The organism is Streptomyces sp. M41, from assembly GCF_043673425.1.
In the GTDB taxonomy this organism is placed as follows: Bacteria; Actinomycetota; Actinomycetes; order Streptomycetales; family Streptomycetaceae; genus Streptomyces.
In genome coordinates, this window is sequence record NZ_JBIMKE010000010.1 from 115,176 (window position 1) to 172,846 (window position 57,671).

Genomic DNA, 57,671 nt, shown 5'->3' on the forward strand with positions numbered 1-57,671 from the left:
CGTGCGGTGAGCCGGCTGCGGGCCGCGCTGGGGGTGGAGTGCGCCGTGCGTGACCTGTTCGAGGCGCGTACGGCGGCGGCGCTCGCGGCCCGGCTGGCCGAGCGGTCGGCTTCGGGGCGGCCCGCGCTCACCCGGGCCGCCGAACGGCCCACGCTGCTGCCGCTGTCGTACGCCCAGCGCAGGCTGTGGCTCATCGACAGCGTGCAGGGGCCCGGTACGACGTACAACGTGCCCCTCGCGGTGCGGCTGCGCGGTGCGGTGGACGTACGCGCGGTGGAGGCGGCGCTGTCGGATGTCGTCGCCCGGCACGAGGTGCTGCGCACGGTGTTCACGGAGGTGGACGGGGAGGCGTACCAGCGTGTCCTCGAGCCCGGCGAGGTGAAGGTGCCGTTCGCCGTGCGGCACGTGACCGCCGGGCAGCTGGTGGCGGAGGCCGGGGCCGAGGGCGGGCACGTCTTCGACCTGGCGCGGGAGATTCCGCTGCGGGCCTCGCTGTTCAGCGCGGCGGAGGACGACCACGTCCTGCTCGTGCTGCTCCACCACATCGCCACCGACGAGTGGTCGACGGGTCCGCTGCTGGCCGACCTGGACACCGCCTACCGGGCCCGGGCCGCCGGCTCGGCACCCGACTTCCCTGAACTCCCCGTCCAGTACGCCGACTTCGCGCTCTGGCAACGCGACCTGCTCGGCGATCCGGGCACCGGCGCCGGCTCGCTCGCGGCCCGGCAGACGGAGCACTGGCGCGAGGCCCTCGCGGGTCTGCCCGAGGAACTCCCGCTGCCCACCGACCGGCCACGCCCCGCGATCCCCTCCCACGGAGGTGACGTGGTTCTCTTCGAGGTCGCCCCCGGTACCGGGGACGGGCTGGCCCGGCTGGCCCGCGAGAGCGGGGCGACGATGTTCATGGTGGTGCACGCGGCGGTCGCCGCCCTGCTGCACCGCCTCGGCGCCGGCGTCGACATACCGGTCGGCACCCCCGTCTCCGGGCGGGAGGACGAGCAGGTGGACCGGCTGGTCGGCTTCTTCCTCAACACGCTGGTGCTGCGGGCCGACCTGTCCGGCGACCCGACCTTCGCGGAGCTGGTCGGGCGGGTCCGGGACACCGGGCTGGCCGCCTTCTCGAACGCCGATCTGCCGCTGGAGGCCGTCGCCGAGGCGGTCGGGCAGGCGCGTGGCCACTCCCGCGCCCCGCTGTTCCGGACGATGGTGACCTACCACTCGGTGACCACCGACGTCACGGAGCTGTTCGGGGTGCCCGCCGAGGAGCTGGACGTCGAGATCGGCGGCTCCAAGTTCGACCTGGAGTTCGCCTTCGGCGGCGCGGCGGCGGACGGCCGGATCAGCGGTGGTCTGCGTTACGCGACGGACCTGTTCGAGCGGGCCGGCGCCGAGCGCCTGACCGAGCGTCTGGTGCTGCTGCTGGACGCGGTCGCCGCCGACCCGGAGCTGTCCGTGTCCCGCGTGCCCGTCATGGACGCCGGTGAGCGCGAGCGGGTGCTGCGGGACTGGAACGACACCGCGCGCGTCCTCGACGGTCCGGCGACCCTCGCCGACCTCGTCGCGGCCGGTGCCCGCGATGCGGAGGCCACCGCCCTCCTCTTCGACGGCCGGTTCCTGACCCGGGGTGCCTTCGAGGAGCGGGTGAACCGTCTCGCGCGGCTGCTCATCGGGCGGGGCGTCGGACCCGAGTCCGTCGTCGCCGTGGCGCTGCCCCGCTCCTTCGAGCTGCTCGTGGCGCTGCACGCCGTCGTCCGCGCCGGCGGTGCCTATCTGCCGCTCGACCCGGCCCTACCGGCCGAACGCCTCCTCGACATGACCGACACGACGGCACCGCGGTGCGTGATCGCGGACCGGGCCTCGCTGGACGCGCTGCCCGATCACCTCCACCCGCGGGCCGTGGTGCTCGACGAGCCGTCCGTGGTCGCGGAGTCGGCGGACCTGCCGCCTCACCCGGTGACGGATGCCGAGCGGACCGCTCCCCTGCTGCCGTCCCACCCCGCGTACGTGCTGTTCACGTCCGGCTCCACCGGACGCCCCAAGGGGGTGACGGTCGAACACGCCGCCATCGTCAACCGCCTGGAGTGGATGCAGGACGCCTACCGGCTCACCCCCAGGGACCGCGTCCTGCTCAAGACGCCCACCACCTTCGACGTGTCGGTGTGGGAACTGTTCTGGCCCCTCGCCACCGGCACCCCTCTCGTCATCGCACGCCCCGACGGGCACAAGGACCCCCACTACCTCGCCGCACTCATCCGTGAACAAGCCGTCACCGTCTGCCACTTCGTGCCGTCGATGCTCGCCGCGTTCCTCACCGACACCGAGCTGACGGACTGCCCCAGCCTGCGGCTCGTCGTGTGCAGCGGCGAGGCACTCCCCTCCGACCTGGCCGCGCGCTTCCACGCCTCGGCCGGGCACCGCGAGATCGCCCTGGAGAACCTCTACGGCCCCACCGAGGCCGCCGTGGACGTCACCCGGGCACCGGGTGTGGCCGGTGACGCCGTCTCCGTGCCCATCGGCGCCCCCATCTGGAACACCGAGGTCTACGTCCTCGACCACCGCCTCACCCCCTGCCCCGTCGGCGTCCCCGGCGAGCTCTACCTCGCAGGCGCCCAACTGGCCCGCGGCTACCTCGCCCAACCCGCCCTCACCACCGAGCGCTTCACCGCCAACCCGCACGGCGCCCCCGGCAGCCGCATGTACCGCACCGGCGACCTCGCCCGCTGGAACCCCGACGGCACCCTCACCTACCTCGGCCGCACCGACCACCAGGTCAAGCTCCGCGGACAGCGCATCGAACTCGGCGAGATCGAGAGCGTGCTCGCCGAAGTCCCGGGCGTCACGCAGACCGTCGCCCATGTCCGTGAGGACCGGCCCGGAGTGCAGCAGCTCGTCGCCTACGTCGTCCCGGGCCCGGCCTTCGACGCCACCGCCCCGCGCGCCCATGCCATGGCCCGGCTCCCCGAGTACATGGTCCCGGCGCTGTTCGTGGAGCTGGACGCCCTGCCCCTGACCGCGAACGGCAAGCTCGACCGCCGTGCCCTGCCCGCGCCGCCGGCCCGGGACAGCGGGCAGGGCGCGGCCCCTCCCGGCGAGACAGCGGCGGCGGTGCTCGCCCGGCTGATGGCGGAGGTGCTCGGGCTGCCGCGGGTCGGCGCCGACGACAACTTCTTCGAGCTGGGCGGCGACAGCATCGTCTCCATCCGGCTGGTGAGCCTGGCCCGGAAGGCGGGTGTCACGTTGACGGCCCGTCAGGTGTTCGGGCACCCGACTCCCGCCGGGCTCGCGGCGGTCGTGGCGCCCCGGGAGGCGGCCGGCGAGACGCGTCCGGCGGACGTGGGGACCGGTCCGCTGGTGCTGCCCCCGGTCGCCCACTGGCTGGCCTCGCGCGGCGGCCCGTACGAGCGGTTCTGCCAGGCGCGGCTGGTACGGCTGCCCGCCGGGGTGCGCGGCACCGACCTCGCCACGGCGCTCCAGGCCGTCCTGGACCGGCACGACGGGTTGCGCCAGGTCCTGACGGTCACCCGTCCGGGGCTGTGGAGCGCAAAGGTGCAGCCCGCCGGTGCGCTCGACACCGCGTCGGTGCTGCGCACGGTGGACGTAGCCGACGCGGACGGGGAGGCGCTGCGGGAACTGGTCGCGGGCGAGTCGGACCGGGCGGCCGGCGAACTCGACCCGGCCGCCGGAGCGACCGTACGGGCGGTGTTCTTCGACGCCGGACCGGACGCGCCGGGCCGTCTGCTGCTGGTGGCCCACCACCTGGTCGTCGACGAGGTGTCGTGGCAGATCCTGCTGCCCGACCTCAGGGCGGCCTGGGAGGCCGCGGCGGCGGGGCGTGCTCCGGCCCTGGACCCGGTGCCGACGTCGTTGCGCACCTGGACGGCGGGGCTGCTGGCCGAGGCGTACAGCGCGCGGCGGCTGGCGGAGCTCGACCACTGGCTGACTCAGGCGCCGCGCGGCCGGCTGTTGACGGACCGGGCGCTGGAACCGCCGCGGGACACCGTCGCCACCGCACGCCGGCTGGTCGTCCGCCTGTCGGCGGAGCGCACGGAGCCGTTGCTGACGCGGGTTCCGCAGGCCGTGCACGGCACAGTGCAGGACGTCCTGCTGACGGCGTTCGCGTTGGCGGTCGGCGACTGGGCGGAGCGCACGGGCCGCGCCCGCGACGCCGCCGCACTCACCGTGGACCTGGAGGGCCACGGCCGCGAGCAGGACCTCGTGCCGGGCGCCGACCTGACCCGGACGGTCGGCTGGTTGACGGCCGTCCACCCGCTGCGGCTGGCGGTCCCCGCGGACGTCCGGGACGTGGGCGGCGCGCTCAAGGAGATCAAGGAGCTGCTGCGGGGCGTGCCGGAGGGCGGCGTGGGCGCGGGCCTGCTGCGTCATCTGAACGCGGGCACCGCCGGTCTGTTCGGCGTCGGCCCGCGTCCGGAAGTGCTGTGGAACTACCTGGGCCGGCAGACCGCACGGACCGCCTCCGACTGGGGGCCCGCGGCGGAGGCCGACGCCCTCGCGGTCGGCCCGGACCCGGCCATGCCGCTCTCCCACCCGCTGGAGGTCGTCGCGGAGGTGGAGAACGGCCCCGTGGGTCCGGAGCTGACGGCGTCGTTCGTCTGGGCGGGCGAGGCCCTGTCCCAGAACACCGTCAGCGCGCTGGCCGATGACTGGCTGATCGCGCTGCGGAAACTGACCGACTGGGCGGACGGCGGCTCGACCGCCGGGCACACGCCCTCCGACCTCGACCTGCTCGACCTCGACCAGGACCAGATCACCATGCTCGAAGAAATGTGGAGGGCCCAGCAGTGAAGCAGGCTCGTATCGAGGACATGCTGCCGCTGTCCCCCCTTCAGCAGGGCATGCTGTTCCATTCCGTCTACGACGCCGACCGGGGATCCGCCGACGTCTACACCGTGCAGGTGACGGTGACGCTGGCGGGCCGCGTCGACGCGGCCCGGCTGGAGCGGGCGGCCACGGCGCTGCTGCGCCGGCACCCGAACCTGCGGGCGGGCTTCTGGCACGAAGGGGTGCCGCAGCCGGTGCAGTTCGTGCCGGCCGAGGTGACGGTCGCGGTGGAGCGGACCGAGCTGCCGGCGTTCGTGGACACCGGCAAGGCGCTCGCGGAGCTGGAACGGGCCGAGCTGGCCCGGCGGTTCGAGCTGCACCGGCCGCCGCTGCTGCGGCTCGTGCTGGCGCGAGTCGCCGACGACGACCACCGGCTGCTGGTCACCGTGCACCACATCCTGGTCGACGGCTGGTCGATGCCGCTGCTGGTGGGCGACCTGCTGGGGCTGTACGCCGCCGACGGTGACGCCTCGGCGCTGCCGGCGGTGCGTCCGTACCGGGACTACCTGAAGTGGCTCAAGCGGCAGGACGTACCGGCCGCCGAGGCGGCCTGGCGGGGCGCGCTCGCGTCGTTGGAGGAGCCGTGCCTGGTGGCACCGGCCGACCCGGCCCGTGCGGTGGTGCGCCCGGGCGTGCACGAGCTGGAACTCCCGGCGGAGGCGACGGCCCGGCTCACCGCGGCGGCCCGGCGCCTGGGCACCACGCCGAGCACGCTGATCCAGGCCGCCTGGGGTCTGGTCGTGCGGCAGCTGACGGGCCGTTCGGACGTGGTGTTCGGGCTGACCGTGTCGGGCCGCCCGGACGAGATACCGGGGGTCGAGTCCATGCTCGGCCTATTCATCACCACGGTGCCGGTGCGGATGACGATCCGGCCGCAGGAGAGTGTGGAGGGGCTGCTGAGGCGGTTCCGCGACGAGCAGAACGCGCTGCTGGCCCACCACCACCTGGGGCTCGGAGCGATCCAGAAGCAGGCGGGCGGGCGGGAGCTGTTCGACACGCTGGTGGTGATCGAGAACTACCCGGTGGACCCGGACGCGGCACGACAGGCCGGTGAGGGGCTGCGGGTGACCGGCGTCGAGGCCCGGGACGCCACGCACTACCCCCTCACCCTGGCCGTGGCGCTGGAGGAGCGGACGCTGCTGCGTGTGGAGTACCGGCCCGACGTGTTCGACACGCGTCACGCGGAGCTGATCGCCGGGCGGCTGGCCCTCGCGCTGGAGCGGCTGGCCGGCGCTCCCGGCACCGCCGTCGGCGCACTGGAGCTGCTGCCCGGGCCGGAGTCGGAGCGGATCCGGGCGAGTTGGCGGGGGCCGGTGCGAAGGGTGCCGGGCGGCACGGTCGCGGACCGGTTCGCCGAGCAGGCGGCGCGGACGCCGGAGGCGGTGGCCGTGGTCTCCGGCGAGGTGTCCCTGACCTTCGCTCAGGTGCGGGACCGGGCCGCGCGGCTGGCCGGGCTGCTCGCCGCGCGCGGGGTCGGTCCGGAGTCGGTGGTGGCGCTTGCGGTGCCCCGGTCGGCCGACTCGGTGGTGGCGATCCTCGCCGTGCTGGGCGCGGGCGGCGCGTATCTGCCGCTGGATCTGGACTATCCGGCGGACCGGCTCGGCTACATGCTTCAGGACGCCTCTCCGGTGTGCGTGCTCACCACGTCGCAGGCGGCGGGTCTGCTCCCGGAGTCGGGCGGGCCGCGGCGGCTGGTCCTCGACGCGCCGGAGACGGTCGCCGCGCTGGCTGAGGCGGAGCCGTTGCGGCAGGCGCCGGCGGTGGTGGCCGGGCACCCGGCGTACGTCATCTACACGTCGGGCTCCACCGGGCGGCCGAAGGGCGTGGTGCTCACCCATGGCGGTCTGTCGAACCTGTACGCCAACCACCTCGCCGAGATCTTCGACCCGGTGGTCGCCGCCGGCGGCGGCCGTGCGCTGCGCGCGCTGCACACCGCCTCGTTCAGCTTCGACACCTCCTGGGAGCAGCTGTTCTGGCTGATCGCCGGGCATGAGCTGCATGTCCTGGACGAAGTGGGCCGCCGCGACGCGGAGTTCGTCGTCGGGTATGTGCGCCGGCGGCGGGTGGACGCGATGGACGTGACGCCCACCTACGCCCAGCAGCTGCTGGACTGGGGTCTGTTGGACCCGGCGCACCACCGGCCCGCGCTGCTGCTGCTCGGCGGCGAGGCGGTGCCGCAGGCGCTGTGGTCCGAGGTGCGGGCGGGCAGCGGGGTGATGTCGGTGAACCTGTACGGGCCGACGGAGTACACCGTGGACGCGCTCGCCGCCGACCTGTCCGCGAGCCCTTCGCCGGTGGTCGGCCGGCCGATCGGGAACACCGCCGCCTATGTGCTGGACGCGGCGCTGCGGCCGGTGCCCGCCGGGACGACGGGCGAGCTGTATCTGGCGGGCCACGGCACGGCGCGCGGTTATCTGGGCCGGTACGGGCTGACCGCCGAGCGGTTCGTCGCCGATCCGTACGGCACTCCCGGCGGCCGTATGTACCGCACCGGCGACCTGGTGCGGCTGCGCGCGGACGGGGAGCTGGAGTACTTGGGCCGGGCGGACGACCAGGTGAAGATCCGCGGTTTCCGGATCGAGCTGGGCGAGGTGGAGTCGGCGCTCGCGGCGGTGCAGGGGATCGCGGCCGCGGCGGTCGTGGTGCGGGAGGACACGCCGGGTGTGAAGCGCCTGGTGGGGTATGTGACGGGCACGGCCGACCCGCTGGCCGTGCGGGAGCATCTCGCGGCCGTGCTGCCCGACTACATGGTGCCCGCCGCCGTGGCCGTCCTGGACGAGCTGCCGACGACGGTCAACGGCAAGCTGGACCGGGCCGCGCTGCCCGCCCCCGACCTGTCGGGTCCGGTGTCGTCCCGGGCGCCGCGCGACGCCCGGGAGGAGGCCGTCTGCCGGGTCTTCGCCGAGGTTTTGGGCCTGGGTTCGGCGGGGGTGGACGACGACTTCTTCGCGCTGGGCGGGGACAGCATCGTCTCCATCCGGCTGGTGACCCGCGCCCGCGAGGAGGGGCTGGTCCTCACGCCGCGCGACGTGTTCGAGAAGCGCACTCCGGCTGGTCTGGCCGCGGTCGCCCGTGTGCTCGGTGACGCCGGGACGCCGGCGGGTGCTGCGACGGACGAGCCGTTGGTGGCGCTGGACGAGGCCGGGCGCGCGAGGGTCGAGGGCGCGTTCCGGGGCGCCGCCGAGGTGCTGCCGCTGGCACCGTTGCAGGAGGGCCTGTACTTCCACGCGGTGTACGACGACCGGGCGCTGGACGTCTACCTGATGCAGAATTTCGTCGAACTGCGGCGCGCCGTCGACACACAGGCGCTGCGGTCGGCGTTCGAGGCGATGCTGCGCCGCCACCCGAACCTGCGCTCCGGGTTCTGGCACGAGGGTCTGCCGCAGCCGGTGCAGGTCGTGCCGCGGGAGTGGGAGCTGCCGTTCACCGTGCGGGACCTCACGCGGCTGAGCGAGGCGGAACAGCGGGACGCGCAGCGCGAGTTCTCGCTCGCGGACGCGGCGACCCGGTTCGATCTGGCGGCGCCGCCCCTGATGCGGGTGACCCTGCTCAAGTTCGCCGAGGACCGCTGGATGCTGTGTGTGACGCAGCATCACATCCTCACCGACGGCTGGTCGGAGTCGCTGTTCTTCGAGGAGCTGTTCGCGCTGTACGGGCGCGGCGGCGATCTGGACTCGATGCCTCCGGTGACCCCGTACCGCGACTATCTGCGCCGGCTGGCGGGCACGGACTCCCGGGCCGCGCTCGACGCCTGGCGGACGCATCTGTCCGGACTGGACCAGGCGACGCTGGTGGCCCCGGCCGATCCAGCGCGGCAGCCGGTCACCGCCGAGGTGGTGGACCTGCCGCTGGGTGAGGAACTCAGCGACGCGCTGCGGCAGTTCGCGCGTGGCTGCGGGGTGACGCTGAACACGGTGCTGTCGGCGGCGTGGGCCCTGTCGCTGTCCGCGCTGACCGGCCGGGACGACGTGGTGTTCGGCGCGACCGTCTCCGGCCGTCCGGCGGACGTGCCCGGCGTGGACCATATGATCGGCATGTTCATGAACACGCTGCCGTTCCGGGTGGCTCTGCGCGCGGACGAGTCGCTGCGGGACCTGCTGGTGCGGATGCAGAGCGAGCACGCCGACCTGCTCCCCCACCACTACCTGGGCCTGGGCCGCATCCAGCAGGCGACCGGCCTCGGCACGCTCTTCGACACGCTGTACGTGTTCCGCAACACGCCGCTGGACGACGCGGCCCGGGAGGAGGCCGTCGCCCGGTACGGCATCGGCTGGACGCACAGCGTGGACGGCACCCACTATCCACTGACGCTGGCGGTGACGCCCGGGGCGTCGCTGGAGCTGAGCCTGGCCTACCGGCCGGACCTGTACACGGCGGACACCGCCGGGGCGCTGGCCGAGCGGCTGCGCAGGCTGGTCGAGCAGTTCGCGGACGGCGGTGCCACCCCGGTGGGCCGGCTGCACCCGCTGGCCGCCCGTGAGCGGGCCGAGCTGCTGGAGCTCGGCGACGACATGGGCCACGCGGTGCCCGGCACGGCGCTGATCGACCTGTTCGCCGGACAGGCGGCGGCCACCCCGGATGCGACGGCGTTGGTCTTCGAGGACGAGCGGCTGAGCTACCAGGAGTTGGACGAGCGGGCCTCGCGCCTCGCGCGGACGCTGATCGCCCGGGGCGCCGGCCCGGAGCGTGTGGTCGCCCTCGGGCTGCCGCGCTCGGCGGACTTCGTGGTCGCGCTGTTCGCCGTGCTGAAGACGGGCGCGGCGTATCTGCCGCTGGACCTGGAGAACCCGGTGGACCGGCTGGCGATGATGGTCGAGGACGCCGCGCCGCTGTGCCTGGTGACCTCGACGGCGGTCGCCGGGCGGGTGCCGGCCGTCGCGGGCGTGCCGCCGCTGGTCCTGGACGACCCGGCCACCGTGGCGGAGCTGGCGGGCCGTGCGGGCGCGCCGGTCGCGGAGGAGGAGCTGACTGAGCCGCGCGACGGCCGCCATCCCGCCTATCTCATCTACACCTCCGGCTCGACGGGCCGCCCCAAGGGCGTGGTGGTGCCCTACGCGGGTCTGGTGAACATGCTGTTCAACCACCGCGAGCGGATCTTCGAACCGGCGGTGAAGTTGGCCGGCGGGCGCCGCATGCGGGTGGCGCACACGGTGTCGTTCGCCTTCGACATGTCGTGGGAGGAGTTCTTCTGGCTGGTGGACGGGCACGAGGTGCACGTCATCGGCGAGGAGCTGCGGCTGGACCCGGCGGCGCTGACCGCGCACTACGACCGGGTCGGCATCGACGTCGTCAACGTCACCCCGTCGTACGGCCAGCAGCTCGTCGACGCGGGCCTGCTGGACGCGGACCGGCACCGTCCGGCCCTGGTGCTGCTCGGCGGCGAGGCCGTGCCCGACTCGCTGTGGACGCTGCTGAGGAACACCGACGGCACGATGGGCTACAACCTGTACGGGCCGACCGAGTACACGATCAACGCCCTCGGCGCGGACGCCGAGGACAGTGCCACCTCCTGCGTCGGCCGCCCGATCTTCAACACCCGCGCCTACGTGCTGGACAGCGCGCTGCGCCCGGTGCCGCGCGGAGTGCCGGGCGAGCTGTATCTCGCCGGGGCGGGGCTGGCGCGCGGCTACTTCGGGCGCGCGGCGCTGACGGCCGAGCGGTTCGTGGCCGATCCGTTCGACGCGTCCGGCACGCGGATGTACCGCACCGGCGACCTGGTGCGCCTGCGGGCGGACGGCCAGATCGACTACCTGGGCCGGACCGACCATCAGGTGAAGATCCGCGGGTTCAGGATCGAGCTCGGCGAGATCGAGTCGGCGCTGACCGACGACCCGGGCGTGGCGGCCGCGGCGGTCGCCGTGCACACGGGTACGCACGGCGTGAAGCGGCTGGTGGCGTACGTCGTCGCGGCCGGATCTGAGCGGGCCGGGCCCGGCGCCGGGGAGAGGCTGCGGGAGCGGCTGTCGGCCGTGCTGCCGGAGTTCATGGTGCCGTCCGTGTTCGTCGCGCTGGACGCGCTGCCACTGACGGTGAACGGCAAGGTGGACCGGGCCGCGCTGCCTGCGCCCGCGTTCGACGGGGCGTCCTCGGGCCGCCCGCCGAAGGACGCCCGCGAGGAGCTGCTGTGCGGGCTGTTCGCGGAGGTCCTCGGCCTGGACCGGGTCGGCGTGGAGGACAACTTCTTCGACCTGGGCGGCCATTCGCTGCTCGCGATGCGGCTGGTCGGCCGGATCCGGGCGGAGCTGGGCGTGCCGGTGCAGGTCGGCACGGTGATGACCGCGCCGACGCCGGCCGGTGTGGCCGCCCGGATCGGCACCGACGCCCGCCGTGACGCGCTGCGGGTGCTGCTGTCGCTGCGGGAGAAGGGCAGCCGGGCGCCGCTGTTCTGCTTCCACCCGGCCTCGGGGTTCAGCTGGCAGTACACCGGTCTGCTGCGGCACCTCGACCCGGACCGGCCGGTGTACGGCGTGCAGTCGCCGGGGCTGTCCGGGGCGCTGCCCGAGGTGGCGGACGTGGCCGAGCTGTGCGAGCTGTACCTGGCCGAGATCCGCGCCGTCCAGCCCGGTGGGCCATACCACTTCGCCGGTTACTCGTTCGGTGGCACGGTGGCGCAGACGCTGGCCGCGCTGCTCCAGGAGCGGGGCGAGGAGGTGGCGTTCCTGGCGCTGCTGGACGCCTATCCACCGGAGCGCGACGACTGGTCGTACATCGGGTCCCCCGACTGGCGGGAGCGGCTGGAGCGCGAGGAGACCGGCTTCCTGCTGTCGGTGGCGGGACTGGGCGGCGCCACCGGCCGGACCGTGGGCAGGGCGGAGGCGGTGGCCGCGATCCGTGACAGCCAGGGGCTGCTCGCCGGGTTCGACGAGTCGCTGCTGCACGCCATCGTCGACACCAACGTGCACTGTGTCCGTCTGCTCTCGCGCAGCCGCACCCGGCGCCACCGGGGCGACGTGCTGTTCTTCACGGCCGCGCGCACCACCGGGGCCGAGGACAGACCGGGCGAGGTGTGGCCGCAGTACGTCGACGGCGACCTCACCGAGCACGTACTGGACTGCTCCCACGACGAGTTGATGTCACCACGCGCCCTGGACGAGATCGGCCCCCTGCTGGACGCGGCGCTACGGGCCGTCCCGGACAGCGGCTGACCGCGGCGGCGCGATCCCGGGATCACGCACCCCGCGGCCCCGTCCCGGGATCACGTGCCCGGCGCCCCGTCCCGGGATCACGTACCCCGCGGCCCCTCCCGGCTCACCCTCACCGACCCACCCTCACCCCAAGCCCTCACCCAAGGAGTCACCCGTGCCGACGGCCCGTCAGGCAGACGCCCCCACGACCACGCCCGAAGCATCCCCCGACCCGCGCGTCCGGGCGCCGTTCCCGGTCGGCGCCGCGACGGTCCTCCTGGACGCCTTCCGTCCGGGTGACCGTTTCCTCGCCACGCCCACCCGTACGCTGCTCGCCCACGGTGTCCTGGCGGATGTGCCGCACGGCCCCGAGCCGGTCGCCGAGCGTGTCATGACCACCCTGCGCCGGGCCCGCTCGGAGAACCGCGCCGCGCCGCTGGTGGTCGGGGCGATCCCGTTCGACCAGTCCGCGCCGGCCGCGCTGGTGGTCCCCGAGACCACCCGCGGCGGCCCCGCGCTCGCCGCGGACCCGCTGGTCGCCCTGCCGGTCGAACGGCCGGCCGCGCCGAGCGCCTGGACCGTCCGGCCCGAGCCCGAGCCGGAGGTGTACGGCAAGAGCGTCGCCTCGGCGGTGGACCGGATGTGGAAGGGCGAGTTCAGCAAGGTCGTGCTGGCCCGCACCCTGGAGGTGACCGGCACCGGGGAGCTGGACATAGCCGGCATGCTCCAGCGCCTGGCGCGCACCGACCCGACGGGCTACACCTTCGCGCTTCCCACCGCGCCCGGCAGGACCCTGCTCGGCGCCAGTCCCGAGCTGCTGGTCTCGCGGCACGGCGACCGGCTGGTGTCCAACCCGCTGGCCGGTTCCATCCCGCGCAGCGACGACCTCGCCGAGGACGTGCGGCGCGCCGCGGCTCTGCTGGAGTCGGCGAAGGACCTGCACGAGCACGCGGTCGTCGTCGACGCCGTGCACCAGGCGCTGGCGCCCTACTGCACGTCGATCGACGTACCGGCACGGCCGTCGCTGATCCGCACGGCGGCCATGTGGCATCTGTCCACGACCATCACGGGAACGCTCGCCTCCCCGAACGTCTCCGCCCTCGAGGTGGCCTGCGCCCTGCATCCCACCCCCGCCGTGTGCGGCACCCCGACCGACGCGGCCCGCCGGGTGATCCGCGAGTCGGAGCCCTTCGACCGGGGTTTCTACACCGGCATGGTCGGCTGGGGCGACACGGAGGGCAACGGCGAGTGGGTCGTGACGCTGCGCTGCGCCGAGGCGGAGCGCCGGGCCCTGCGGCTGTACGCGGGCGCGGGGGTGGTCGCCGCGTCCGAGCCCGAGGCCGAGACGGCGGAGACGGCGGCCAAGTTCCGTACGTTCCTGAACGCCGTGGGGGCCGGCGAGTGAACCGGACCCGCCTTGCGGCTTTGCGCCGCAGCCTGAGCTGCCCCGGCTGGCCGGTTTCCGCCTGGGCTGGTGTGGACGGGACTCCCCGCGTGACCGAGTTCGGGGCCCCGCAACAACGCGACTGCGCCCAGCGGGCCCGTCCCCCCGTCGGCGGGCGGCGGCCCGAGCCACTGGTGCCGGTGATTCCAGCCACGGTAAGCTCTGCCGGCCCGAGCGCCACGCACGCCCTGCCATGCCGTGAGCTCATGCCGTGGAGGATCGGACACCTCAGCCGTTCCGGCCGGTGCCGGGATCCGTTCATGGCTGAGATTGAACGGTGACGGACCCGCGCACGTAGTGGGGGGCGCAAGAGGTGTGAACCCGTCCGACGAGCGCGAGGAGAACCGATGGCCGACCGCGGCCTGCTCCGCGCTGCGCGGGTGGCGGTGTTCAGCCTGGTGTGCGTCGTACTGGCGGCCATCGGGCACGCCATGGCCGGCGGGCATCGGCCGCCCCTTGCCCTGCTCGCCCTGGGCGGCACGGCCGTCGCCGTCACGGCAGGGCGCCTCGCCGGCCGCGAGCGCACCCTCGGACAGATCGCGGGCGCGGTCACGCTCGCCCAAGGCGCGCTGCACCTGCTGTTCGCGTTCGCCGGCCCTTCTCACGTTCGCGTCTCACCCTCCGCGCATCATGTCCGCCACACCGAACCGCCGTCACATATAGGGCATATACCGCAGGCGGGGCATGCGGGATCCGAGAGCATGACGGGGGCCGCGCAGGCAGGGGCCGAACCGGTCGGCATGGCCATGTCCGCCGCCCATCTCAGCCCGCTGATGCTGCTCGCGCACCTGGTCGCCGGGCTCGGTGCCGCTTGGTGGCTGCGCCAGGGAGAGGCGCTGGTGTGGCGGCTGTGCCGACTGCTGGGCGCACCCGTGTCAGCGGTTGTGCACGCACTGGTTCTGCTGTGGCGGTGGTCGCGGCACCGGACGGCTCTCTCGCTCCGTCGTTTCCGGCTGAGCTTCCGGGCGGAGCGCGAGGTGTCCTGCCTCACGCGCCTGCTGAGGCACGCGCTCGCCCGGCGGGGGCCGCCCGCTCTGTTCGCCCGCTGATCCGGCCGTGACGGGAGTGCGCAACAAGCACTCGTCCGGCCGGTGTCACCACCGCCCGTGCCCCGGGACCACCCGGCCCCACGCGGCGGCTGTCACGCGTACGCCGGACTCCGCGCCGCTCCCCTCGACGCGGCGCCTACTCCGCCGCTGCGCGTGCCCTTCGGCAGTGAACAGCACCCGGCCCCGCCCTGTACGCGGGCCGGCAGGACATCAGGAGCTGAGCTCGCTCATGAGCACCACATCCGACGCCTCCCCCGACGGAAACCCACCCGTCGACTCCCCGGACGAGACGCCGACCTCCGCCGCCTCCGACAAGAGCGCGGCCACCGGCAAGACCGCGGCCACCGCACCGGACGCCGACGCCGGCGACACCGGCGACACCGCCACGAAGAACGGCGGCGCCGCAAACCGTCGTTCCCGTTCCGGCTGGTGGCTGCTGCTGACCCGGCTGCACTTCTACGCCGGCATCCTGGTCGCCCCGTTTCTGCTGGTCGCGGCGCTGACCGGGCTGGCGTACACCGCCGTGCCTCAGCTGGACCAGTTCGTCTACGGCGAGCAGTTGCGGGTGGAGAAGGTGGGTGACACGGCGAAGCCGCTCACGGAACAGATAGCGGCCGCACGTGCGGCCCACCCCGAGGGCAGCATCATGTCGGTCGTGCCGCCCGAGGCCGCGGACCACACCACCAAGGTCGTGCTCTCCGTCCCCGAACTGGCCGAGCAGGACAAACAGCGCACCGTCTACGTCGACCCCTACACCGGTGAGGTGCGCGGCGCCCTGACCACCTGGTTCGGCTCGACACCGTTGGCGACCTGGCTGGACGACCTGCACCGCAACCTGCACCTCGGCGAGACGGGCCGCCTGTACTCCGAACTCGCCGCGAGCTGGCTGTGGGTGCTGGTGCTGGGCGGTCTCCTGCTGTGGTTCGGACGCCGTCGAACGTATGCGGGCGCATCGAAGCGCAACACCGTGCTGCCCGAACGCGGGGCGCGGGGTGTGCGCCGCAGCCGAAGCCTCCACGCGATCACCGGCGTGTGGATCTCGGTCGGCCTGCTCGTCCTCAGCGCCACCGGCCTGACCTGGTCGGCGCACGCGGGTGCACGCTTCACCGAACTGCGCACCTCCCTGAGCGCGTACGCTCCCGAGCTGGACACCTCTGTCTCCGCCTCCGGTGCCGAAGGCTCCTCCGGGCACGACCACTCCGCAGGGGACGCCGCACCGGCCGCAGGTGGTCTGCCGGAGGGCATCAGCGTGGACCGGGTCCTGGAGCAGGCCCGTGCCGCGGGACTCGACGGCCCGGTGGAGATCAACACGCCTGCCGACGACAAGAGCACCTGGTCGGTCGCCCAGACCGACGGACTGTGGCCCGTCCACCTGGACCAGGCGGCCGTCGACCCGCACAGCGGCGAGATCACCTCCCGTGTCGACTGGGCGGACCACCCGATACTCGCCAAGCTCAGCACCCTCGGGGTGCGCGCCCACATGGGCACCCTGTTCGGCCTGGCCAACCAGATCGTCCTCGCGGTCATCGCGCTCGGACTGTCCGTGGGCATCGTGTTCGGCTACCGCATGTGGTGGCAGCGCAGGCCGACCCGTGGGGACCGTCGCGCCCTGGTGGGCCGCGCGCCCGCCCGTGGCACGTGGCGGCATCTGCCCTGGCCCGCCCTTGCCGTGGCCGTGCCGCTGACCATCGCCGTCGGCTGGGCGTTCCCGTTGCTGGGCTGGTCCCTGCTGGCCTTCCTGGTCCTCGACGGTCTGCTCGCACTGCGCCACCGGTGGCGCACCGGCGATCCGGCCGCGCGGGCCTGACCTCGCACCAGACCCTCGGTCGTCCGGTTCGATGCGGCCCGCGTCTGCGCGCAGACGCGGGCCGCACGGCCGGGGCGCCGCTGTGGCGCCGTTGGTCAGCGGTGGCGGAAGGCGGGTGACCGCTTCTCGGTGAAGGCGGCCATGCCCTCCTTCTGGTCGGCAGTGGCGAACACCGCGTGGAACAGGCGGCGTTCGAAGCGGACGCCTTCGGCGAGCGTCGTCTCGAAGGCCCGGCCGACGGCCTCCTTGGCCATCATCGCCACCGGCAGCGACATGCCCGCGACGGTCTCGGCGACGGCGAGCGCCTCACCGAGGAGCTCGTCCGCGGGCACGATGCGGGAGACGAGGCCGGCCCGCTCCGCCTCCACGGCGTCCATGGTGCGCCCGGTCAGGCAGAGTTCCATGGCCTTGGCCTTGCCGACGGCCCGGGTCAGGCGCTGGGAGCCGCCGATCCCCGGGATCTCCCCGAGCTTGATCTCGGGCTGCCCGAAGACGGCGGTGTCGGCGGCGAGCAGGATGTCGCAGAGCATGGCGAGCTCGCAGCCGCCGCCGAGGGCGTATCCGGCGACGGCGGCGACGGTCGGGGTGCGCAGCTGCCCCAGCCGGTCCCAGGCTCCGAACCAGTCGGCGAGATACATGTCCATGTACGCGTGGGGGCGCATCTCCTTGATGTCGGCGCCGGCCGCGAAGGCCCGCTCCGAACCGGTGATCACGATGCAGCCGCACTCCGGGTCCCGGTCGAGGGCCTCGGTCGCCGCCACGACCTCCTCCATGACCTTCAGGTTGAGCGCGTTGAGGGCCTTGGGCCGGTTGAGGGTGAGCAGGGCGGTGCGGCCCTTGCGTTCGACCAGGATGGTTTCGTAGTCGGTGGTCACGTGGCTTCTCCGCTCCGGTCCCTGATGGTTCGTACGATGCCGGAGAAGTCCTCCGAGTCACCGACGCGCTCGGCATAGGCGGTGTACAACTCGGCCGCGCGCAGGCCGAGTTCCGCGTCCACGCCGCCCGCGCGCACCGCGTTGGCGGCGAGGCCCAGGTCCTTCGCCATCAGGGATGCGGCGAACCCGGGCCGGTAGTCGCGGTTGGCGGGGCTCGCCGGAACGGGGCCGGGGACCGGGCAGTTGACGCTCAGGGCCCAGCACTGCCCGGAGGCCGTCGCTGCCACGTCGTACAGGGCCTGGTGGGACAGTCCCAGGCTCTCGGCGAGGACGAACGCCTCGCTGACGGCGATCATGGAGACGCCGAGGATCATGTTGTTGCAGATCTTGGCGGCCTGTCCGGCACCCGGTCCGCCGCAGTGCACGGCCTTCTTGCCCATGACTTCCAGCAGCGGGCGTACCTCGGCGAACTCCGCCTCTCCCCCGCCAGCCATGAAGGTCAGGGTGGCGGCCTCGGCGCCGACCACTCCGCCGGAGACGGGTGCGTCCAGGGCGCGCATCCCGGCGGCGACCGCGCGTTCGTGGGCGGTGCGGGCGTCGGCGACGTCGATCGTGGAGCAGTCGACGAGGAGAGCGCCGGGGCGGGCTGCGGTCAGGATGTCGTCGTACAGACCCAGGACGTGGCGGCCGGCGGGCAGCATGCTGATGACCACGTCGGCGCCGGCGACGGCCTCGGTCGCGGAGGGGACGGGTTCCACTCCGGCCCCGGCGGCGTTCTCCATGGCCTCGGGGACGAGGTCGTGGCCGAGCACACGGTGGCCGGCCTTGGCCAGGTTGGCGGCCATCGGGCCGCCCATGTGTCCGAGTCCGATGAACGCGATGCTCCGGCTCACCAGGCCACCTCCTGAGTGGTGTCGGATCCGGCGGCGAGGCCGAGCTCGCGCTCGCCGAGGGGGGTGAAGAAGCGCTCGACGTCCACGTCGGTGACTTCGACGAGCGTCGCCGGCGACCAGTGCGGGTCTCGGTCCTTGTCGATGACCTGGGCGCGGATGCCCTCCACCAGGTCCGGGGCGGTCAGGGCTGCGCAGGAGACGCGGTACTCCTGGTCGAGCACCCGCTCCAGGGGGCCCAGCCGGCGGGCGCGGCGCAGGGCGGAAAGGGTGACCTTGAGGGCGGTCGGGGACTTGGCGAGCAAAGTTTCGGCTGTCTCCTTGGCGGCCGGGTCACCGTGGGCGAGGAGCCGCTGGACGATCTCCTCGACGGTGTCGGCCGAGAAGCAGGCGTCGATCCACTCCCGCCGACCGGCCAGATCTCCCGCGGGCGCCTGCCGTACATGGCGGACGAGAGCCTCGCGTACGGGATGCTCGGCGAGGTCGTCAACGAAGCCCTGGAGCGCGGCTGAGGGCACGAAGTGGTCGGCGAGTCCGCACAACAGGGCGTCCGCGGCGCCGATCTGGGCGCCTGTCAACGCGAGATGAGTCCCCAGTTCACCGGGCGCCAGGGCGAGCAGATAGGTACCGCCTACGTCCGGGACGAAGCCGATGCCGGTCTCCGGCATGGCGATCCGGGACCGTTCGGTGACGACCCGGAAGGTGCCGTGCGCGGAGACTCCGACGCCGCCGCCCATCACGATGCCGTCCATGACGGCGACGTACGACTTGGGGTAGCGGGCGATCCGGGCGTTGAGGTGGTACTCGTCCCGCCAGAAGGCCGCTGTGGCCGAGCCGTCTGCGTCGCGGGCGTCGTCGTGAATGGCACGGATGTCGCCGCCCGCGCACAGGCCGCGCTCCCCCGCGCCGGTGATGACGACGGTCTCCACCGCCGGGTCGTGCTCCCACTCGGTCAGTGTTCCGGCGATGCGCAGGACCATGTCGTGGGTGAGGGAGTTCAGGGCCTCGGGGCGGTTGAGGGTGATGTGGCCGGCCCGGCCTTCCGTACGGAACAGGACGTCGGTCATCGATACGCCTCCGTCAGGCCGCGGGCCACGATGACACGCATGATCTCGTTGGTTCCTTCCAGGATCTGGTGGACCCGCAGGTCGCGGACGATCTTCTCGATGCCGTACTCGCTCAGGTAGCCGTAGCCGCCGTGCAGTTGGAGCGCCCGGTCGGCGACGGAGTACCCGGTGTCGGTGGCGAAGCGCTTCGCCATGGCGCACAGATACGGCGCCTGCGGGTCCCCGCGGTCCAGGGCCTGGGCGGCCTGCTGGACGAGGGCCCGGGCGGCGGCGAGTTCGGTCGCCATGTCGGCAAGGCGGAAGCGCAGGGCTTGGGCGTCGAGGAGCCGCGCGCCGAACGCCTCCCGGTCGGCGAGGTGGGCCAGGCTGCGGTCGAGGGCGCTGCGGGCGCCGCCCAGGGAGCAGGCGGCGATGCCGAGCCGGCCGCCGTTGAGGCCGCTCATGGCAATGCGGAAGCCGTCGCCCGCACGGCCGAGCAGCCGGTCGGCCGGCAGGCGTACCTCGTCGAGGATCACTTGTCGGGTGGGCTGTGCGTTCCAGCCCATCTTGCGTTCGTCGGGGCCGAAGGAGAGACCCCGGTCGTCCTTGTCGACGACGAACGCGGAGACACCTTGCGGGCCTTCGCCTCCCGTGCGGGCCATCACGATGTAGAGCTGGGAGGCGCCGGCGCCGGAGATGAACTGCTTCACCCCCGTGAGCACCCAGTGGTCGCCGTCGCGGACCGCACGCGTGGTGAGGGCGGCGGCGTCCGACCCGGCACCGGGCTCGGTCAGGCAGTAGCTGCCCAGGTCCTCCATCGCGCACAGGCGGGGCAGCCACCGCTCGCGCTGGACGGTGTCGCCGTAGCGTTCGATCATCCAGGCGACCATGTTGTGGATGGACAGATACCCGGCGATGGACGGGCAGCCGGAGGCGAGCGTCTCGAAGACGAGGACGCCGTCGGCGCGGGTCAGGCCGGAGCCGCCGGACTCCTCTCGCACGTAGACGCCGCCGAGTCCGAGGCCGGCCGCCTTGCGCAGTACGTCGACCGGGAAGTGCTTGTCCCGGTCCCAGTCCAGGGCGTGCGGGGCGAGGTGGTCCTGGGCGAAGTCGAGAGTGGTCTCGACGAGGGCCTGCTGGTCCTCGGTGAGCAGGGTGCTGGTCATGGTCGCTCAGCCCATCGTGGGGATGGTGAAGCTCGCGCCCTCGCGCAGACCGGCGGGCCAGCGGGAAGTCACGGTCTTCGTACGGGTGTAGAAGCGGATGGCGTCCGGTCCGTGCTGGTTCAGGTCGCCGAACCCGGAGCGCTTCCAGCCGCCGAAGGTGTGGTAGGCGACCGGAACCGGGATGGGCACGTTGACGCCGACCATGCCGGTGTTCACCCGCCGGGTGAAGTCACGGGCGGTGTCGCCGTCCCGGGTGAAGATCGCGACGCCATTGCCGTAGAGATGCTCGCTGGGCAGGCGCAGCGCCTCCTCGTAGTCGGCGGCGCGGACGACGGACAGCACCGGGCCGAAGATCTCCTCCTGGTAGATGCGCATGGCAGGAGTCACCCGGTCGAAGAGGGAGGCGCCCGCGAAGAACCCGTTCTCGTGGCCGGCGAGGGTGAAGTCCCGTCCGTCCACGACGAGTTCGGCGCCCTCCTCGACGCCGAGGTCGACGTACGAGCGGACGCGGTCCACCGCGTCACGGCCGACCAGTGGCCCGAAGTCCGCCTCGAGGTCGTCGCTGCGGCCGATCCGCAGCGTGGCGATGCGCTCCTTGAGCCGGGCCACGAGCGCGTCGGCGGTGTCCTCTCCGACCGGGACGGCGACGGAGATCGCCATGCAGCGCTCGCCGGCCGAGCCGTACCCGGCGCCGATCAGCGCGTCCACGGCCAGGTCGAGGTCGGCGTCCGGCATCACGATCATGTGGTTCTTGGCGCCGCCGAAGCACTGGGCGCGCTTGCCGTGGACGGCGGCGGTGGCGTAGACGTGCGCGGCGATCGGCGTGGAGCCGACGAAGCCGAGGGCCGCCACGCGGGGGTCTTCGAGCAGGGTGTCGACGGCGTCCCGGGCACCGTTGACGACGTTCAGGACGCCGGGCGGCAGACCGGCCTCCAGGAAGAGTTCGGCGAGGCGCAGCGGAACGGACGGGTCCCGCTCCGACGGCTTGAGGACGAAGGCGTTGCCGCAGGCCAGTGCCGGGGCGGCCTTCCACAGGGGGATCATCGCGGGGAAGTTGAACGGGGTGATCCCGGCGACGACTCCGAGCGGCGCGCGCAGCGAGTGCACGTCGATGCCGGTGCCCGCGTTGTCGGTGAACTCGCCCTTGAGCAGATGCGGGATGCCCGCGGCGAACTCGACGACCTCCAGGCCCCGCTGGATGTCGCCGTGCGCGTCGGCGATCGTCTTGCCGTGCTCGGCGGAGAGCAGGCGTGCCAGCGCGTCCTTCTCCTGCTCCACCAGGTGCAGGAACCTCAGCAGCACGCGGGCGCGGCGCTGCGGGTTCCACTCCCCCCACGCACGCTGTGCCTGGGCGGCGTCGGCGACCGTCGCCTCGGTCTCGGCGCGGCTCGCGAGGGGTACCAGGGCCTGGACCTCGCCGGTGTTGGGGTCGTACACCTCGCCGAAGGCCCCCGATGTTCCCGGGGTGGGCTTGCCGCCGACGAAGTGCGTCAACTCGCGCACGGAGGCGCGTTCGTGCTCGCGGACCATGACTGCCTGCTCTCGTCAGGAGGGATCCGGGGATGGCGCGCCGGTCCCGCACACGGACGCGGGTGGCGTACGGGTGCCGGGGGCGCGAGATCGCGTATGGCCGAAGCCCCGTCAGACGACAGGCTCACCAGGGTCGTGGGTACACACCGGTGCCATGCGTGTCAGCTCCATCCTCGTGGAAAACACGGACATCCCGCGGCCGGTATCCTGACTCCCGGATCAGCGCGCGCCGTCCGCCTTCCCGACATCCAGCTCGTCAGTGGCGTAATACTCGACGGCGTACTCCCCGGTCACAGTGGCGGGACCGTGCCGGATTCACACCGGCTTCCCTGCACCGCGGGCCTTGTACTCGGACTATATAGTTGGACGTCCTAGTAAATCCAGGGCTGATGGCCATTCCCTCAGAACGGCAAGCAGATCCCTGCCCTGGTCCGACTCGCCAGCCCTTGGGAGCCGAGTCGGGCCGCAACCCCACCCCCGCCGGCCCGCGCCAGGTACGCGGGAGGCGGGGGCATTTCGCTCCCCGGGGTGGAGCGGGTTTCAGAGCCCGAGGTCGGAGAGGCCCGGGTGATGGTCGGGGCGGCGACCCAGCGGCCAGTGGAACTTGCGCTCTTCCTCCGCGATGGGCAGGTCGTTGATGCTCGCGTGGCGCGCGCGCATGAGGCCGTTGGCGTCGAACTCCCAGTTCTCGTTGCCGTAGGCGCGGAACCACTGGCCGGAGTCGTCGCGGTATTCATAGGCGAACCGCACCGCGATGCGGCTCCCGTCGAAGGCCCACAGCTCCTTGATGAGGCGGTACTCCAGTTCCCGGTTCCACTTGCGGGTCAGGAACTGCACGATCTCGTCGCGCCCGGTGACGAACTCCGCTCGGTTACGCCACTGCGAGTCGGGCGTGTAGGCGAGGGCCACCGTTTGGGCGTCCCGCGTGTTCCAGCCGTCCTCGGCCCGGCGGACCTTGGCCATCGCCGTTTCACGCGTGAAGGGCGGGAGCGGGGGGCGCTGCTCGGACATGACGCACTCCTGTGAGTAAGCCTTACGACATGGAGAACGATCGTTCTCGCATACCCACACCGTATGAGAACGATCGTTCTCGCGCAACCGGCACTCCGCATGGCCGTCTCCGTCGAACGGGCAGAGCATCAGCGGCGCCTGGCGCAAAGCGGCGCCGGGGTGTTGACCGGTTCGCTCGGGCCTGTGACACTCGCGAGGCGAAAAGTGGTTTAGACCTCTTATCCGGTGCCCTGCCCGGCGTGTGCATGGGAGACGCGATGAGTTCCAGCAGAAGTCCCTTGAGCGCACTGATCACCGTCACAGTCACCTCGGTGGCTCTCATGCTGAGCCCTGCGGCCCCGTCATCGGCAGCGGACGCGCCCCCCGCTCCACATGCGTCTTCACGCTCCCGCGCCGCCACAACCCTGCCCATCGTCCATCCCGTTCCTCGGTCGCTGGTCCATGCCGGTGACGATGTGTCAGTCACCCGCAGAGTCGTCCTGGTCAGCGACGAAGACACGGACGCTCCGGCGGCTGCGCGACTCCGCGAGGTCCTCGAAGAGCACGGTGCCGCAAGCATCGATGTAGTGGAGCCGGACCGGGACGCGACGTTCCCTGAAGGGGCCCTGACCGTGTTGTTGGGCCCCGCGTCCCGGCCGGACATAGCCCGCGTGCTGCACCGGACGAACGCACCCGCACGACCGGAGAGCTATGCCCTACGGGTCACCGGCAGCAAGCACGGACCCGGCGTGGTGACACTGGCGGGCCATGACACGGCAGGGCAGTTCTACGCGGTCCAGACCCTGCGTCAGCTACTGCGCCCCTCCCGCGAGGGAGCCTGGCAGATCGCCGGAGTCCGCGTCGATGACCACCCCGCCATGGCCCTGCGTGGGACCATCGAAGGCTTCTACGGACAGCCGTGGACCCACAAGGAGCGCCTGGACCAGATGGCCTTCTACGGCGATGTGAAGGCCAACACCTACATCTACGCCCCCAAGGACGATCCGTATCACCGGAGCAAGTGGCGGGACCCCTATCCTGCGGACAAGCTCGCCGAACTCGGCACGCTGGTCCGTAAAGCCGCGGACAATCACGTCCACTTCACCTTCGCTGTCTCCCCCGGTGAATCCATCTGCTATTCCGACCCCGCCGATCGGAACGCGCTCAAGAACAAGCTGCAAGCGCTGTACGACCTGGGGACGCGGGCGTTCTCGATCCCGTTGGACGACATCAGCTACACCCGGTGGAACTGTGCCGGCGACAGGTCCGTCTACGGGGAGCCCGGCAGCAGGACGGCGGCTGCGGCTCAGGTGGATCTCCTCAATGACGTGCAGCAGAACTTCATCTCGACCCACGAGGGTGCCCGCCCGCTGCAGACGGTACCCACCGAGTACGGCGACTTGAAGGACACGGCGTACAAACAAGAGATTCGAGCGTCGCTCGATCCCACGGTCGTGGTGATGTGGACCGGGACCGACGTCGTGCCGCCCAGCATCACCAACGCCCAGGCGGACGCGGCGTCCGCACTCTTCGGCCGCAAGGTCTTCGTGTGGGACAACTACCCGGTCAACGACTTCGGCAACACCAGCGGGCGGCTTCTGCTCGCTCCCTACGCCAAGCGGGAGGCCGGGCTGTCCGATCACCTCAGCGGGATCGTCGCCAATCCCATGAACCAGCCGTACGCAAGCAAGATCGCCGTCTTCGGTGCCGCCTCGTTCGCATGGAACGACCGCGCCTACCGGGCCGACCAGAACTGGGCCGGAGCGATGTCCTACCTGGCGGGCGGCAAGCGCCGGGCAGCCGATGCCCTGACGGTCTTCGCCGACCTGGAGCACCTCGCGCCCACGTTCGGCTCCACCCCCTGGCAAAGCCAGGCACCACGACTTGCCTCCCGGATCTCCGCATTCTGGGCGGCATGGGATCACGGTGACCGCAAGCAGGCCCTCAAGTCGATGCGCGCCTACGCCCGGGCCATCACGCACGCCCCGGTGACGATCCGCAGCGGCACGGTGCAACCCGGCTTCGTCGTCGATGCAGACGACTGGCTGGATGCCACCAGGCTCTGGGGCGGGGCCACCGTGAAGATGCTCGCTGCGCTCGCTGCGCGCGAGTGTGGGGACAAGGACCGTGCCGAGACTCTCGCAGCGGCGGCACGCGCCCTCCGGGACGAGGCCAAGGCACTGCGCACCTCACCGGGCCGCAATACCTGGGGCGAGGTGCAGCCCAAGGTGGGTGATGGCGTCCTCGACACCTTCCTCGCCCAGGCCGATGCCCGCCTCACCGGTGGGACGTGGGGCGAAGGCCTGATTCCGTGAGGATGCCTCGGGGCTGGTGGACCTGACGGATCTGCACACACTGAAGCGCGGCAGTCAGCCATCGACGCCGGACGCGGCGGATGTGCGTGCGGCGATCCACGCGGCGACCTGCGCCCGTCTGGTGAACCCGAGATTGATCAGCATGTTCTGCACGTGGGCTTCGGCGGTGCGGGGCGATATGCAGAGCCTCGCGGCGATCTCCTTGTTCGACAGACCGTCCGCGACCAGCTTGGCGATCTCACGTTGCCGAGGCGTCAGCGGCGTGCAGGCGTCGGCCTCCTCGCGGCCCGGCCTCGCAGGGGTCCCGGCTCCGTTGGCGTAATCGATCGCCTTCCCTGTGGAGAAGGCGCTTCCCTTTGCGAAAGCAGCGTCGAATCGCTGGTCGCCGAGAGCCGATCGGGTCAGGCCCCCATACCAATGGTTCAGATTGGTCAGTGCGACGGAGAAGTCGACAGAGGAACCGATATCCCGCCACAGGGAGGAAGCAGCTCCGAATATGACAGCTGCCCGGACATGGCGTCCTTGCTTTTCCGCCACCAAGGCCAGAACCTCGACGACAAGGCACATTCCAAACTTGTTTCCTACTTTACGGAACAGTGAGAGCGCTTCCCGACCAGTTGCCTCGGCGCGAGGGAGATCACCGTCGAGTGCGGTGACAAGGCAAATGCCCCACAGGGCGAAGGCCCGCCAGAACACATCACCGATGCGAGCGCACAGGGCGTGACACTCATCGAGTATCGCCAGGCCTCGAACGCTTTCTCCGCCGGCACCCACGGCAAGGCCGAGCTGGTAGAGCGAGAAGATCTCACCGCGGATGTCTTCCTCGTTCCGGAACCGTGAGAGACAGTCGTCGCCGATCAGCGCCGCGGTTTCCAGATCCCCGCAGAAGAGGGCCATCATTGCTTGGTTGAGCTTGAAGTACGCGTTCTCGATCGCCAGGCCGAGCTTCTCGGCGAGATCTGCCGCATCGAACATGGGGCCGATTCCGGCCTCGTAGTCGCCCTGAAGCAGGGCATACCAGGAATTCAGCCTCAGTACCGTGACCCGCTCGGGCGTGATGTCGGACGTTGCGGCGAGCGCCTGTTCGAACCAGTGGCGTGCCTCGGAGTGGAAGGCGAAGCTCCAGTAGTTGTCCAGGTGGGACGCCATTCGCATCCCGGTGACGGCTTCACCGGGCTGCGTGTTGCAGAAATTCAGCGCGACCCGGACATTGGAGTGTTCCCGCCGCATCCGGTGGAACCACGACACTTGTTCCGGCCCGAGCATTCCCACCTCGAACCGCTCTGTCAGCCCGGCGTACCAGTCGCGATGCCGTATGCCGACGGCGCGGTGCTCCCCGGCGGCATCAAGCCGTTCACGGCCGTACTGTCGCACTGTTTCCAGCATGCGGTAGCGAATGTCGCTCTCGTGCTGTTCCCGGATCACGATGGATTTGTCGATGAGCGAGCGGATGACATAGGGCATGTCTTCGGGCGGCACGGCGTCGTCGGCCACGTAGGTGATCGCGGCCAGGTCGAAGCCGCCGGAGAAGACCGACGCTCGCGCCCAGACGATCTGGTCGGACGGCGAGCACAGGCCGTAACTCCAGTCCATCAGCGCGCGTAGCGTCTGTTGCCGTTCGGGGGCGCTCGTGGGACCGCCCGTGAGCAGGTGGAAGCGTTCCGTCAGCCGTTCCTCGATCTGTTCGAGGGAGAGGACACGCAGCCAGGCTGCCGCCAGCTCGATGGCCAGCGGAATGCCGTCGAGGCCGTGGCAGAGGCGTGCGATCACGCGGCTGTTGCTGCTGTCCAGGCGGAAGCCCGGCAGGGCCGCTGTCGCACGGTCGACGAACAGCCGGACGGCGTCGTAACGAGCGAGGTCCTCAGGAGCGTATCCATGGTCCGGATCGGGCATGGGCAGCGGGGGGACATGCAAGATCGTCTCGCCGTACACACCAAGGGATTGCCGGCTCGTCGCAAGCGTTCGCAGGCCCGGACACGAACGGACCAACGTGCCCACGAAGACCGCACAGTCGTCGACCAGATGCTCACAGTTGTCCAGGACCAGCAGAAGCTCCCGCGCCTGGAGGTGTTCGATGATCGCGTCGATCGCCGCGCGTGACGCCTGGTCCGACAGCCCCAGCCTGTTCGCCGCCGTGTACGCGAGCAGGGACGGATCCTCCAACTCGGCCAGTTCGATGTACCGCACTCCATCGCGGAACGTGCGCCGCATTCCGTCCGCCAGATGAACGGCGAGGCGGGTTTTTCCGACGCCGCCCGCGCCGGTGAGGGTGAGCACGCGGCTTTGCGAGAGAAGTCGGCGTGCATCGGTCAGCTGCGGTTTCCGTCCGACGAAAGTCGTGACGTCAGCGGGCAGCACGCTGACGCTTCCACGAGCGCTGAGGGCGGTAGGCATATCGGCTGTACCGGAAACAGATGGGCGAAATGCTTCTCTCCGTTGCATTCTAGCCCCGAGGGTCGTGGACGCGGCCCGCCGTCCCACAACGCTCCGGAGGCGGAAAGCAATGGCGTTCTTCCCCGACGGTTCCCCTTGCTGGGTCGATGTGGGTCTCCCCGACGCGGAGGCCGGAAAGCACTTCTACGGCGAACTGCTGGACTGGACGTTCGAAGACACCGGTCCGGAAACCGGGCACTACACGCTCGCGCTCAGCGACGGGCAGCCGGTTGCGGCCATCGTGCCCGAGACGAGCGGCAGGCCGTCGGCCGTGTGGACGGTGTATCTGGCGGTTCCTGATGTCGGCGCCGCGGCGGAGCGGGTACGCGCGGCCGGCGGCCGGGTGACCGTCCAGCCGACCGCGCTGGGTGAGCTCGGGAAGCTGGCGGTGGTGCGCGACCCCTGCGGAGTGGCCTTCGGCCTCTGGGAGGGCGGGGAGCTGCCGGGATTCGGCAAGCGGGACGCGCCCAGCTCCTTCACATGGTCCGAGCTGCACACACGGGACAGCTCCGTCGTCGACTCCTTCTACAAGGGGGTCTTCGGTTACGACGCTCAGCCGACGATCGGGCCCACCGGCAGCTTCGACTACGAGGCCTGGTACGCGCGAGGCTCCGAGGACGGGGCGTCGATCGGCCGCCTTCAGATGCCCGCCGACGCTCCTGCCGGGCTGCCGACCCAGTTCCTCGTCTACTTCTCGGTCGAGAGCTGCGATGCGGCGGAGAGAACGATCCGGGACAGGCTCGGGGGCCGCATCCACTTCGTGGCACACGACGGCCCCCTCGGACGCACGCTCAAGGTCGCCGACGGCCAAGGCGCCGCGTTCGCACTCATCAGCACCACCTCGCTCAGCGTCGGCCGCCAGATGAGCAGCGCACGCTGACCGCAGGTCATGAGATACGGGTCGCCGAGACCACCGGCCGCCGCGCGTCACTAAGATGAAGATCGGGCACCTTCGACGGGCATCGCCATGACTGTTGCTACGCCTGACATCCCCAGCGGCGCCGGCCACCTGCCTGCTGACGTGACGAGCTTCGTCGGCCGCCGGCGTCAGCTCGCCGACGCGAAACGTCTTCTGTCCGGGACCCGTGTCCTGACCTTCACCGGTGCCGGCGGCGTCGGCAAGACGCGGCTCGCGGTACACCTGGCGGGCACGGTACGGCACATGTTCCGTGACGGCGTGCGGTTCATCGGGCTCGAAGAGCTACAGGATCCCTCGCTGTTGGCCTATACGGCGGCGAGCAGTCTCGGGCTGTCCGACCAGCCCTCTCGCAAGGCGATCGACACCCTCGTCGAATACCTCGGTCCGCGAGAGGTCCTGCTGGCCGTCGACAACTGTGAGCACCTGATCGACGACAGTGCGAAGTTCGTGACCGTCCTCGCCAAGGAGTGCCCGGGCGTCCGAATCCTCGCGACGAGCCGGCAGTCGCTGAACGTGAGCGGCGAGACGATCATGCACGTCCCGCCTCTGGCGGCCCCCGATAAGAACTGGAAGCCCTCCCCCGCCACGCTCGCAGCCTACGACTCCGTGCAACTGTTCGTCGATCGCGCGAACGCGGTCGTTCCCGGCTTCCGTATCGACGAGCGGAACTGCCGGCCGCTCGCGAACCTGTGCCACGGCCTCGAAGGCATCCCCCTGGCGATCGAACTGGCTGCCGCCTGGTTGCGCGTCCTGTCGCTGGAGCAGATCGAGGAACGCTTGTCGGAGCGATTCAAGCTGCTCACGGGCGGCCCACGAGGCGCACCCAGCCGCCAACGCACACTGCGCGCGATGATGGACTGGAGCTACGACCTGTGCTCGGAGGCCGACCGAAAGGCATGGGCGCGTGCGTCGGTGTTCTCGGGCAGCTTCGACCTGGAGGCGATCGACTACGTCGGCGGCGGGGAGACGCTCCTGCCGAGCCTCGAAGCGGTCCGCTCGCTCATCGACAAATCCCTGCTGATCCGGGAAGAGCACGAGGGAGACATCCGCTATCGAATGCTGGAAACAGTGCGTGCCTACGGGCGGGAACGGCTCGTAGAGGCGGGCGACGAGAGTGCGGTGCTGCGCCGCCATCGCGACTGGTTCATGGGAGTGGCGGAACGCTTCGAGCAGGGAATGATGGGACCCGGACAAGTGGAGTGGTTCCACAAGCTCCGCCGCGAGCACGCCAATGTGCGGACCGCGCTCACCTACTCGCTCACCCGGCCCGGAGAGGCGATTCACGGCCTGCGCATCGCCAACCACCTCGACGACTACTGGGACCTGGCCTTCCAGACGGAGGCGCGGCACTGGCTCGACCAGGCACTCGCCGCCGCGTCCGAGGCGACGCCCGAGCGGGTGACGGGCCTGCGGCTCAACGCCTGGTACGCGCTGCTGCAAGGCGACTTCGAGGCGGCGTTCGGCCAAACGGCCGAGGCGACGGAGCTGGCCGACCGACTGGGTTGCACGGTCGAAAGCTCCTACCTCACCCTCACACGCGGCATCGTGACCATGATGTGCGGAGACCTGGAGACTGCCACACTGCTCTTCGGCGGCGCTCTGACCGGATTCCGGGACGGACACCATCTCCGTGGCGAGATCTTTGCGCTGTACCTGCTCGGCCTCGCCATCGGCTCCAGCGGGGACAGCGAACGCGGCATGGCCCTGGTCGACGAAAGCATCGCCCTCAGTACCGCCTGCGGTGAGGTGCGCTGGCGCGCGTACGCCCTGTGGGGCGCGTCCGTCCTCCACACGCTCGACGACCAACTCGAGAGCGCCGAAGACGCAGCGCGAGAGGCGCTACGCCTCTTCCAGAGGATGGACCTCAAGCTCGGCATGGCTTTCGTAGTCGAGACGACGGCTTGGCTGAGCGAAAGGAAGGGAGACCATCTCCGGGCCGCGACGCTTTTCGGAGCCGCGGCATCGATCTGGGAGGACATCGGCTCCTCGCTGGACTTCCAGGTTCCCAGCGCGAACCTGCATCGCTGGTATGCGGACCTGGCCCGTGCGGCCCTCGGGAAAGACGCCTTCGATGCCGCATTCCGACGCGGGTACGAGCTCCCCCTGCTCCAAGCGATCGAGTACGTGCTGAGTCCGGGGACGAAGCCGAGCACGAGCCCCCGCCCATCGGACAACGCCAGCACGCCGTTGACTCCGCGAGAACGCGAGATCGCCGGCTTGGTCGCCGAAGGCCTGTCCAACAAGGAGATCGCCGAGAGGCTCGTCATCTCACCGCGCACGGCCGAGACCCATGTGCAGAACAGCCTGATCAAGCTCGGGTTCGTGTCCCGCTCCCAGCTCGCCGCATGGTTCGTCACGCAACGACTCGCACCCTGATGAGCGCTTCCGCGAAGCGAGTAGTGATGGCGGATGTAGGGGCGCCTGAGCACTCGTCTACGTAGCCGGATACGTAGACCTACGGATGTGTCGTGGTCCGCTCGTCCCGGACATTCGGATGTACCGCTTCACCACGTCCGAACAGTCGCAGGTGTTGATCATGAACGTCGCTACTCGCAGTCGCCGCAAGGAGTGCACGCGGCTGCAGATCACCGCTCCGAATGCCGACCCCGCCTCGGTCCATGCCCTGCGGCACCGCCTCGAGGCGACCCTGCACTGCTGGGGCCTGGAGACAGTTGCGCAGACAGCGGCGCTCCTCGCCTCCGAGGTACTGACCAACGCGGTCGCACACGCCCGGGGCGGCCTGCACAGCGGCACACCCGCGGTACGAATGACGGTGTCCCACAGGGGCGGCACCCTCGTTGTCGAGGTGGGCGACACGAGCGTACGTCTCCCACGCATGCGGCAGGCAGCGGACGAAGACGAGAACGGCCGGGGCATGCTCCTGCTCCAGGCGCTGGCGGACAAATGGGGCGCCGAATCGGTGCGGGGCGGGAAAAAGGTCTGGTTCACGCTGCGCGTACCCAGGAGCTGAGCAAATGACTGTGCGTACGTCACGGCCGGAGCGCTTCAAAGGCAAAGGGCGCGGCCCCCCGGCTTTCGACGATCTCCGTCCGGCCCCATGGAATTCACTCATAGAAAGGAGCACTCTCATGCCTCGCACTACACGACACCACAGCAGCACGACCGAAGCCCGAAGCGCCGCCGGTTTCGCCTGACGCGAGCGGCAGATGGTGAGTGGTTCAAACACAGCGAGGGCCTTCCAGCTCGGTGCGGACGACAACATCCGCACCGAAGAGGAAGGCCCTCGCTGACATGCGAGTAGGGACTCGAAGGGTCCCGCCGGTCAGGGGACCGGTGCCCACCCACTGCGGCTGCCCCTGCCGTCTACGGCTGCACCCCCGGCGCCTCTCGCCGTACGCGCCCGACCGGCACTAACCGCGTTCCCCGGGGCGGTCCAGTTCGGCGAGGAGGTGTTCCAGTGCGGCGGTCGCCGTCGTGCCGGTGGCGGCCACCTCGGGCACGATGTCGCAGGCGGTGCGGCGCAGTTCCACCCAGCCCAAGTAGGCCGCGTACGCGACGACCGCCTGCTGTCGTGCGGTGGCCGGCTCCAGGCCCAGGTCCGTGTAGAGCTCCGTGAGGTAGGCGATCCGCTGATCGGTGACGCGGCGCAGGACGGGCGCGACGGAGGGGTGATGGGCGTGGGCGACGATCGCGGGTTCCAGACCTGCGATCTCCTCCTGCCCCAGCGCGGTGGCGAAGAGCGCACGCAGCCGCTGCCGGCTGTCCGCGATGCCGCTCAGCTCGGAGATGAGGGCTGCGGTGTGCTGTTGCTCCCACAGTTCGAGTGCGGCGGTCAGCAGCGCGTCGCGGTCCTTGAAATGCCAGTAGAAGCTGCCGCGGGTCGCCTTCAATTCGCCGGCCAGCGCATTGACCGAGACCGCCGCCACCCCACCGCGCGCCATTGCGCGCAGCGCCGCCATCGACCAGTCCTGGGGAGCGAGTTGCTTTCTTGCCATCTCCGTACAGTACTGTATGGTCACTCCATACAGGGGTGTACGGACGAGGGCGCAGGGGGAGATCTTGACACTGACGAAAATCGCAGGAGGAACGGCCGCCCTCGGGCTGGGTGCGGTCGCGGCGCTGCACGGGATCTGGACGTTCTCCCCGTGGCCACTGGAGGACCGGACCGAGTTCGCCCTGACCGTGGTCGGGGTGGCGGAAGCCGATCTGCCCTCACCACAGCTGACGGCCACTGTGGCTGCCGCGCTCGGCGCCGCGGCGTGTCTGACCGCAGCCGAGGCGCGCCTGATCCCGAAGGCCGGGCCCCGTCGAGCGAGGCGCATCGCACTGTGGACCCTCTCCGGCGTGCTGGGGCTGCGGGGCGTGGCCGGCCTCGTCGACTCCGGGCTGGCCGGGGGGTCCACCAGCTACGCCCGATGGGACCTCGCCCTCTACTCGCCGCTCTGCCTGGCGCTGGGCGGTCTGACGGCGTACGTGGCCGCCTCCACCGCGGGGTGTGAGCGGTGATCAGGTGGATACCCCGGCTGGTGATAGGCCTTACAGCGCTGCACTTCGCGGTCTTCGTGCTCCTCTCGAGCACGTTCGACGACATGGCCCGCGAGGGGTTCTGGAACACCGCGCCGGGCGACCCGTCGCGCGAGTACGAGTTGTGGTTCTTCCTCGCCGGATTCGGCCTTCTCGCCCTCGGTACCCTGAGCCGACGCATCGTCCGCGACACCGGACGGCTCCCGGCACAACTGGGCTGGTACCTGCTCGCCATCGGCATACCGCTGCAGATTCTCCATCCCGTGTCCGGCGCGCCCGGGCTGATCCTGCTCGGTGTGCTGGCCCTGCACGCGTCCCACAGGAGCCGGAGGCCCTCGGAGGCGACTGACACGCCGAGCGCCTGCGCACGGTAAGGGGGACGCTGCACTGCACACCGGCCAGGGCAGGAGCGGGCCGCAAAGCCGACCAGGCGCGTCCACTTCAACCGGCGTCAGGCAGTCCGGGCGGCTTCCAACAGAGCAGCGGCGGCAGCCCTTGCCTGTGTTGCAGGCGCAGGAGTGCCTTGAACGGCCGCCTTGGTCATGGCTCCTTCAGCAAGCAGGACAACATAGTCGGCCGTGCGGGACGGAGCGCCCGTCTGCTGGACAAGACCGGTCACGTAGCGCTGGAACTGCTCCTTGTGGTGCCGTGCCGCCTCGGCGACTTCTGGTGACGTGGCGCCCAGCTCGCCGAATGAGTTGATGAAGGCGCAACCGCGGAAGTCGGGCTCCTCGAACCAGGAGTGGAGCCAGTCGAAGACGGCCAGGACGCGCTCTCGCGGGGTTGCCGCGGTGGCATCGACGTACTCGGCCAGCAGACTGCGCCAACGGATGTCCCGCCGCCGCAGGTACTCCTCGACGAGCGCGCCTTTGGAGGGGAACACCTGGTAGAGCCGCCGGAGCGTGACCTTGGCTTCCGTGCGCACCGCGTCCATGCCCACGGCCTGGATGCCCTGGCCGTAGAAGAGCTCCTCTGCAGCGTCGAGGATCCGGGTCCGGATCGGGTCGTCGTCCAGCATGAGCCAGCCACCCTTGCGTGAGAACTATCGTTCTCGCAGGGTACCCCGAGGAAGGGGCAGGGTACCCCGAGGAAGGGCGAGAGCAGTCGCTCCTGCCATGTTCGGCCAAGCGATGAGCACGTCCGAGGCAGTCCGTCGCATACGTCGCCTCGGAAGGCCGCCGGATCCGCCCCATAGCCCCCGGTAATGCCAGACCGTCGCATCGCCGCGCATGTACTGCGTGGTGTGACGGTGTGACCGCACCCTGGGCGGAGTCACCGGTTGTCCGGCGACCCCGCCCCATGCCGATGAACTACGGCTTCCGAGGCTCCCGCCGGACCCGCCGGAGATCCGCAACGCTCGGTGCACGATCCTGGCCTGGCACGCCGCGCCGCGCCGGAGTGCTCACCGTCATCGCGGCAATCAACTGGCATAGCACTCCAGCGGCACTCCTCTGGAGCAGACCACTGAGCAGTTCCTGCCGGCGCTCCTGGATGCCGCTCGCGCCATCGAGGAGGACCTGCGGACCCGGACGCGGTTCAGTACCCTGCCGATCCCGTGACCTGGCTCGACTCCATCCCGCCCCGCACCCTGCCGGGCCATCCGTCCGGTGCTCACGACTGACCGCCGTTGAAGACGGTGATCAACTCTCCTGCCGCTTCAGCGGGGTCGCACCGACCGCTTCCGTGCCGTGCACGTTTCATGGAACATCGAGCGGGCTCCCCTTCGGTCCGTCCCCGCGACACTGCCGGCTCCACGGCAGCATGTCACGACGGAAGTTCGGGCACGCGTAGGAGCTATCCGCAATGGTTGTGCCTACCATCCGGTAGCGCATCGCCGCACCGAACCCAGGAGAGAAGGCCACAGTGACTGAGAACCCGGACCAGTCAACCAACCTCAAGCCGCGCTATGCCGCCCGGGTGGCTGAGGATCTGGAGCGCAACACCGCCGAACAAGAGCGTCTGGCCGGTGAGATGGCCGCCATCCATGAGCAGTTGGAGGCGCTACGGCAGGACCACGCGCTACTGGTCAGGATGCAGCGGGCTCTCGGTCACACCGACGCGACACAGGGGCAGTCGGCGCCCACGGGTGATACCAGGGCATCACTCCCGCGCCAGGCCCCGGCGAGCACCGGGCCGAGCAGCAAGAGCAAGACAGGCGGGGCGAAAAAGTCGGCCGTCAAGAAGACGACGCCCCGTGCCCGAGCGGCAATGACCACCCGGGACAGCTCATCTCCCACACTGCGTGACCTCGTAGTAGATCATCTCAGCCACAACGGCGAGCCGTTGTCGGCACTGGAAGTCACCGGCGCGCTGGCGACGGCGCATCCCGAGCGCACTGTCAAGGTCACCGTTGTCCGCAGCACCCTGGAGGCCATGGTGGCCAAGGGACTGGTACGTCGCAGCAAGCAGGGCAATTCCGTCTTCTACTCGGCCGGGAAGAAGTAGCCCGCTGCCGTCGGGGCATGAGTGTTGTGCGACGCGGTCACCGGAGTGGTTGATGCAGACAGGCGGTACGCACGCGTCCACTCGCACAGGGACGATACGCAAGGCCCGGCGCCGGCCCCGCTGTCGGGCCTCGGGCCTTGCTCCCGGTCATGCAGAGGCAGGCTGTTTCCTGCGGGCCGGCCTCGAAGTCTGTACGGAATAGAACACGGCCCGGCCCTCCTTGGTACGGCGCACCGTCCCCTTGGCCACCATGGCCTCCAGGGTGCTCCGCACCACGGTGATCTTGACGTTGCGGTCGGGATGGGCCTTGGTCAGCGCTTCGGTCACGTCGAGTGCGGAGATCGGCTTCGTCTCAAGGCTGAGATGGCTGACCACGAGTTCACGCAGCGTCGTAGCTCCTGTCTCCTGACCACGCTCAGGAGATTGGGTTGCTGCACTCTTCTGAGATGGGACAGCAGGCTCCGCGGAGTGGGTCGCGGCAGGCTCGGTGCCGGAGTCGGCGCCACCGAGCGCCTGCTGCATGCTGACCAGGAGTGCGTGGTCACCACGGAGTGTCTCCAACTGCTTCTGCAGGGCGGCCAGGTCTCTCGCGAGGCGCTCCTGCGCTTGTACGTTGCGCTCCAAGTCCTCGGCCAGCCGTGCGGCGTACACAGGCTTCAAGCTGGCCTGGTTGTCCTGATTGTCAGTCACCGTGGCCCTTTCCATGGAGAGTGATGAGGCAAAGCGATACTGGATGGTACTCACAACGCTTGTGCATAACTCCATTGCTCCGTGCGCCGTCACTCTCGGCGCCTGCGCCTTACGGACGTTCGAAGTCGGTCTCGTCCCGGGTCAACTCATGGTCCGATACGAAGCTGTTGTACGGCCCATGCCCGGGCGCGCTCAGCGAGGCAGAGCCCCCTTGGTATGGTGCGCCGATGTCAGTGATCAGGAAGTTCCAAGTCACGTTCGACTGCGCGGAACCTGAGCGCCTCGCTCGTTTCTGGTGCGAGGTGCTGGGGTACGTGGTATCGCCCCCGCCGGAGGGCTTTGCCGACTGGGACGACTTCAAGCGCTCCCAACCACCTGAGCAGCGGGATTCATGGTTCGCGTGCGTCGATCCCTCGGGGGTGGGTCCGCGACTGTACTTCCAGCGTGTCCCCGAGGGGAAGGCCGCCAAGAACCGCGTGCATCTTGATGTGCGGGTGGGGACGGGACTCGTGGGGGAAGAGCGCCTCGCCGCGCTTGAGGCCGAGTGCGCGCGACTGATCCCACTCGGCGCCGTACACGTGCGAACGTTGTACGACGGCAACGATTCTTGCATCCCGATGCTGGACATCGAGGGCAACGAGTTCTGCATCGACTAACTGGCCCTAGCAAAGCCTCTGGACGTGGCGGTGGGTGATCAGGCAGACGGCGAGGCTGAGGAAGGCTTCGTGGATGTCGTCGCGTCGTTCCCAGCGGATGCGCAGGCGGCGGAAGCCGTGGAGCCAGGAGATCGTCCGCTCGACGACCCACCGGAAAGTGCCCAGACCGGTGCCGTGCGGCTGTCCACGCCTCGGCGATCACCGGCCGGTTGCGGCGCTGCCACAGGAGCCGGCGGTACTTGTCGTGGTCGTAGCCGCGGTCGGCGAAGAGCATGTCGGGACGGTGTCGTGGCCGGCCGACGACTCCGGCTACTGCCGAATGGTGTGCATGACGCCGACGCCGAACAGCCTGCAGTGAAGGCTGCTCGAATCTCTCGGGCAGCCTTCAACGGTTTCAACTGGTCCTCACCAGGGACCTTCGATCATGGGGCAAGACCAGCCCGCCGGTGCAGATATTGAAGTCCACCACGACCGTGAGGCAGCGGTCAGCATGAGCCGATCGATGCCGGCTCCCATCCCGTGGCGGGCACACCGGCTCCTGTTACTCGTGTTCGGAGTTCGGCAACGAGGTTTGGCCGGGGAGGCGGAGGGTGGCTTGGGCTCCGCCGGCGTAGGCGTTGGTGAAGGTGAGTTGGGCTCCGAGGACCCGGGCCTGTGCCTGTGCGATGGTCAGGCCCAGGCCGTGGCCCGAGCCGCGGTCGCGTGCGCCGGTCCTGAAGCGCCGTGGTCCCTCGCGGAGCAAGTCGTCGGGGTAGCCGGGGCCGTGGTCGCGGATGGTGATCGTCGTGGAGTCGGTGTGGACCTCGACAGGGCGGCGGCCGTGGCGATGGGCGTTGACGATCAGGTTGGTGACGACGCGCTCCAGGCGTCGTGGGTCAGTTTCGGTCCAGGTGTCGTTGGTATGGGTCACCGTGGTGTCCAAGCCGGTGCGGGCGACGGCGTCGGCGACGACCATGTGAACCGGGACGCGGTGGTGCTCGACGTTCTCATTGCCGGCGTCGAGGCGGGAGATCTCCAGAAGGTCCTCGATCAGGTCCCGCAGGTCGCGGATGCGATTCCGGATGAGGTTTTCGGTGTCTCCGGGGGCCAGTAGGTCCGTGGCAGCGAGGAGGCCGGCGACAGGGGTTCGTAGTTCGTGGGCGACGTCGGCGGTGAACTGCCGCTCGGTCTCCAGGCGGCGGACGAGGTGGTCCGCCATGGCGTCGACGGTGGTGGCGATGGTGAAGACTTCGTCACGGCCTCGGACGGGCCCGTTGCGTGCGTCCAGTTCACCTGCCGAGAGCCGGGCGGCGGTGGTCGAGACTTTGCGCAGGCGACGGGAGAGGATGCCGGCGGCCAACGCGCACAAGGGGACGACGCCGGCCAGAGCGACGAGTGAAGCAGCCGCCATGTACTTGTCAAGCGAGACCAGGGCGCGGTAGTCCGGGTTCATCACCACTTGATGAGTGACTATCTTTCCGTCGACGGACTGAGCCGCCCACATCCAGGGGCCAAGACCCTCGGAGTCGCGGCCGTCGTATGCGGTCACGGTCCCGGACGTCGCGAGTGCAGCGCGACGCAGCTGAGGCGGCATGTCGGGCGGGTCGATCGTGGTCGCGCGGCTGCACACCTCCGCGTGGATCTTGGCCGGTCGGGCACAGTCCTCGATGACGAGGAATGCTTCCTCCCTGCGTATGTCCTTGACCCGGGCGTAGGAGCGGGTGTGCACCAGGATGCCGACGGTCAGTGCGACGGCGAAGGCCGCGAGCGCTGCGAGCGCTGCGATCTTCCAGCGCAGCGAGACGCTGGACAGGTGCAGGCGGCGGGGTATGTGTGGCTTGCGAGGCATGGGACCTCACCGGATGGGTTCGTAGCCGAAGCCGCGGACTGGTCTTTGACGGAATCTTGGCCGGTCTTCTTGCGTGCGCACGGGACAGGCGATTCGACGAGGGAGTCGCCCCCCAACCCTAGTGCGTGCGATTGCCTGGCAGGCGTCTCTGGCCGATTCAGTTCTGGATGGTGACGGTGCGGTTCGGCCTTCGGTTCCGGGTCAACGCGAGCGGCCTGCACCAGTGACTGGCATGGCCGTCGCAGCGTCCGACACCTATCGCCGCTCTGGGAGTGTCGAGTCCGCGGGCGGCGTGCGACACCTACGAACGGGCGGCTCAGGCCGCAGTCGAGAGCTGTTCGGTACTGGTGCGGCTGGCAGGAAAGTCGAAGTAAACGTGCGGGAACGGCTCGTCGGCGAGGGTGAAATGCCACCATTCGGTGGGCAGGTTTCGAAAGCCTGCCCACGTCATGGCGTGGTTCAGCACGCGTCGGCGAGAGCGTGCCTCGGACGTGACTTGTGGGCTGTCGGTATGGGAGAGCGGGTCGAAGAAGTCGAACGGCGTGCCCAGATCCAGCGGGGTGGCGTCCGAAGCAGTGAGAACCACATCCACGGTGCTGCCGCGGCTGTGCCCGGAGCGGCAGTGGATGTAGTCAGGGCCGAACAGTTCCTGCTTGGCCACACGGGGGTAGTGGTCGGCCTTGGTCTTCTGGTCATCGAGGTCTGCGGCCCAGCGGCGCATGTGGTCGACCGCCCGCTGCGGCCGGTAGGCATCCAGCACGGTGAGCCCGTATCCGTTGCGAGCCAGCAGGCGGTGGGCCCGGCTCAGCGCCCGGGCGGCGGGCAGGGTCAGCAGACAGACGCCGTCCTGGTAGCCGTCCAGCGGCATGCCGACGAAGTTCTCGCTGGTCGCGTACCGCAGGTCCTGGCGTATGGCGGGGTCGAAATCGGACAGGGCGACGAAACCGGGGTGGGCGAGGGCGGACATGGGTCGTCTCCTTACAGATGTACGAACCGGTGGCCGACCGCGTTGTGAGGGCCGCGCCTCCCGGGCTGTTCGTCACCACTTTGGGCGTGCAATGCGGCGGCGCCGACGCACTCATGCTTCGGTCGGCGCGCAAAACGAGCAGGTGACGACACGCGGGCTGATACAGGGCTGATGCCATGCGGCGGCGACCGGCCGCTCGGCCTGGAGTTCGCCATCCGTCAGGGTGGGAGGACGGTCGGCGCCGACACACCGTGATCAGCGCAGGTCGACAGAGGCACTGGCACGCCGACGTACAGGTCAAAGCATATTCGGGGGCCTGATGCGGCAGTTCGCGCCCGGGGTGGCCCTGTGGGTACTCACCTCGGCCCGACACGGGGACGGCTTGTGACGGACAACTGCCCGGAGCAGCTCATCCGCCGGGCCCGGATCGCGAGGTGTGCGGGGTGGTCATCGCCGTAGCTTGTATCCGAACCCGCGGACTGTCTCGATACGGTCGGGGCCGATCTTCTTGCGGAGGCGTTGAACGGCGAGGTCGACGAGGCGGGTGTCGGCCTCCCAGCCGTGGTCCCAGACATTGCGCAGCAGGGTGTGCCGGGCGAGGACGATTTCGGGATGGGCAGCGAACTCCAGCATCAGCTTGAGCTCGGTGGGGGTCAGAGCGACAGGTCGGCCGCCCAGCGTGACCACCATCCCGACGGTGTCGACGGTGAGGTCGCCGAAGATCAGGAGTTCGTTGGCGGCGGGTTGGGCGGTGTGGAGGCCGGAGGTGGCTTTCCAGTCGGCGCGGCGGAGCACGGACCGGATCCGGGCGACGAGGACACCGGTCTCCACGGGCTTGACGATGTAGTCGTCGGCGCCCGCCTCCAGCCCGGCGACGACGTCGAGGCCGTCGCCACGCGCGGACATCATGATGATCGACACGAGGCTGCTCTCGCGTACCCGCCGGCACAACCCGATTCCGTCGAGACCGGGCAGCATCACATCGAGAAGCAGAAGGTCGAAAGGGGTGTCGGCCTCGGCGGCGCGGAAGAGTTCGAGTCCTTCGAGGCCGTCGGCGGCGGCGGTGACCGTGTAGCCGTAGCGCGCGAGGCTCGTGGCGAAGGAGTGCCGGATCAGCTCGTCGTCCTCGACCAGCAGCACACGCACGGAGGCCGGGACGGAGGGGGGCGGGGCGGAGGACACGGGCGTGAAGTCCTTGATCGTGGTGTATGGCGGAGCCATGCCATGGGGGCGTCTGGCGCGATGCGCTGCATGCTCGTCCTGTCGATTGAAGTGTGGCACGGAGGGTGGGTGCTCCCCCGCATCCAGGGTCAGGTGTCGGTGCTGAGGGCGCGGGCGATCTGTTCGACGCCGGTGGCGCGGGAGCCTTTGACGAGGATGACGTCGAGCGGTCCGGGCTCGCCGAGCACAGCGAGGACGGCGTCCACGGTGGGAACGTGGACGGCTTTGCCCCCGGCGCGGCGTGCACCCGCAGCGATACGGGCGGCGTCAGCGCCGCCCACGGCGATGACCAACCCTGTCCCGGCCTCGGCGGCGGTCCGGCCAAGGCGTTGATGCAGTGCCGGCGACTCGGCGCCGAGCTCGCGCATCTCGCCGAGGACGGCGATCGCCCGCCGGCTGCCATCCGCGATCGCGGCGAGGGTGGCCAGGGCTGCCTCCATGGCATCGGGATTGGCGTTGAAAGCGTCGTTGAGGACGAGTCCGCCGCCGGGCAGGCGCGTGATCTGCATACGGCTGGGGGTGAGCCGGCGAGCGGCGGTAAGGCCGTGGGCGATCTCCGGCAAGGGAAGGCCGAGAGCGATGGCGGCTGCTGCCGCCGCGGCGGCGTTGGCGACCTGATGGGCGCCGGTCAGGGACAGGCACACAGGTTCACTGTGACCGCCGATGGTGAGTCGGAAAGCGGGGCGGGCCAGGTCGTCGAGTTCGACGTCCGTGACGAGCAGGTCGGCGTGGCGGGTACCGAAGGTGAGTACGGTGCCGGCGCGGGTGGCGCGCAGCATGTCGGCGGTCGCGGGGTCGTCGGCGTTGAGGACGGCCGCCCCGTCGGCCGCCAGGGCGGCCAGGAGCTCGGCCTTGGCCCGGCGGATGCCGATACGGCCGCCGAACGGGCCGAGGTGGGCGGTGCCGGTATTGGTGATGACGCCGACTCTGGGACGGGCGAGGGCGGCGAGGTGGGCGATCTCACCTCTCGCCCTCGCGCCCATCTCCACCACCAGGTATCGGGTGGCGGTGCTCGCCTCGAGGACGGTCAGAGGTAGCCCGATCTCGTTGTTGTACGACAGCCTGTTTGCGACCGTCGGTGACCGCCGCGCCAGGATCTGGGCGAGGAGGTCCTTCGTGGTGGTCTTGCCGGCCGAGCCCGTGATCCCGACGACGGCGCATTCGGTGAGCCGGCGGCGGTGGCTGCCCGCGAGGGCGGCGAGCGCCGCGCGGGTGTCCGGGACCACGACGGCAGGGCCGGGGACGGGCCGTTCCGCCAGCACGGCGGCGGCTTCGGCGGCGAGGGCGTCGGCCGCATGCTCGTGACCGTCGCTCCTGGTTCCGGGCAGGGCCACGAACAGCGAGCCGGGGCGGGCCTGCCGTGAGTCGATCACCACCGGACCGGTCACGGTGACCGCCTTGTGCCGGGCGTCGACAACCTGACCGCCGACGGCGGACGCAATGTCGGACAACGACATATCGATCACGGCCACCCCCTCGCACGCGGGCAGTCCGGTGGGTTGGGACCGCCCTCACTCAAGCGCCTGTCGGCCTTCCTCACTCAGGTGCCTGTGGGCCTTCCTCACTCAGGTGCCTACGGGCCTTCCTCACTCAGGTGCCTGTGGGCCTTTCTTCACTCAGGGGCTCGTCGGCCTGTCGATCCTGGCGGGAGCACATCGCGAGTGGGCCTCAGCCACGCATCAGCCGCCCCTCCGTCTCGCATCCCGGCAGCAGGCATGTCGTGCTGTGCCCGAGCGGTCGCGGCAATGCACCGGCAGGGTCGGGAACCCAGGCTTCCGGCATGACCGAAGAACGTGTTCGTCCCCTCGTCACCGTCGACCTCGGCGTCGTGGCGGCCAACACCGGTCGGCTCGCCGCCCGCACCGAGGCCGCGCTCATGGCTGTTGTCAAGGCCGACGGCTTCGGCCACGGGGCCGTCCCTGTGGCCCGTACCGCTCTGGCTCACGGCGCGACTCGGCTCGGGGTGGCAACCGCCGACGAGGCCCTCGCCCTGCGCGGCGCCGGACTCACCGCGCCTGTGCTGAGCTGGCTCAACGCCCCGCAGGCCGAACTCACGCCCGCCGTCGACACCGGGATCGAACTCGCGGTGCCCAGCTTCGACCACTTGCAGGCCGTGGCCGCCGCGGCACACAACGCCGGCCGCGCCGCCCTGATCCACCTGCATGCCGACGTCGGGATGGCCCGCGACGGGGCCGCCCACGCCGACTGGCCGCGCCTGTGCGGGCACGCCGCTGCCCTGGAGCGCACCGGCCGGATCCGCGTCATCGGTGTGATGGGGCACCTCGGCTGTGCCGACACCCCCGACGACCGCCACAACGCCGGCGGCCGGGACCGCTTCGACGAGGCCGTCCGATCCGCCCGGAGTCACGGCCTCAGGCCCCGCCTCCGGCATCTGGCCGCCACAGCCGCCGTCCTGAACGATCCGGCCGCCCACCACGACATGGTTCGGGTCGGAGCCGGTCTGTACGGCATCGACTCGACCGGCCGGGCCGGTCTCCAGTGGGCCATGACGCTGACCGCGCCCGTGGTCTGCGTCCGGGACGTGCCGGCCGGTACCCCGGTCGGCTACGGACACACCTGGACCACCGACCGCTGCACCCGGCTGGCCCTCCTCCCCCTCGGCTACGGCGACGGCCTGCCCCGCGCCGCCTCCGGCCGCGCCGAGGTCCTCCTCAACGGCCGGCGCCGGCCGGTGGTCGGGCGGATCTCAATGGACCAGATCGTCGTGGACGCCGGTCAACACCCCGTGCAGGCAGGCGACGTGGCAACGGTGCTCGGACCCGGCACGAGCGGGGAACCCACGCCCGCCGACTGGGCCCGCTGGGCAGGCACCCTGCCCCACGAACTGCTCACCACCATCGGCTCCGGCCACCGCGTCGCCCGCCGCCACCGGCCCTGCACCGTCACCCATGAGCAGCCCACTTCCCCCGTACCCCACCTCCAGGAGAGTTTCGCGTGACCACCTCCTCCCAGCTCCGCCCGGCCTCCACAGAGCCGATCCGAGTCGCCGTCGTCGGCGGTGGACAGAACTGCGAACACGAGGTCGGCCTGGCCACGGCGGCCTCCATATGCGCGGCTCTGCCCAACGACCGATACACGGCCGTGCCACTGACGATCGGCCTCGACGGCACCTGGCACGGCCCGCAGGGGCGGCCCCTCCCCGGAGGCCCGACCGGAGCCATGCGCCTGATGACCACCTGCCAGGTCGTCTTCCCCGCCGTTCACGGCCCCCGCGGCGAGGACGGCGCGCTGGCCGGCTGGTGCGAACTCGCCGGCCTGCCCTATGTCGGATCCGGCATCCGCGCGGGGGCCCTGGCCATGGACAAGCACGCCACCAAGCTCGTCGCGGCCGACCTCGGCATCGCCGGCGCCCGCTCGGTCACCCTCACCCAACTCCCCGAGACCGCAGCGCCGCTGCCGCTGCCGCTGCCGCTGGTGGTCAAGCCGATCGCCGCCGGCTCCAGCCACGGAGTCCGCAAAGTCACCGCCGAAGCCGAGTACGCACCCGCCGTGGCCGCCGCCCTGCAGGTGGACGATCGTGTCCTGGTCGAGGAGTTCATCACGGGCCGCGAGTTGGACGTGGCCGTACTTCGCCGTTCGGACGGCACCTTGTTGACCGGGCCCCCTCTGGAGATCGCCACTGCACCCGGTGCGCTCTTCGACACACGAGGGAAATACGACGGAACCGCCGACTTCCGACTCCCCGCCCCCCTCACCGCGACCGAGACGAAGACGCTCAACCAGGCTGCGCTCGCCCTCTTTCAGACCCTCGGCTGCGACGGTGTCGCCCGCTTCGACTTCTTCCTCACCGACGACGGCCGGCTTGTCCTCAACGAGGTCAACACCATGCCCGGCATGACGGCCGAATCGCAGGTCCCCAAGATGTTCGCCGCCATCGGCCTGACCTACCCCGACCTGCTGGCCGAACTCGTCGACGGCGCCGTACGGAGGAACAGATGAGTCGTCTGCTCCGACTGGACGCCCTGCGCGGCCTGGCCGTCCTCCTCGTCATGGTCCATCACGGCGCGCCCGACCTCGCCCCGGGATCCGGTGTCGTCGGTGTCGTGGTCTTCTTCACTCTCAGCGGCCACCTGATCACCGCCTTGCTGCTGCGTGAACTCGACGCCACCGGCCGGATACGGCTTCGCAGCTTCTACCGCAGGCGAGCCGTCCGGCTCCTTCCCGCCTTCTTGGCTTTCGTCACCGTGTTCGCCGCCGTCACCTACTTCCTCGACCCGCTGCACGAACGCAGCGCTCTCCCACGCGCCCTGGCGATCGCCCTCACCTATACGGCCGACCTGCCCATCCTTCATGGCAGCAACGCCATCTTCCACCTGTGGACCCTGGCCGTGGAACAGCAGTTCTACCTGCTGTGGCCACCTCTGCTCGCGTATGCATGGCAGCGCCACGGCGCCGGCCGTCTCGTCACCGCCGGCATCGCCGCACTCAGCCTCGCCGCCGTCGGGATCACCCTTCACCTCGGCCACAACTTCGACCTGGCCTACCCCTGGCCGACTTCGTGGAGTGCCACCATGCTGATCGGCGCCGCTCACGCGATCGCGACCCACCACCGCCGAAGCCGGCACGGAAGGCCCGCCCCGACCCGCTTGCACGCCGACACACCCCTGGCCGCGATGACCACTGCCGCTGCGCCCATCGCCGTCCTGCTGCTCGTCGCGGCCGGGTTCGTGCCGTGGCGGGCCCACCCGATCACCTACCCCTGGGGCGGCCTGGCCCTTGCCGCGCTGACCCTCGTCGTCCTCGACCGCTACACGAAGGACACCAGCCCTGCCGGTCGGACACTCGTGACACTCGCCCGCCTCGGCACCATCTCCTACGCCGCCTACCTGTGGAACTACCCCCTGACCCTCTGGCTGCGCCCCTGGCACCCCGCCGCCGGACCCGCCCTCGCCGCCGCCCTCACCCTTGTGTGCGCCACACTCAGCTGGTTCCTCGTCGAACGCCCGATCGCCCTCCGGTGGTCCCGCTCCGGTGCACTCTCAGGTGCCCGGCACGCCGCACCGAGCGTCAACCAAGGCCGATGCCGGGAGAGTTGATTGGTTGCTGGACCTGTCGAACGAGCCGCCGGTCGGGTGCTCATCCATACGAGCACCTCCTGTGGCGGACGCTCTACGAGACGCGCGTCCACTCAGAAAGACCTCGAGCGCCACATCGAGGAAACGAACTTCGTCGGCCGCCGCCCCCGGTGAGCGTCTGGTGTCCTGCAAGCGGCTGGAGTCCTGCGAGCGCTGACAACGCGTGCGACGAAAAGTAGCGCATTGCCAACAATGCGTTGACGCGGCCAGTGAGCCCGTGCTGCACTCTCCCATCCAATGTGGTCTAGACCTCCTCCGAGAGCCCAGGGGCCGGCGGCCAGAGCCCTGTGGTGAAGAGTGCAGCGCTTCCTTCGCATGCCACGTCGTCCTCTGCCTCCCCTCGCGCCGGGCCCGCGAGCGACAGGGGCAACAAGTGCGAAGTCGTCATCCGAGACCCATCATCCTGTGGTGTGTGGCCCTGGCCCTCTTGGGAGCTGTCGTCGCACCCGCCGCGGCCGACTACGCCCAGCCCGACAAGGCGACGGGCACCTCCTCCTTCGACACCACCCCCGCCGTCGCGGCCGTCAGACGACTCGTTCCGGAGCAGGCGGATCGCTTCACCCTCGAACCCATGGCCAAACCGGACACGGGCGACTCCTTCTCCATTTCCGGAACCGCGGGTGCCATCAAGGTGCGTGCCACGTCCCCGGCCACACTTCTCACCGGCGTCGGCTGGTACCTCAGACATGTGGCCAAGGTGGACATCGGTTGGCCGGGAGACAGCCTGACGAAGCTCCCGGCCACGCTTCCCGCGGTGAACGGCACCATCACCCAGTCCGCGGTGGTACCGCACCGATACGCACTCAATGACACCGACGACGGTTACTCGGGCCCTTACCGGGACTTCGCCTCCTACCAGAAAATGATCGACCTGCTCGCCCTGCACGGTGTCAACGAGGTATTCGTCCAGGTGGGGGCGGAGTACCCGTACTACAAGGCACTCCAGCAGTTCGGTTACACCGCGGAGGATCTGCGGAAGTGGATCCCCAAGCCGGCCCATCAGCCGTGGTGGCTGCTGCAGAACATGTCCGGGGGGCCCGTCTCCGAGAAGTTGATCAATGATCGTGCAGAGCTGGGTGCCAAGGTCACAGGCCGGCTCCGGGAGCTGGGCATGACGCCGGTGCTGCCGGGCTACTTCGGTACGGTCCCCACCGACTTCGCGAAGCGCAATGCAGGCGCGAAGGTGATCGGACAGGGGGCCTGGGTAGGGGCGTACGAGCGGCCGTCCTGGCTGGACCCGGCCGACCCTGTGTTCACCAAGGTTGCCGCGGCCTACTACAAGCACCAGTCCGACAAGTTCGGAAACACCACGATGTACCGGATGTCCCCGCTGCACGAGGGCGGCACGACCGGCGAGACGGACGAAACCAAGAAAGACAAGATCAAGAGAGCCGCCGCAAAGAACATCATGGAAGCTCTGCAGACGGCCCACCCCGGCGCGATCTGGGTGCTGCTGGGCTGGCAGCACAGTCCGGAGATCCCCATCATCGAAGGCGCCGAGAACAGGGACAAGCTTCTCATCATCGACGGGCTGTCCGACCGCTATGAGAAGGGTGACAAAACCACTGACCGAGACAAGGGATGGAAAGGTGCGCCCTATGCGTTCGGCACCATCGACAACTTCGGCGGACACACCACCATCGGCGGAAACACCGGTGAGTGGGTCAGCCGCTTCGCCGACCTACGCAAGACCTCCAAGGCGCTGAAGGGCATCGCCTACCTGCCCGAGGGCACCGGCACCAACCCCGTGGGCTTCGAACTGTTCGCCGAACTGGCCTGGCAGTCGGACCGCGTCGACCACAAGTCATGGTTCGCCGAGTACTCCGCCCGTCGCTACGGAGGCCGGGACCCGCACGCCGAAGCAGCCTGGGAGCTCCTGCGCACCGGCCCTTACGGCACGCGAGCCGACGGCTGGAGCGAGCCCCAGGACAGCCTCTTCACCGCGCGCCCCGGCCTGGAGGTGACGAAGGCCGCCAAGTGGAGTCCGGAGACCATGCGCTACGACGCCTCCACCGTGGACAGGGCCCTCATCGAGTTGCTCAAGGTCTCCCCGGACACGCAGGCCACCGACGCGTACAGGTTCGACCTCGTCAACACAGCCCGCCAGGCCCTCACCAACCGCAGCCGTGTCCTACTGCCCCAGATCAAGACCGCCTACGACGGAAAGAAGCCTGCCGAATTCCGCCGACTGGTCACCGAGTGGAAGAAGAGCATGGCCCTTCTCGACAATCTCCTCGCCACCGACTCCCGCTTCCTGCTGGGCCCCTGGCTGGAGAGCGCCAAGAGCTTGGGGGACACCGCGGAAGAGAAGAAGTCGCTGGAGCACGACGCGCGCAGCGTCATCACCACTTGGGCCGACAGCGAGCGCGGCAGTGCAGAGCTGCGCGACTACGCCAACCGCGAATGGTCCGGCCTGGTCTCCGACTTCTACGCGGTGCGCTGGGAGAAGTTCTTCGCGAGCCTGGACGCTGCACTGGCCGACAACACGACTCCCAAGAGCATCAACTGGTTCGAAGAAGTCGAGGACAAGTGGCTCAGGGACCGTAAGGTCTACCCCACCAAGACTGTCGGCGACCCCGTCGCCGTGGCAACCGAGGTCAGCAAGACGCTCCAGGAGCCGAACCCGGCTCCGGTTCCAGCTCCGGCAGGGCCCATCACCGACAGCGAGGGCAAATGCCTCGACATCACCGACGGCAACGCCGCCGATGGCACCCCCCTACAGCTTCACAAGTGCAACAGCACCCCTGCCCAGGTCTGGACCGTCGCCACCGGCAGCACCGTCAAGGCGGCCGGTAAGTGCATGGAGGCCCGGGGCGGCGCCACCACTGCGGGCACCGTCGTTCAGCTCCACAAGTGCAACGGCACCCCGGCACAATCCTGGACTGCGGAGGACGACAGGACTGTCAAGAACAAGAAGTCAGGCCTCTGCCTGACAGCTCCGACCGACAACGCGTCGCCCCGGCCGGCGCTCACCCTCCGGACCTGCACCGGCAGCGCTCATCAGCGGTGGACCCTGCCCTCCGCGGCAAACACACGGCCCGGCGACACCCCACCCCCCGGGGGCTTTGGCCCGTCCGATGCCACAGCCGGTGCGACTGGTGGCTCGACGGGCGGAGTCGGAAACTGCACCGACTCCCGCTGGGATCCGGGCACGATCTACACCAAGGGCCGGCTCGTCTCCCACAACGGGGCAATGTGGCAGGCCAAATGGTGGACCCGGAACAACGAGCCCGGTGGCCCCACGGCATGGGGTGCCTGGGCAAAGGCTGGGACCTGCTGACCACACCGGTAGGCTCCTCGGTCACCCTCGCGGGGGTGACCGAGACCGGCGAAGCCCGCCCGCCACGGCGATGCGGCCGCTCAGGACACCTGTTCTGCCAACAGATCGATCAGCCCGGCCGGACGGGCACAACGCCCTCCGCTTTCGGCACGGGCGGACACCGCACCCGCCTGCGCCGACCGCCGGCTGGGCCAGACTCGGTAATGATTCGGCAAAGTAGCGGGATGTTTCTCTCTGTAGCTACCTCTTAGCGATGTCCCCGTGGGGCCGGGGCTCGTCCTGCGGGCCTGCTCCGGCTCTCTCGCCGATACAGCAGGAGGGTGCGCATGACGGTGCCGCGGCCAAGGCGCATGTGTGGCGCCGACCCGGTGGGCTGAGGAACGACGACGAGCTCGAAAAGGGCGAACAAAGCTACGGCCGGGCGGCCGAAGCCCGGCGCAGCGTCCGACAGACACTTCGGACTCGTGGACGCACGCCGAGCACAGTCTCGTCGCGGGACGAGGGCTTGAGTCGACTCCCGCGTAGTCGTATGGATGCTCTTGAGTGGGGAGGCGTTGTGCCACTCGCCGATCAGGAGGGCCTCGTAGGCCGCGCTGACGCCGAACTGACAGCGGTGGTGCGGACGTCGCAGGCGGAGGATGAGCTGGCTGAGCTGTACCGTCGGCACCACTCGGCCGTCGTTGCGTACGCGGCCACCTGTTGTCGCAACTCTCACACCGCCCAGGATCTGACCTCCGAAGCGTTCACCCGCACTCTTCAGGCCGTGCGCGCAGGCCGAGGTCCCGAGAGCGCCTGGCGGCCGTATCTGCTTGCGGTGGTCCGTCGTACCGCCGCCGAGTGGGCCGGCACCTCGCGCCGCACTGAGCTCTCACCCGATTTCGAGAAGTGGCTCACCGATTCCTACGGTGCGGCTCCTGCGGAAAGCGGAGAGGAGAGAGTGCTGCGTCTGGAGGACAACAACTTCGTGTTGCGTGCCTTCAACTCACTGCCTGAACGCTGGCAGACGGTCCTGTGGCACACCATCGTGGAGAACGAGCCCGCGGCGCAGGTGGGCGCACGGCTGGGTCTGAGCGCCAGTGGAGCCAGCTCGCTCGCCGCACGGGCCCGGGAAGGGCTGCGCGAGGCCTATCTGGCCGTGCATGCTCAGGACGGCGCCGACAGTGAGGAGTGCCGACGATACGGCGCCCTGCTGGCCGCCGCTGTCCGCGGCAACGGCCGTCGGTCCAGTGACAGCCTGGCCCGGCACCTGACCGACTGCGCTCGTTGCACCCGGGCCATGTCGGATCTGACGGAGCTCAACCAGCGTGTGCAGTCCGTGCTGCCCGCCGGCGTGCTCTTGTGGGGCACGGCCGCCTACCTGGCCGCACAAGGGAGTAGAACCCACGTAACGACGGCGTTCGGCACGACGCCGTCAGGCCCCCCGGCCGCCGCCGGATCCGGAGGCCCGCTGGCCAAAGTTCAGGCATCTTGGATTCGATCTGGCGCAACGGTGGCGGCCCTGGCCCTCGCCATAGGTATCGCCCCTTTGTTTTTGACCCCCGGCGATCAGGAGGGGACGCCGACGCCATCGAGGGGTCCCTCACTGGCCAGTTCGTCGACAGCCACCGACACACCGCTTCCGCGGCCGAAGGAATCCAAGACCGAACGCCCGCCGTCGAAATCGAGTTCTTCGCCCAGCTCGTCGCCCTCGAAAGACCGCAGGCAGCCCGTTTCTGCCAAGCCGGCTCCTGCCTCACCGACCCTGACTCCCACCGGCAACCTCATCGCCAACTCCGGGGCTGAAGTCGGCTCATGTTCCGTGTACGGCGAGGATTCCATGGACATACCCGGATGGCAGACCGTCTCTGGTTCCCCTGTGCCCCTTTGCTATGGCTTCGGCAACATGACCACCTCGGAGGGCCCGCAAGACTCCGGCCTGCCCGGGCAGGCGTACTTCGCCGGCGGACTCGTGGACTACGCGGTCCTCACCCAGTCGATACCCCTCCCGTCGAGACCCAGCGGTGCGACCGTGTCGTACACCTTGTCGGGCTGGCTGGGCGGCTGGGCGTACGAGGAGGAACACGCTGGTCTGACCGCGGACTTCTTCGCTGCTGACGGGAGCATCCTTCACACCGCCGACCTCGCCCCGGTCTCGGACGCCGCCCGGGGAAACCAGAACGGGTTCCGTCAGCAGACGGTCACAGCGGCGGTACCGGCAGACGCGGAGAGCGTCACCCTCACTCTCACCTTCACCGGGTCAGGCGACAACTTCAACGACGGCGCTGCCGAAGACCTCCATTTCAGTCTCAGTTGAGGGTGCGCCGACGATGAGCACCGCCTGGGGACTGGGCTCGGCAACCCGGAATTGTCTCAAAGCAAGGCCGCCGACCTACTGGCGGAGAGCCGGATTTCCATCACTCATGTGATACGGAGTGCCGCGGCTTGTGCATGCGAGTGCGTCTCATGCTGTTTCGACGGGACGACAAGAGCAGGCGTGTCTCTCCAACGAGACAGCACCTGTTACTGGCTCCTGTGACGCACCGAGGCCACTCCCACGGCCGGATGCAGATCTGGCGGCGAAGACTGGAAACGTCCGGGTCACTCACGGTGAGCCCCTCACCGAAGGGATGTCTCGTGCGTCGTCGTCAAGGAATCATCGCGGCCGGGCTGGCTACCGGTCTCGCGGCAGTCACGGCCCTCTACGGTTCGGCGTACGCCGTCAAGGACGGTGAGAACGCCACGGCCGACAACGCGCCGGCCGGCATGGTTCACCTCCAGCTCGGCAATGGAAACTGCGGAGGAACACTCATCCACGCCAAGTGGGTGCTCACCGCGGCGCACTGCCTCAACAACAAAGCCCCGGAAGTGATCACAGTCCGCGCGGGGAATCTGAAACGGAGCGAGGCCACAGCCCTCAAAGTAACGGCCAAGCACACACGACAGGATGCCGACATCGCCCTGCTCGAACTGAGCAGCGAGGCCGGACCGGCTCCGGTCAGGCTCGCCGACACCGATCCCGCGGTCGCCTCCGTGGGGGACATCTACGGCTGGGGCATGACCGGGACCGACGGGAGACTGCCGGACAGTCTGAAGACCGCGCGCGTAGAAGTCACCCAAGTGGGCGGTGGGTGCACGGACAGCCGCCGCGGACCCAGCGTGTGCGTCAAGAAGGTCACCGGCATAACAAGGGGCGGGGACTCCGGGGGCCCCCTGATGATCAACGGTGAGCAGGTCGGGACAGTGTCCGGAGGGGGCCGATTCGCCAGCATCGCCCACAGCCTGCCGTGGATCGAGCGGACCGCCCAACTTGACTTCAACAACGACGGCAAGATCGCTGACGCAGTTCCCTGCACTGCGACTGCGTGGGTCGCCGGCAGGGAATACCCGGGCGGAAGTACCGTCTCCCACGAGGGCCACACCTGGGAGGCGCGGTGGTGGACCAACACCGAACCGAGCACCCTGCCGCCAGGCGCGGACCCGGGAGGGGTCCCTTGGAAGAAGCTCGGTACCTGCTGACAGCCGGTCGCATGACTTCACCGGCAGCAGGGTGAGCCGGCCTCTCGGTGGCTCGGCTGGCGACGCAGGGGCTCGCACGAGTGCGGGCCCCGCCCGACCCAGCGGGTCCAGCCGACGGGCAGGCCATGGCAGGCGGGCCACACAGCTGCGAGTCGATCACCGGCTCACCCCCCTGTGATCGAACACACGAGGGCGAGGTACCGTCGCGGCCCCGTATGAGCCACCGGCACGCCGACACAGCGATGCCCTCCACGTTGATGCGGGCCCGTGCCGACTCGCATCTCGTTGCGCACTCCGGTCTGGTGACGATCTTCCAGATCGGAAACTGATGACCACCGAGCCGCCCGGCAGGGGTGACCGCATGGCTATGGTGTGCCGTAGCGTGTCGACGCGAGCGCTCCGGCTCGCCGACCGCTCCCCTCCGGCCGAACCGCCACAGAGGGTGGACGGGTGAGCGCGATTCGCGGCGGGGCATCGAAGCCCCAGGACAAGGCTGCAACGATGCGTCCGGTGGTTCCGAGAGAAGACACAGCGCGGATGATCAGTGGTGAGTGTGCCGACGGCCGGGGCCACGGCGGACGGGCGCCGGATACGGAGCGCCTGCCGTGGCGGGGCAACCGCGGCAGCACGCTGCTCGACGTTTCCGTGGCCCTGGTCTGCGCCTTCATCCCGCTGATGACGCTGGTCGTCCCGGCGGACCCGTGGGTCCTGATGTGGCTGGCCGTGCACCTCGTGCTGTGCCTGGCGACGGTGGTACGCCGCCGGTGGCCGGCCGCGCTCTGCGCGGCCGTCGTCATCGCCTCGCCCGTGCACCTCCTCCTGCCGTCGACGCTCACCTATCTGCTACCGGCGGTGTCCCTCTATTCCCTGGCCCGGTACGGCACAAGCCGCGTGGCCCTCACACTGTTGTCCGTGGCGGCGGCGGTGCGATTCTCCCTGGCCCGGGCCGCCCTGTACGAGTCCGACCTGTTCGGCGGAGCCCTGCTGCACCTGCCCGGTGAGGCGTTCATCGTGGCCGCCCCCATCTCCCTGGGCCTGTTCACGCGCACGAGGAGGATGGCGCTGGACAACCTTCGTGACAAGGCCCGGCGCCTGGAGCGCGAACAGCATCTGCTGGCCTGGCGGGCGCGCACGGAGGAGCGGGCCCGTCTGGCGCGCGAGATGCACGATGTGGTCGCGCACCGGGTGAGCCTCATGGTGATCCACGCCGGTGCTCTGGAGGTCACCGCCGACGTTCCCCCTCGGGCCGCGGAGAGCGCCAGGCTGGTGGGCGACATCGGCCGGCAGGCCCTGGAGGAATTGCGCCAGGTCCTGGCGGTGCTGCGGCCGGAGGAGGACGACGACGCGCCACTGACGCCCCAGCCGACCCTCGACGATCTCCCGGCGCTGGTCGAGCAGTCCAGGGCCACGGGTATGCGAGTGGACCTGGCAACGTCCGGCCTCCGTCGTTCGCTGGGGCCCGGTCACGAGCCCACCGCGTACCGCCTGGTGCAGGAGGCGCTGACGAACGTGCACAAGCACGCCGGCGATTGCCGCACCCGGGTCACGGTCCGGTACGAGCGGGAGGCACTGCGGGTGATCGTGGAGAACGACGCCCCCACCCGTCCGGTGACCCCACGCCTGCCGAGCGGCGGACACGGGCTCACCGGGCTCAGGGAACGCGTCACCGTCCTGGGGGGCACCTTCGACGCCGGACCACGAGCAGAGGGCGGCTTCCGTGTGTGCGCCGTGTTGCCTACGAAGGAGGGTGAGCCATGAGTGTCCGCGTACTACTGGCCGATGACGAGGACCTCGTCAGGTCCGGCATGAACATGATCTTGCAGGCGGATGCCGACATCGAGGTGGTGGCCACAGCCAGCGACGGCGCGGAGGCGGTCCGGATGGTGCGCGCGCATCGGCCCGATGTGGTTCTGATGGACATCCGCATGCCGGTCATGGACGGGCTGGCCGCCACGGCGGAGATCGTCCGGCTGCCCGACGCGCCCAGAGTCGTGGTGCTGACCACCTTCGACCTGGACGAGTATGTGCACGCCGCGCTACAGGCGGGGGCGACAGGATTCCTGCTGAAGAACACTCCGCCCCGGGAGCTGGCCCGTGCGGTGAGGACCGTCGCCGCCGGCGACGCGATGCTCGCCCCGTCGGTGACACGACGCCTGATCCAGGATTTCGTCGGCCGTGACACCTCACGGCAGGTACAAGCGCGCGGCCGTGTGGCCGAGCTGACCGAGCGCGAGCGCCAGGTTCTGCTCCTCCTGGCGCAGGGCCGGTCCAACGCCGAGATCGCCGGTTCCCTGTTCATGAGCGAGGCCACGGTGAAGACACACGTGAGCAGGGTGCTGGCCAAGCTGGGGTGCGCCAACCGCGTCCAGGCTGCGATCATGGCCCACGACGCGGGCCTGCTGGAAGGGTAGAGCCGGTCTCGTAGCCGAAGCCGCAGAGTCTGCCTCGCCGACCGGCGCCCGGGCCGGCAGCCGCCCTGCATCGGGTGGATCGCCAGACGGCACGGGGCGACTTCCGGCGGCGCGCTCGTCATACGTCGCGCTTCTCCACGGCGTACAGCGCACCGGTCATGGCCACCACGGCCCAGGCACACAGCACGGCGAAGCCGCTCCAGGGAGCCAGGCCTCCCAGCATCGGCCCGGGCTGCATGATGGCCCAACCCGCGCTCCCGGGCCCCAACCCCACGGGTAGGAACCGCTGCACACTCTCGAAGCCCGACCCCAACAGGAGGAACGGCACCACGTAGATCAGCGCCGACATGGTGACGACGGCCCCGGCCGTGCCGCGCACGACGGTGGCCACGGCGAGGGTGAGCAGGGCGAGCCCGCTCAAATAGAGCCCGCCACCCAGTACCGCCCGTACGACACCGGGGTCCATGAGCGCCCCGGAGACACCGGGTGCCACGACACAGCCGACGGCGAAGGACACCGCGTTCACCACCGCGCCGGCGGCCAACGCTGTCAGGGCGACCACCAGGGCCTTGGCAGCGAGCCAACGCCTGCGCCAGGGCACGGCCGACAGGGACGTGCGGATCATCCCGGAACCGTACTCGCCACCGATCGCCGACGCCGCGAACACCACGATGGCGAGCTGCCCAGCGGCCACCCCGAGGGTGCCGCCGGTGACGATCCCGTCGACGGGCACCCGGCTGCCCGTCGACGCATCGGCGTTGCGGTTCAGTGCGACCAGGGTGGCGATGCCGATGGTGATGAGCGTGAAAAGGGCCAGGCACCATCCGGTCGAGCGAACGGTGCGTATCTTGATCCACTCGGATCGGAGCAGGTCGTGGAAGGCCGGTTGGGACGAGCCTGCGTATCCCTGCTTGGTCGTGGCAGCGGTGGTGGTCATGGCAATTCCTGTCTGCTGGAGGGCGGTAGGGGTCGTGGGCCGGTGCTCCGGCGAGAAGGGCCGGTCACAGGGCCGGGGGCGTAGTAGCTCGGTACTCCACGCTGTGCCCGGTCATTTCCATGAACGCTTCCTCCAACGAGCCCCGCTGGACGGACAGTTCATGCAGCGTGGCTCCGCACCCCGCAGCGGCTTCGGCCACACGTTCGGAGTCCAGGCCGGTGACCAGCAGCGTGCCCTCATCGTCCGCGACGACGTGTCCCCCGGCCCGTCGAAGCGCACCGACAAGCTGAACGGCCTGCGGTGAACGCACCCTGACCGCGTTGCGGGAACTTTTCGCGCAGAACTCACGCATACTCAGGTCAGCGATCAGCCGGCCACGGCCGACCACCACCAGATGGTCGGCGGTCATCTCCATCTCGCTCATCAGATGACTGGAGACGAAGACCGTGCGCCCCTCCGCGGCGAGGCCCCTCATGAGCCCTCGGATCCAGCGGACACCCTCCGGGTCGAGGCCGTTGACCGGCTCGTCGAACAGGAGCACCCCAGGGTCGCCGAGGAGGGCGGCGGCGACGGAAAGCCGCTGGGTCATACCCAGCGAGAAGCCGCCCACCCGCCTGCCGGCCACGCCGGCGAGACCGGTCATCTCCAGGACCTGGGCCACCCGGCGGGGAGGGATGGCGTTGCTGCCGGCCAGCGCCAGCAGATGCCCCCGCGCCGTCCGCCCGGGATGTGCCGCCCTGGAGTCGAGCACCGCTCCGACCTCACGCATCGGATGGCGTAGACCGGCGAACGGCCTGCCGCCCACCAGCGCGCTACCGGAGTCCGGACGGACCAGTCCCAGCAGCATCCGCATGGTCGTGGTCTTGCCCGCGCCATTCGGCCCCAGGAAACCGGTCACCCGTCCCGCGTGCACCGTGAACGACAACCGGTCCACCACCGTCTGCCTGCCATAGCTCTTGGTCAGCTCCCTGACCTCCAGCACACTCGCGTCCATGAAGCGGCTCCCTTCGGAAGATGTTCAGCGTCCGGCGACACCGTAGGAAGCCGGCCCACCCCGCCGGGACGCCCGAGCGTCTGTCCTCTGGGCGCCGACCGTCGCTGTTCCAGGGCCTGGCCGTCATACGATCGGCGGATGCGTCCGAGCCGATCGTTTGTTGACAGCCTCAGCTCTGCCGGAACGGCGGGAACGACGGTTGACGAAGGCGGAAGACTTCAGTCGGCTCTTCACTGCCCAGGAAGCTGACAATCAGTTGGCACAGCCCGGGATGAAAGTGATGCCGCTCGCTGTCAGCTCAGTCAGAGGCTGCCAGGAAGTGCCTGCTCGGCCCAGATCGTCTTGCCGTCAGGGGTATAGCGTGTGCCCCAGGATTGCACGAGCTGCGCGACGATGAACAGGCCCCGTCCCCCTTCGTCGTAGGCGGCAGCGCGGCGCAGATGAGGAGAGGTGTGCCCGGGGTCCGAGACCTCGCTGATGAAGGTACGGTCCCGGATCAGCCGCAGTTGTATGGGCTGTGTGGCATACAGGATGGCGTTGGTGACCAGTTCGCTGACGACCATGTCCGTGGTGAACGCGAGTTCCCGAAGCCCCCACCTGTCCAGTTGCTCGCCCGCCAGGGAGCGGGCGAGTCTCACCGCAGCCGGCCGGGCGGGCAGTTCCCATACGGCAACCTGTTCGGCGTCCAGCAGCCGGGTGCGGGCGAGGAGCATGGTGATGTCGTCCCGGGCCGGTTCTC

Annotated in this window: 38 protein-coding genes, 1 pseudogene and 1 riboswitch (2 of these 40 cut by a window edge); of the genes and pseudogenes, 21 read left to right on the forward strand and 18 right to left on the reverse strand. The window is 70.1% G+C overall.

The features are described from left to right. The 5 genes from ACHBTE_RS15835 to ACHBTE_RS15855 all read left to right on the forward strand — a co-directional run. Positions 1-4,803, forward strand: the 3' portion of a protein-coding gene (locus ACHBTE_RS15835) for an amino acid adenylation domain-containing protein (protein ID WP_394724463.1). The gene continues 9,429 nt to the left of window position 1, outside the view; 4,803 of the gene's 14,232 nt are visible here — the last part of the coding sequence; the start codon falls outside the window, past its left edge; the stop codon is at positions 4,801-4,803. A gap of 20 nt (positions 4,804-4,823) precedes the next feature. Beyond that, positions 4,824-11,984, forward strand: a complete 7,161-nt coding sequence (locus ACHBTE_RS15840; RefSeq protein WP_394724558.1) for an amino acid adenylation domain-containing protein — start codon at positions 4,824-4,826, stop codon at positions 11,982-11,984. A 154-nt stretch (positions 11,985-12,138) separates the two neighbouring features. Next, the gene (dhbC, locus tag ACHBTE_RS15845) at positions 12,139-13,368 is read left to right on the forward strand and encodes an isochorismate synthase DhbC (protein WP_394724465.1); all 1,230 of its coding nucleotides are present in this window, start codon (positions 12,139-12,141) and stop codon (positions 13,366-13,368) included. 386 nt (positions 13,369-13,754) lie between these two features. Further along, complete coding sequence (locus tag ACHBTE_RS15850) at positions 13,755-14,456, forward strand: hypothetical protein (protein WP_394724467.1); 702 nt, start codon at positions 13,755-13,757, stop codon at positions 14,454-14,456. A gap of 229 nt (positions 14,457-14,685) precedes the next feature. After that, entirely contained in the window at positions 14,686-16,263 is a 1,578-nt protein-coding gene (locus tag ACHBTE_RS15855; protein WP_394724468.1) for a PepSY-associated TM helix domain-containing protein, read from the forward strand. 95 nt (positions 16,264-16,358) lie between these two features. Here the strand turns inward: ACHBTE_RS15855 and ACHBTE_RS15860 are convergent, their stop codons facing one another. The 6 genes from ACHBTE_RS15860 to ACHBTE_RS15885 all read right to left on the reverse strand — a co-directional run bounded on the left by ACHBTE_RS15860 (position 16,359) and on the right by ACHBTE_RS15885 (position 22,781). Further along, positions 16,359-17,138 (reverse strand): enoyl-CoA hydratase, encoded by a 780-nt coding sequence (locus ACHBTE_RS15860; protein WP_394724470.1) that lies wholly within the window; start codon positions 17,136-17,138, stop codon positions 16,359-16,361. After that, entirely contained in the window at positions 17,135-18,031 is an 897-nt protein-coding gene (mmsB, locus tag ACHBTE_RS15865; protein WP_394724471.1) for a 3-hydroxyisobutyrate dehydrogenase, read from the reverse strand. The genes ACHBTE_RS15860 and mmsB overlap by 4 nt, the downstream gene beginning before the upstream one ends. Next, complete coding sequence (locus ACHBTE_RS15870; protein ID WP_394724473.1) at positions 18,028-19,095, reverse strand: enoyl-CoA hydratase/isomerase family protein; 1,068 nt, start codon at positions 19,093-19,095, stop codon at positions 18,028-18,030. Before ACHBTE_RS15870 ends, mmsB begins: the two co-directional genes overlap by 4 nt. Then, positions 19,092-20,240 (reverse strand): acyl-CoA dehydrogenase family protein, encoded by a 1,149-nt coding sequence (locus ACHBTE_RS15875; protein WP_394724475.1) that lies wholly within the window; start codon positions 20,238-20,240, stop codon positions 19,092-19,094. The genes ACHBTE_RS15870 and ACHBTE_RS15875 overlap by 4 nt, the downstream gene beginning before the upstream one ends. A 6-nt stretch (positions 20,241-20,246) precedes the next feature. Next, positions 20,247-21,770, reverse strand: a complete 1,524-nt coding sequence (locus ACHBTE_RS15880; protein WP_394724477.1) for a CoA-acylating methylmalonate-semialdehyde dehydrogenase — start codon at positions 21,768-21,770, stop codon at positions 20,247-20,249. 179 nt (positions 21,771-21,949) lie between these two features. Then, positions 21,950-22,124, reverse strand: a riboswitch (cobalamin riboswitch). Positions 22,125-22,310: 186 nt separating this feature from the next. Beyond that, on the reverse strand, positions 22,311-22,781 hold the full coding sequence (locus ACHBTE_RS15885) for a DUF1348 family protein (protein WP_394724479.1): 471 nt from the start codon (positions 22,779-22,781) through the stop codon (positions 22,311-22,313). 257 nt (positions 22,782-23,038) lie between these two features. Here ACHBTE_RS15885 and ACHBTE_RS15890 point away from each other — a divergent pair, with 257 nt between their 5' ends. Beyond that, positions 23,039-25,075 (forward strand): beta-N-acetylglucosaminidase domain-containing protein, encoded by a 2,037-nt coding sequence (locus ACHBTE_RS15890; RefSeq protein ID WP_394724481.1) that lies wholly within the window; start codon positions 23,039-23,041, stop codon positions 25,073-25,075. A gap of 54 nt (positions 25,076-25,129) precedes the next feature. Here the strand turns inward: ACHBTE_RS15890 and ACHBTE_RS15895 are convergent, their stop codons facing one another. After that, the gene (locus tag ACHBTE_RS15895; protein WP_394724482.1) at positions 25,130-27,433 is read right to left on the reverse strand and encodes an ATP-binding protein; all 2,304 of its coding nucleotides are present in this window, start codon (positions 27,431-27,433) and stop codon (positions 25,130-25,132) included. 145 nt (positions 27,434-27,578) lie between these two features. On the opposite strand from ACHBTE_RS15895, the gene ACHBTE_RS15900 reads away from it, so the two are divergent. From ACHBTE_RS15900 to ACHBTE_RS15910, 3 genes are all read left to right on the forward strand, one after another. Next, entirely contained in the window at positions 27,579-28,388 is an 810-nt protein-coding gene (locus ACHBTE_RS15900; RefSeq protein WP_394724484.1) for a VOC family protein, read from the forward strand. Between the two features lie 141 nt (positions 28,389-28,529). Then, positions 28,530-30,803 carry a LuxR C-terminal-related transcriptional regulator gene (locus ACHBTE_RS15905; RefSeq protein WP_394724486.1) on the forward strand — a complete coding sequence of 758 codons (2,274 nt, stop codon included), beginning with the start codon at positions 28,530-28,532 and terminating at the stop codon, positions 30,801-30,803. Positions 30,804-30,963: 160 nt separating this feature from the next. Then, entirely contained in the window at positions 30,964-31,398 is a 435-nt protein-coding gene (locus ACHBTE_RS15910; protein ID WP_394724487.1) for an ATP-binding protein, read from the forward strand. A gap of 400 nt (positions 31,399-31,798) precedes the next feature. Here the strand turns inward: ACHBTE_RS15910 and ACHBTE_RS15915 are convergent, their stop codons facing one another. Continuing rightward, positions 31,799-32,383 carry a TetR/AcrR family transcriptional regulator gene (locus ACHBTE_RS15915; RefSeq protein WP_394724489.1) on the reverse strand — a complete coding sequence of 195 codons (585 nt, stop codon included), beginning with the start codon at positions 32,381-32,383 and terminating at the stop codon, positions 31,799-31,801. A 64-nt stretch (positions 32,384-32,447) separates the two neighbouring features. Here ACHBTE_RS15915 and ACHBTE_RS15920 point away from each other — a divergent pair, with 64 nt between their 5' ends. Together ACHBTE_RS15920 and ACHBTE_RS15925 are read left to right on the forward strand one after the other, a co-directional pair. Next, positions 32,448-32,894: a DUF3995 domain-containing protein gene (locus tag ACHBTE_RS15920; protein WP_394724491.1), complete on the forward strand. Its 447-nt coding sequence runs from the start codon at positions 32,448-32,450 to the stop codon at positions 32,892-32,894. Further along, on the forward strand, positions 32,891-33,286 hold the full coding sequence (locus ACHBTE_RS15925) for a DUF6463 family protein (protein ID WP_394724492.1): 396 nt from the start codon (positions 32,891-32,893) through the stop codon (positions 33,284-33,286). Before ACHBTE_RS15920 ends, ACHBTE_RS15925 begins: the two co-directional genes overlap by 4 nt. A gap of 77 nt (positions 33,287-33,363) precedes the next feature. On the opposite strand, the gene ACHBTE_RS15930 is transcribed toward ACHBTE_RS15925, so the two are convergent. After that, positions 33,364-33,930 carry a TetR/AcrR family transcriptional regulator gene (locus ACHBTE_RS15930; protein WP_394724493.1) on the reverse strand — a complete coding sequence of 189 codons (567 nt, stop codon included), beginning with the start codon at positions 33,928-33,930 and terminating at the stop codon, positions 33,364-33,366. An 845-nt stretch (positions 33,931-34,775) separates the two neighbouring features. On the opposite strand from ACHBTE_RS15930, the gene ACHBTE_RS15935 reads away from it, so the two are divergent. After that, complete coding sequence (locus ACHBTE_RS15935) at positions 34,776-35,357, forward strand: hypothetical protein (RefSeq protein ID WP_394724495.1); 582 nt, start codon at positions 34,776-34,778, stop codon at positions 35,355-35,357. A gap of 147 nt (positions 35,358-35,504) precedes the next feature. On the opposite strand, the gene ACHBTE_RS15940 is transcribed toward ACHBTE_RS15935, so the two are convergent. Beyond that, positions 35,505-36,101 (reverse strand): BlaI/MecI/CopY family transcriptional regulator, encoded by a 597-nt coding sequence (locus ACHBTE_RS15940; RefSeq protein ID WP_394724497.1) that lies wholly within the window; start codon positions 36,099-36,101, stop codon positions 35,505-35,507. Between the two features lie 173 nt (positions 36,102-36,274). Here ACHBTE_RS15940 and ACHBTE_RS15945 point away from each other — a divergent pair, with 173 nt between their 5' ends. Beyond that, positions 36,275-36,703, forward strand: a complete 429-nt coding sequence (locus ACHBTE_RS15945) for a VOC family protein (RefSeq protein ID WP_394724499.1) — start codon at positions 36,275-36,277, stop codon at positions 36,701-36,703. Positions 36,704-36,709: 6 nt separating this feature from the next. On the opposite strand, the pseudogene ACHBTE_RS15950 reads toward ACHBTE_RS15945, so the two are convergent. The 5 genes and pseudogenes from ACHBTE_RS15950 to murF form a co-directional block, all read right to left on the reverse strand. Then, positions 36,710-37,016, reverse strand: a pseudogene (locus ACHBTE_RS15950) (transposase); the annotation flags it as partial. A 228-nt stretch (positions 37,017-37,244) separates the two neighbouring features. Next, entirely contained in the window at positions 37,245-38,531 is a 1,287-nt protein-coding gene (locus ACHBTE_RS15955; RefSeq protein ID WP_394724501.1) for a sensor histidine kinase, read from the reverse strand. Positions 38,532-38,847: 316 nt separating this feature from the next. Beyond that, the gene (locus ACHBTE_RS15960; RefSeq protein WP_394724503.1) at positions 38,848-39,498 is read right to left on the reverse strand and encodes a M15 family metallopeptidase; all 651 of its coding nucleotides are present in this window, start codon (positions 39,496-39,498) and stop codon (positions 38,848-38,850) included. A 447-nt stretch (positions 39,499-39,945) separates the two neighbouring features. Then, positions 39,946-40,719, reverse strand: coding sequence for a response regulator (locus ACHBTE_RS15965; RefSeq protein ID WP_394724505.1), 774 nt, complete (start codon positions 40,717-40,719; stop codon positions 39,946-39,948). 89 nt (positions 40,720-40,808) lie between these two features. Then, entirely contained in the window at positions 40,809-42,176 is a 1,368-nt protein-coding gene (gene murF / locus ACHBTE_RS15970) for a UDP-N-acetylmuramoyl-tripeptide--D-alanyl-D-alanine ligase (protein WP_394724559.1), read from the reverse strand. 323 nt (positions 42,177-42,499) lie between these two features. On the opposite strand from murF, the gene alr reads away from it, so the two are divergent. The 8 genes from alr to ACHBTE_RS16010 all read left to right on the forward strand — a co-directional run bounded on the left by alr (position 42,500) and on the right by ACHBTE_RS16010 (position 55,001). Beyond that, on the forward strand, positions 42,500-43,678 hold the full coding sequence (gene alr / locus ACHBTE_RS15975) for an alanine racemase (protein WP_394724506.1): 1,179 nt from the start codon (positions 42,500-42,502) through the stop codon (positions 43,676-43,678). After that, on the forward strand, positions 43,675-44,679 hold the full coding sequence (locus tag ACHBTE_RS15980; RefSeq protein ID WP_394724507.1) for a D-alanine--D-alanine ligase: 1,005 nt from the start codon (positions 43,675-43,677) through the stop codon (positions 44,677-44,679). The genes alr and ACHBTE_RS15980 overlap by 4 nt, the downstream gene beginning before the upstream one ends. Next, entirely contained in the window at positions 44,676-45,776 is a 1,101-nt protein-coding gene (locus ACHBTE_RS15985) for an acyltransferase family protein (RefSeq protein WP_394724508.1), read from the forward strand. The genes ACHBTE_RS15980 and ACHBTE_RS15985 overlap by 4 nt, the downstream gene beginning before the upstream one ends. 451 nt (positions 45,777-46,227) lie before the next feature. Next, positions 46,228-49,095: an alpha-N-acetylglucosaminidase TIM-barrel domain-containing protein gene (locus ACHBTE_RS15990; protein ID WP_394724509.1), complete on the forward strand. Its 2,868-nt coding sequence runs from the start codon at positions 46,228-46,230 to the stop codon at positions 49,093-49,095. Between the two features lie 556 nt (positions 49,096-49,651). Then, the gene (locus ACHBTE_RS15995) at positions 49,652-51,388 is read left to right on the forward strand and encodes an RNA polymerase sigma factor (RefSeq protein WP_394724510.1); all 1,737 of its coding nucleotides are present in this window, start codon (positions 49,652-49,654) and stop codon (positions 51,386-51,388) included. Positions 51,389-51,636: 248 nt separating this feature from the next. Next, a complete protein-coding gene (locus ACHBTE_RS16000; protein WP_394724511.1) occupies positions 51,637-52,590 on the forward strand; it encodes a trypsin-like serine protease in 954 nt (317 codons plus the stop codon). A gap of 537 nt (positions 52,591-53,127) precedes the next feature. Beyond that, positions 53,128-54,348 (forward strand): sensor histidine kinase, encoded by a 1,221-nt coding sequence (locus tag ACHBTE_RS16005; RefSeq protein WP_394724512.1) that lies wholly within the window; start codon positions 53,128-53,130, stop codon positions 54,346-54,348. Beyond that, positions 54,345-55,001 (forward strand): response regulator, encoded by a 657-nt coding sequence (locus ACHBTE_RS16010; protein WP_394724513.1) that lies wholly within the window; start codon positions 54,345-54,347, stop codon positions 54,999-55,001. Before ACHBTE_RS16005 ends, ACHBTE_RS16010 begins: the two co-directional genes overlap by 4 nt. A 118-nt stretch (positions 55,002-55,119) precedes the next feature. Here ACHBTE_RS16010 and ACHBTE_RS16015 read toward each other — a convergent pair whose 3' ends face one another. The 3 genes from ACHBTE_RS16015 to ACHBTE_RS16025 all read right to left on the reverse strand — a co-directional run. Next, entirely contained in the window at positions 55,120-55,938 is an 819-nt protein-coding gene (locus tag ACHBTE_RS16015) for an ABC transporter permease (protein ID WP_394724514.1), read from the reverse strand. Between the two features lie 64 nt (positions 55,939-56,002). Further along, positions 56,003-56,932, reverse strand: a complete 930-nt coding sequence (locus ACHBTE_RS16020; RefSeq protein WP_394724515.1) for an ABC transporter ATP-binding protein — start codon at positions 56,930-56,932, stop codon at positions 56,003-56,005. Between the two features lie 302 nt (positions 56,933-57,234). Then, positions 57,235-57,671, reverse strand: partial view of a SpoIIE family protein phosphatase gene (locus ACHBTE_RS16025; protein ID WP_394724516.1) — the end only. It continues 2,116 nt past the right edge of the window; 437 of the gene's 2,553 nt are visible here — the last part of the coding sequence; its start codon lies off the right edge, out of view — the gene reads right to left on this strand; the stop codon is at positions 57,235-57,237.

Coding starts and splice junctions, on each gene's coding strand:
- ACHBTE_RS15960 (WP_394724503.1), bottom strand. CDS start 39,498: ATGTCCGCCCTCGCCCACCCCGGTTTCGTCGCCCTGTCCGATTTCGAC.
- ACHBTE_RS16020 (WP_394724515.1), bottom strand. CDS start 56,932: ATGGACGCGAGTGTGCTGGAGGTCAGGGAGCTGACCAAGAGCTATGGC.
- ACHBTE_RS15855 (WP_394724468.1), top strand. CDS start 14,686: ATGAGCACCACATCCGACGCCTCCCCCGACGGAAACCCACCCGTCGAC.
- ACHBTE_RS15890 (WP_394724481.1), top strand. CDS start 23,039: ATGAGTTCCAGCAGAAGTCCCTTGAGCGCACTGATCACCGTCACAGTC.
- ACHBTE_RS15930 (WP_394724493.1), bottom strand. CDS start 33,930: ATGCTGGACGACGACCCGATCCGGACCCGGATCCTCGACGCTGCAGAG.
- ACHBTE_RS16005 (WP_394724512.1), top strand. CDS start 53,128: ATGATCAGTGGTGAGTGTGCCGACGGCCGGGGCCACGGCGGACGGGCG.
- ACHBTE_RS15870 (WP_394724473.1), bottom strand. CDS start 19,095: ATGACCGACGTCCTGTTCCGTACGGAAGGCCGGGCCGGCCACATCACC.
- ACHBTE_RS15910 (WP_394724487.1), top strand. CDS start 30,964: ATGAACGTCGCTACTCGCAGTCGCCGCAAGGAGTGCACGCGGCTGCAG.
- ACHBTE_RS15850 (WP_394724467.1), top strand. CDS start 13,755: ATGGCCGACCGCGGCCTGCTCCGCGCTGCGCGGGTGGCGGTGTTCAGC.
- alr (WP_394724506.1), top strand. CDS start 42,500: ATGACCGAAGAACGTGTTCGTCCCCTCGTCACCGTCGACCTCGGCGTC.
- ACHBTE_RS16015 (WP_394724514.1), bottom strand. CDS start 55,938: ATGACCACCACCGCTGCCACGACCAAGCAGGGATACGCAGGCTCGTCC.
- ACHBTE_RS15985 (WP_394724508.1), top strand. CDS start 44,676: ATGAGTCGTCTGCTCCGACTGGACGCCCTGCGCGGCCTGGCCGTCCTC.
- ACHBTE_RS15885 (WP_394724479.1), bottom strand. CDS start 22,781: ATGTCCGAGCAGCGCCCCCCGCTCCCGCCCTTCACGCGTGAAACGGCG.
- ACHBTE_RS16010 (WP_394724513.1), top strand. CDS start 54,345: ATGAGTGTCCGCGTACTACTGGCCGATGACGAGGACCTCGTCAGGTCC.
- murF (WP_394724559.1), bottom strand. CDS start 42,176: ATGTCGTTGTCCGACATTGCGTCCGCCGTCGGCGGTCAGGTTGTCGAC.
- ACHBTE_RS15965 (WP_394724505.1), bottom strand. CDS start 40,719: ATGGCTCCGCCATACACCACGATCAAGGACTTCACGCCCGTGTCCTCC.
- ACHBTE_RS15880 (WP_394724477.1), bottom strand. CDS start 21,770: ATGGTCCGCGAGCACGAACGCGCCTCCGTGCGCGAGTTGACGCACTTC.
- ACHBTE_RS15900 (WP_394724484.1), top strand. CDS start 27,579: ATGGCGTTCTTCCCCGACGGTTCCCCTTGCTGGGTCGATGTGGGTCTC.
- ACHBTE_RS15915 (WP_394724489.1), bottom strand. CDS start 32,383: ATGGCAAGAAAGCAACTCGCTCCCCAGGACTGGTCGATGGCGGCGCTG.
- ACHBTE_RS15955 (WP_394724501.1), bottom strand. CDS start 38,531: ATGCCTCGCAAGCCACACATACCCCGCCGCCTGCACCTGTCCAGCGTC.
- ACHBTE_RS15945 (WP_394724499.1), top strand. CDS start 36,275: ATGTCAGTGATCAGGAAGTTCCAAGTCACGTTCGACTGCGCGGAACCT.
- ACHBTE_RS15840 (WP_394724558.1), top strand. CDS start 4,824: ATGCTGCCGCTGTCCCCCCTTCAGCAGGGCATGCTGTTCCATTCCGTC.
- ACHBTE_RS15875 (WP_394724475.1), bottom strand. CDS start 20,240: ATGACCAGCACCCTGCTCACCGAGGACCAGCAGGCCCTCGTCGAGACC.
- ACHBTE_RS16000 (WP_394724511.1), top strand. CDS start 51,637: ATGCAGATCTGGCGGCGAAGACTGGAAACGTCCGGGTCACTCACGGTG.